The organism is Marinomonas epiphytica (assembly GCF_054780655.1).
The window spans coordinates 1-57,671 of record NZ_BAAGVX010000003.1; the positions used below are offsets into that span (position 1 = coordinate 1).

Sequence of the window (57,671 nt, forward strand, 5' to 3'; positions counted from 1 at the left end):
AGCTCTGCGGGCAATAGGTTCATTTAGCTCCCTCATAAACCAACTCATATCAGCCAAGCGTGCTCGATAAGTGTTTGCCGAAGCCTCAACAAATGCCATAACGCTGTTTGAAAGCGGCTCACCTTTTACGTACTGCTGAGTGAAAAGATTGCCTTTATGAAGCTTATGCCAACGTTGTATAACCTCCATTGTCGACCAGTTTTCGACGGTTTGTGAATCAATACGCAGCACCACATGCAAATGATTGCTCATTACGGCATAAGCACAGATATCTATGGAAAAAATGCCAGCCAAAAACAACAGACGATTCTCTACCCATGAGCGTCGGTGCTCATAACTTACACCTGTGGTTGAGTCTTCACCGCATAAAAAGGCACGACGAACACAGCGCGAAACGCAGTGGTAATAAGGGGTATCTTCAACACAAACTTGTTGGCTTCTGGGCATAGGCATGACTTGGTTTCCCTTCCTTGAGAAAACATAAATTGAGTATAGAAGAGGCGAAGAAAAAAAACCAATAAAATGCTGGAGTCCTTATGGCGGTCGGGGGTTAACGTTGGGTGTCTATGTAATATTTGATATAACTAAAGATGGGTGTCTTGCTTATAAACGGCGGATATAAAAAATCCCCGCGGGTGCGGGGATTGGGGGCATTAGCTTTTAGTGTTGCGATTAGTCTTTACTTGGGTAATCGCGTTCTTCATGGCCTACATAAAGTTGACGAGGGCGGCCAATCTTGTATGGTCCACTGATCATTTCATTCCAGTGAGAAATCCAGCCAATAGTACGAGACATGGCAAAGATTACGGTAAACATGCTCGTAGGAATGCCTATCGCTTTCATTATGATGCCGGAGTAGAAGTCAACGTTAGGGTAAAGTTTACGCTCAACGAAGTATGGGTCTTCAAGGGCAATTTGCTCAAGGCGCTTGGCAATTTTCAGTAGTGGGTCGTTAGATTGGCCAAGCTCAGCTAAGACCTGATCACAGGTCTCGCGCATGACTTTAGCTCGCGGATCGAAGTTTTTATAAACTCGGTGGCCAAAGCCCATAAGGCGGAAAGGATCATTTTTATCTTTGGCTTTTGCAATGAATTCGTCGATGTTTGACTCGTCACCAATTTCTTCAAGCATGGTTAGTACTGCTTCGTTAGCACCACCGTGAGCAGGCCCCCATAGAGTTGCAATACCAGCTGCAATACAAGCAAATGGGTTGGCACCAGAAGAACCTGCTAAACGCACGGTTGAGGTTGAAGCGTTTTGTTCGTGATCAGCATGTAGGATGAAGATACGATCCATGGCTTTCGCGAAAACAGGGTTTACCTTGTACTCTTCACATGGTGTGGCAAACATCATGTATAAGAAGTTTTCAGCGTAAGATAGGTCGTTACGCGGATACATTACAGGTTGGTCTTTTGAATATTTATAGCAGGTAGCTGCTAAAGTTGGCATTTTAGAAATTAATCGGAACGCTGCAATTTCTCTATGCTCAGGGTTGTTAATATCCATATGATCTTGGTAGAAAGCAGACAGAGCACCGACTAAGCCACACATTATAGCCATTGGGTGTGCATCATTTCTGAAGCCTTCAATGAACTTATGCATGGATTGGTTGATCATTGTATGATTGCGAACGGTTTTTTCGAATTCAACTTTCTTTTCTGCAGAAGGAAGCTCTCCGTACAATAGCAAGTAACAAGTTTCTAGGTAATCAGAATGCTCTGCTAACTGAGATATAGGATAGCCTCTGTGTAGTAGCACACCTTTGTCGCCATCTATGTAAGTGATAGCGGATTCACATGAACCTGTAGACATGAAGCCTGGGTCGTAAGTGAAAATACCGTTAGATCCTAGAGAACGGACATCGATTACATCTGTTCCTAAAGTACCTGATAGAACGGGAAGTTCGATGGTCTTATCGATTCCCTCAACGTTAAGTAGCGCTTTTTTATCGGCCATTTATGGTCTCCTCCGAATACTGGTTCAAAGCAAAATACCAACTTTGTAAATGGTGCCTTGCTTAGAAGGTGCGGAAAAAATACTGTTTCTAACCTACAAAAGTCAATCTTGTAGATGTGCCGACAATGAGGTAGGGAGACAGTTTTTTTGTAAGAAACTGACGAAAAATTTATGTTTGTTTAACTTAATAAAACATACAAATATTGTAAGTCATTAAAAATAAAGGATTATTTATTATTTTATGAGAATTAAATCTTGTAATTTTATACCATTATTGTTTTAGCTTATGGGTTCATTCATTTCGTGAATGATGATCATGGCAAACCTACTGATTTGTCTATTTGTGTTAATAAATTTTGCTGGTCTATAATTGCGCCCCGATGATTTTATTGATTTGTCGACATGAACTTACAAAAAGAGAGTCACTTTTTAGTTCGGTGTTGGCAAATCGATGAGATTTTCAAAGTAGGTTTGATGGTTTCATTGTGTTAGCAGGCTAATGAAACCGTTAAATTGTGGCTAACCATTCACATTATCAAATGGTGTAAATTAATCGTGAACAAAAAAAGACCAGTCAATCTTGATATTTCAACCATATCAATGCCTGTCACAGCCATTGTATCCATCCTTCACCGTATTACGGGGATCATCCTATTTGTAGGTTTGGTGTTCTTATTCTGCGCGTTTGATATGTCGCTAGAGTCGCAAGAAGGTTTTGATCAAGTAGTGGCAACGTTGCAAAATAATTTTCTAGCTAAGTTTATTATCTGGGGGGTTGTTTCAGCATTGATGTACCATTTTGTTGCAGGTGTTAAACACTTGTTTATGGATCTAGGGCATTTCGAGGAATTAGAAAGTGGGCGTAAAGCGGCCGTTGCGAATTTAGTTATTGCAGCGGTGTTAGTTGTGTTAGCAGGAGTGTGGATATGGTAACTCAAATTACAAGCTTTGGCCGTTCTGGGCTTTATGATTGGATGATGCAGCGTGTTTCTGCTCTGATTTTATCGCTTTATACGATTTTTATTATTGGCTATTTAGTACTTAATCCTGATTTAACATATGATCAGTGGAGTGCTTTGTTCGAAACAACTTGGGTGCGCATTTTTAGTTTATTAATGCTGTTATCTATTGGTGTTCATTCTTGGATTGGTTTGTGGTCTGTGTCAACTGACTATATTAAACCAACTGGGATTCGTTTTTTCTTTCAATCGCTCTGCGGCTTAGCAATGTTTGTTTATGTCGTTTGGGGTGTTCAAGTTCTGTGGGGGCTATAAATAATGGCAAACATTCGTACGATTTCATTTGATGCCATTGTTATCGGTGGTGGTGGTGCAGGTATGCGAGCTGCATTGCAATTAACAGAGTCTGGTTTGAATACAGCTTGTGTTACAAAGGTATTCCCAACACGTTCACATACAGTATCTGCTCAAGGCGGTATCACTTGTGCGATTGCGAGTGAAGACCCAAATGATGATTGGCGCTGGCACATGTACGACACTGTTAAAGGCTCGGACTATATCGGTGACCAAGATGCTATTGAATACATGTGTTCTGTAGGCCCGCAAGCGGTATTTGAATTAGAGCACATGGGCTTGCCATTCTCTCGTAAAGAAAATGGCCGTATCTACCAGCGTCCTTTTGGCGGTCAGTCTAAAGACTTTGGTAAAGGTGGTCAGGCTGCTCGTACTTGTGCTGCTGCTGACCGTACAGGTCACGCTCTATTGCATACCTTGTATCAAGCCAACCTTAAAGGCGGAACAACTTTCTTTAATGAGTGGTACGCGACCGATCTAGTTAAGAATAAAGAAGACGCGGTTGTCGGTGTTATCGCCATTTGTGTAGAAACAGGCGAAACTGTTTACCTAAAAGCGAAAGCAACGGTTATTGCAACAGGTGGTTCGGGACGTATTTACCAATCTACTACTAATGCACACATTAATACTGGTGATGGTGTTGGTATGGCATTGCGTGCTGGTTACCCAATGCAAGACATGGAAATGTGGCAATTCCACCCAACAGGAATTTATGGTGCAGGTACTTTGGTTACAGAAGGTTGCCGTGGTGAAGGTGGTTACCTGATCAATAAAGACGGCGAACGTTTCATGGAGCGTTATGCGCCAAACGCGAAAGACCTTGCTGGTCGTGATGTTGTTGCGCGCTCTATGATCTTGGAAATTCTTGAGGGCCGTGGTTGTGGTCCTGAAGGTGATCACGTATTGCTTAAGTTAGATCACTTGGGCGAAGAAACGCTGAACAAGCGTTTGCCAGGTATTCTTGAGCTGTCTCGCACATTTGCACACGTTGACCCAGTTAAAGAGCCGATTCCTGTTATCCCAACTTGTCACTATATGATGGGTGGTATTCCAACTAATGTTGGTGGTCAGGCGTTGAAAGTGAACGAGAATGGTGAAGACGAGATCATTGACGGATTGTACGCTTGTGGTGAGGCTGCCTGTGTGTCTGTGCATGGTGCAAACCGCCTAGGTGGTAACTCGCTACTTGATCTTGTTGTATTTGGCCGTGCCGTTGGTTTACAAGTGAAGAAATCGTTAGATGCTGGCTTTGAGTCAATGTCTGCAGATGATACTGACATTGAAAAAGCCATGGCGCGAGTGAATCGCTTGAATGCTTCAACTGGCGGTGAAAATGTTGCAGAAGTACGTGCTGAACTACAAAAAGTAATGCAGTTGTACTTTGGTGTGTTCCGCGATGGGGAATCGATGCAAAAAGGTCTTAAAGAGCTTGCTAGCATCCGTACTCGCGTTGAGAACCTTTATCTTGATGATAAGAGCCAGGCGTTTAATACTGCCCGTATTGAAGCTCTAGAGTTAGAGAACTTACTGGAAGTGGCTGAAGCAACAGCCATTCCTGCTGAGTTCCGTAAAGAAAGTCGTGGTGCTCATGCTCGTAATGATTACACAGAGCGTGATGATGAAAATTGGTTGAAACACTCTTTGTTCCACCCGACTTCTAAAGAAGTGACTAAGCGTGATGTGAACTTCGCCCCTAAAACTATGGAAGCATTTCCACCTAAGATTCGTTCTTACTAAGGAGTAACTTAGAATGTTAGTTAGTATTTATCGTTACAACCCTGAAGTAGACGATGCACCTTACATGAAAGACTATCAAATCGATTTGCCTGCAGGTAAAGATTTGATGGTTTTGGATGTGTTGAACTTGTTGAAAGCTCAAGATTCTTCTATTTCTTATCGTCGTTCATGCCGTGAAGGTGTGTGTGGTTCAGACGGTATGAATATGTCAGGTAAGAATGGCTTGGCTTGTATTACACCGGTTTCTGAAGCAGCTAAAAACGGCAAGCTTGTGTTACGACCTTTGCCTGGCCTGCCAGTAGTGCGTGACTTGGTTGTTGATATGGGGCAGTTCTACAAGCAGTATGAGAAGATTCGTCCGTTCTTGATTAATGACACGCCAGCACCTGCTATTGAGCGTTTACAAAGCCCAGAAGAACGTGAAAAACTTGATGGTTTGTACGAATGTATCTTGTGTGCGTGTTGTTCAACAGCTTGTCCATCATTTTGGTGGAACCCTGATAAGTTCATTGGTCCTTCAGGCTTGTTGCAAGCTTATCGTTTCTTGGCGGACAGCCGAGACAGCGCAACTCAGGAGCGCTTAAGTGATCTTGATGATCCATTTAGTGTTTTCCGTTGCCACGGTATCATGAATTGTGTAAATGTTTGTCCTAAAGGGTTAAATCCTACAAAAGCTATTGGTAATATTCGTACTATGTTGTTGCAACGTGCAACCTAATAGCTGATTAAGAGGCCTGCTATTGTAAACATTCGGCATGGCTTCTTTTATGGCGGTTTTGATCAATTTCAAAACCGCCATTTTCGCATATAACAATATGTGATTTAATAACAGAATTTTAAAATTCGACCTTTGCGAACAAGGATGTGCTCAGAGAGGTTGTTGGCTTAGCCAGACGTGGAGTTAGGGTTGTTTTGCATATGCTAAATAACGTCAACAATTTGGTATGGAACGTAAAAGGGCGAAGAAAGTTGGAAATAAATGAAATCGAGGCTTTAACAGCCTTACGGACCTAGCTTGATTCTTATTAAGATTTTAAGTTTAGGGCACCGATAGCTGGCTCGAACATAAGGGTGATCGAGAATGCACGAAAGTTTAATGGAGTTGCTATGGAGCACCTCGCACTTTTCTGGGGGGAACCTGGAATACGTAGAGGGCTTGTTTGAAAGCTACCTAGTCGATCCGAACTCAGTGTCGGAAGAATGGCGTAAATGTTTTGATCAATTGCCTCGTATCAGCGAAGCACAGTCAACAGACCTTCCTCATTCCGTAATTCAAGAACAATTTTTGCAAATCAGTAAAAATAAGTTCAAGGCCATGCCGGCTTCTTCAGGCGGTGCGGTAAGCTCGGATCATGAGCAAAAACAAATCAGTGTATTGCAACTTATCGACGCGTACCGTGTACGTGGTCATCAGCATGCCTCACTAGACCCTTTGGGTTTACAGAAGCGTGAGAAAGTCGCGGATTTGGAAATTGGTTACCATCAATTGACTGGCGCTGATCTAGATACCAGCTTCAGCACTGGGTCTTTGTTTTTTAATAAAGAATCCATGAAGTTGAGTGAAATTGTGAACGAACTTAAAAAGACCTACTGTAGTAGTGTTGGTTATGAGTTTATGCACATTGTAGATACTCAGGAAAGGGCTTGGCTACAGCAACGAGTTGAGTCTGTTCGCTCAAAACCTGAGTTTTCTCAAGAAACACGTCAAAACTTATTAGAAAGACTTACAGCAGCCGAAGGCCTTGAAAAGTATTTGGCCAGCCGTTACCCAGGCGCTAAACGATTTGGTCTTGAAGGTGGCGAAAGCTTAATCCCTATGGTGAATGAGCTAATTCAACGTTCTGGCGCACTAGGTGCGAAAGAAGTTGTGATTGGCATGGCTCACCGTGGGCGCTTAAACGTGTTGGTTAATACATTAGGTAAGAACCCTAAAGATTTGTTTGACGAGTTTGAAGGTAAAAAACTGGTCAATACTTCTGGTGACGTAAAATACCACCAAGGTTTTTCTTCTAATGTGATGACAGCTGGCGGGGAAGTTCACATTGCCTTAGCATTTAACCCGTCTCACTTGGAAATTGTATCTCCAGTGGTTGAAGGGTCTGTTCGTGCTCGTCAAGACCGTCGTGAAGATGCAACAGGTAAAACGGTTGTGCCTATCTCTATTCACGGTGATGCTGCTTTTGCAGGTCAAGGTGTGGTAATGGAGACATTCCAGATGTCTCAAACACGCGCTTATCGTACTGGTGGTACGGTTCATATTGTTGTTAACAACCAAGTTGGCTTTACGACTAACCGTCAAGAAGATTCTCGCTCTACTGAATACGCAACCGATGTTGCTAAGATGATTCAAGCGCCAATCTTCCATGTGAATGGTGATGATCCTGAAGCGGTATTGTTTGTTACTCAACTAGCACTTGATTACCGTTATGAGTTCGGTCGTGATGTTGTTATTGATATGGTGTGTTACCGCCGCCGTGGTCATAACGAAACTGACGAGCCATCTGGTACTCAACCGTTGATGTACAGTGTGATCAATAAGTTGAAAACAACTCGGACCTTGTACTCTGAGTATTTGGTTGAGCAAGGAGTGGTTTCAGCAGAATTGTCTAGTCAAATGGTCAATGAAAACCGTGAAGACCTAGATAACGGCCGCCATGTTGCCAAGAGCCTTGTTCTTGAGTCTCAAACTGCTTCGTTTGTTGATTGGAAACCTTACTTAGGGGTTGAATGGACGGATGCAGGTGATACAAGTTATCCGCTAACGGACCTTCAGGATGTTGCTAAGAAGCTGACACACATCCCTGATGGCGTTGTAGTACAGCGTCAGGTTCAGAAAATCTACCAAGACCGCGATAAAATGACAGCAGGGGCTCTGCCTTTGAACTGGGGGTACGCTGAAACGTTAGCGTTCGCGACATTGCTAGAGCAAGGTTACCCAATTCGAATTACGGGTCAAGATTCAGGTCGAGGGACTTTCTCTCATCGCCATGCCGTTATTCATAACCAAAAAGATGGTAGCGCTTTTGTCCCACTGAAAAACCTTTCTCCAGAACAGCCAACGCTAGATTTATACGACTCTTATTTGTCAGAAGAAGCTGTATTAGCCTTTGAATATGGCTATTCGACTACATCACCAAAAGGTCTGGTGATTTGGGAAGCTCAATTTGGTGATTTTGCAAACGGCGCTCAAGTGGTAATTGACCAGTTTATTACCAGTGGTGAACATAAATGGGGCCGACTATGTGGTCTGACTATGTTGTTGCCTCACGGCTATGAAGGCCAAGGCCCTGAGCATTCTTCAGCACGTTTAGAACGCTTTATGCAATTGTGTGCGGAATACAATATTCAAGTGTGTGTTCCAACGACACCATCGCAAATCTTCCATATCCTCCGTCGTCAGGCGATTCGTCCAATGCGTCGTCCGCTGATTATTATGTCGCCTAAGAGTTTGTTGCGTCATAAACAAGCAACATCGACGCTGGAAGAATTGGCAGAAGGCAGCTTTAAAACGGTATTGCCTGAAACGTCTGATAAAGTGGCCGCAGACAAGGTTAAGAGAATTGTTCTGTGTAGTGGTAAGGTCTACTATGACTTGATCAATCGCCGGGAAGAGTTAAATAAAGACGATGTTGCTATTATTCGGTTAGAGCAGTTGTACCCGTTCCCATATGCAGATCTTGAAGCTGTGTTGAAACCGTACACGAATGTTGAAAGTCTGGTTTGGTGTCAAGAAGAGCCGAAAAACCAAGGCGCATGGCATTCTAATCGCCATCGTATGAACCGAGTATTGGAAGAACTGTATCCAGCGTTGAAAATACGCTTTGCAGGACGTATTTCTTCTGCGGCACCTGCTGCAGGGTATATGTCGATCCATGTTGAAGAGCAAGAAGCACTGGTCAACGACGCACTTGTTGGTTAGTACCATAGCCTGTCAGAGAGATAAGGGTATAAAATGAGTATTGAAATTAAAGCACCTACTTTTCCAGAATCCGTAGCAGACGGTACCGTTGCTACTTGGTACAAGCAGCCAGGCGAAGCCTGCGCTCGTGATGAGCACATCGTTGACATCGAGACAGATAAAGTTGTCTTGGAAGTGGTTGCTCCAGCCGATGGCGTGTTGTCTGAAGTGTTAAAAGCCGAAGGCGACATCGTACTGAGTGATGAAGTATTGGCTGTATTTGCAGCAGGCGAAGCCGCTGCACCTGCCGCTGAATCTGCCGCACCTGCCGCAGCGTCTACAGCGAGCGAGACGGTTGACATTAAAGCGCCAACTTTCCCTGAGTCTGTCGCTGATGGTACGGTTGCTGCTTGGCATAAACAGCCAGGTGAAGCCTGTGCACGTGATGAGCACATTGTCGATATTGAAACCGACAAAGTAGTACTTGAAGTTGTCGCGCCTGCAGATGGTGTGATCGGCGATGTACTAAAGCCAGAAGGCGAAACAGTGCTAAGCGATGAAGTATTAGCTAAGTTCCTTGTGGGCGCTTCTGGTGCAACTGCTGCGCCTGCACAAGCAGCACCTAGTGCGGAAGCAACAGAGTCTGATGAAGATGGTGTGGCTGGCCCTGCTGCGCGTAAAGCCTTGGCGGAAGCTGGGTTAACTGCCGCTCAGGTGAAAGGTACGGGCAAAGGTGGTCGTATCACGAAAGAAGACGTTGAAGCAGCAGCCAAAGCTAAAACTACTGCAACTCCAGCGCCTAAAGCTGCTCCTGCAGCGGCTGCCATGCCAGCATTGGGTGCAGATGGACGTGTTGAGAAGCGTGTACCAATGACCCGTCTTCGTGCCACCATTGCTAAGCGCCTAGTGGAAGCCCAGCAAACAGCGGCAATGTTAACGACTTATAACGAAGTTAACATGGGGCCTGTGATGGAGATCCGTAAGAAGTACAAAGATCAGTTCATGAAGACCCATAATGGCACTAAGCTTGGCTTCATGTCTTTCTTTGTGAAAGCGGCGACGGAAGCTCTAAAACGCTTCCCAGCGGTGAACGCTTCCATCGATGGAAACGACATGGTTTACCATGGTTACCAAGACATCGGTGTAGCCGTTTCTACAGACCGTGGTTTGATGGTTCCTGTATTGCGCAACACTGAAGCTATGGGGCTTGCTGACATTGAATCAACTATCATGGACTTCGCTCTACGTGGTCGTGACGGTAAGCTGGGCATGGAAGACATGCAAGGTGGTACTTTCACCATTACTAATGGTGGTACTTTCGGCTCTTTAATGTCGACACCTATTATTAACCCACCACAAACAGCTATCTTGGGTATGCACAAAATCCAAGAGCGCCCAATGGCGGTTAATGGTCAAGTGGTTATTCAGCCTATGATGTACCTAGCCTTGTCTTACGATCACCGTATGATCGATGGTAAAGAAGCGGTACAATTCTTGGTTACGATTAAAGAATTGTTGGAAGATCCACACCGTCTATTGCTTGAAATCTAAGCACTTGAAAATTGAGTATTCATACCCACTTTATAGTATGAATTGATTCTGTAGCAGCGCCCACAAAGCGCTGCTCGGTTTGACTGAAATAAATGGAACCTCTTATGTCTGATAAATTTGATGTTGTTGTAATCGGTGGCGGCCCTGGTGGCTATGTTGCTGCAATTCGTGCTGCTCAGCTGGGTCTGAAAACAGCATGTATCGAAAAATGGTTAGACAAAGATAACAAGGCTCGTTTAGGCGGTACTTGTTTGAATGTTGGTTGTATCCCATCAAAAGCTTTGTTGGACTCTTCACACAAATACCACGACGCTAAAGAAGCTTACGGTGTACACGGTATTTCTGTGGGTGAAGTCGCTATGGATGTAAATGCCATGGTTGATCGCAAAGACAAGATCGTTGATCAACTAACCAGCGGTATTACCGGTTTGTTCAAAGCAAATGGTGTAACAAGCTTTGAAGGTTTTGGTAAAGTTCTTGCCAACAAAAAAGTTGAATTTACTGCTCATGACGGAACAGTAACTGTTCTAGAAGCAGAAAACGTGATCTTGGCGACAGGTTCTGTGCCAGTGAACATTCCACCGGCTCCACGTACTGGCGACATCATTGTTGATAACGAAGGTGCATTGGACTTCCGTGAAGTGCCTAAGCGTCTTGGTGTTATCGGTGCGGGTGTAATCGGCCTTGAATTGGGTTCTGTATGGTCACGTTTGGGTTCTGAAGTGGTTGTACTTGAGGCACAAGACTCTTTCCTAAGTGTTTGTGACCAAGACATTGCTAAAGAAGCTGCGAAAATCTTCAAGAAGCAGCACCTAGATGTACGTTTGGGCGCTCGTGTAACAGGTAGCCAAATCAACGGCGAAGAAGTTGAAGTGACTTACCTTGATGCCAAAGGTGAAGAGCAGAAGCAAACTTTCGACAAACTGATTGTTGCGGTTGGCCGTAAGCCATTCACTCAAGGCTGTTTCTCTGACGATTCAGGCGTTAAGCTTGACGAGCGTGGTTTCGTATTCGTTGATGAGCAATGCCGTACTTCTGTACCAGGTGTTTACGCGATCGGTGATATCGTTCGTGGTCCAATGCTTGCGCACAAAGCGTCTGAAGAAGGCGTTATGGTTGCAGACATCATCGCTGGCCATAAAGCGCAAATGAACTACGACTGTATTCCATCTGTTATCTACACTCACCCAGAACTTGCTTGGGTTGGTAAGAGCGAGCAGGAACTTAAAGCGGAAGGCGTTAAATACAAAGTGGGTAAATTCCCATTCGCTGCGTCTGGCCGTGCTATGGCTGCTAACGATACAGATGGTTTTGTTAAGATCATTGCTTGTGAAGAGACTGACCGAATTCTAGGTTGTCACATCATCGGTGGTCATGCAGCCGACCTGATCGCACAAGCGGTTATTGCGATGGAGTTTGGTTCTACAGCAGAAGACATTGCTTTGACAGTATTTGCTCACCCAACAGTAAGTGAAGCAGTACACGAAGCAGCGTTAGCAGTAGATGGCCACGCTATCCATATTGCAAACCGTAAAAAGCGTTAATAAAAATTTAGATTTGCCGACTTAAAGCCGGCAATTTCTGTCTTAACAGGCAGAGCTTATGTCAATCATTAAGATGAGCGGAAGAATCAAATGAACCTACATGAATATCAGGCTAAACAGCTTTTTGCTGAATACGGCCTGCCAGTATCTACAGGGTACGCAGTAGACACGCCAGAAGAGGCGGTGGAAGCAGCGAAAAAAATTGGTGGTGACAAGTGGGTTGTTAAAGCTCAGGTTCACGCAGGTGGTCGCGGTAAAGCGGGCGGTGTGAAACTTGTTGATTCTTATGAAGAAGTTTCTGCATTTGCAGCAAACTGGTTAGGTAAGAATTTGGTTACTTACCAAACAGACGAAAATGGTCAGCCAGTTGCTAAGATCCTAGTTGAGTCTTGCACAGACATCGACAACGAATTGTACCTAGGTGCCGTTGTTGACCGTTCTACTCGCAAAGTTGTTTTCATGGCGTCTACTGAAGGCGGTGTTGAAATCGAGAAAGTTGCAGAAGAAACACCTGAACTAATCCACAAAGCGATCATCGATCCTCTAGTGGGTGCACAGCCTTACCAAGCTCGTGAAATGGCATTTAAAATGGGTCTTAACCCAGCTCAAATCAAGCAGTTCACTAAGATCTTCCTTGGTTTGTCGCAAATGTTCCACGACTACGATTTCGCCCTTCTAGAAATCAACCCATTGGTTATCACTGATGAAGGTAACCTTCACTGTCTAGACGGCAAGATCAACATCGACAGCAACGCTGTATACCGTCAGAAAAAAATGCAAGAGTTCCACGATCCATCTCAAGAAGATGAGCGTGAAGCACATGCTGCACAGTGGGAACTTAACTACGTAGCACTAGATGGTAACGTAGGTTGCATGGTAAACGGTGCCGGCCTAGCAATGGGTACAATGGATATCGTGAATATCCACGGTGGTAAGCCTGCTAACTTCCTAGACGTAGGTGGTGGTGCAACCAAAGAACGTGTTGCTGAAGCATTCAAAATCATCCTATCTGATGACAATGTTAAAGCCGTATTGGTTAACATTTTCGGTGGTATCGTTCGTTGTGACATGATCGCAGAAGGTATCATCGGTGCCGTTGAGCAAGTAGGTGTTAACGTACCTGTTGTTGTTCGTCTTGAAGGTACAAATGCTGAACTAGGTCGTGAAGTTCTTGCGAAATCTGACCTAGATATTATTGCTGCAGCAAGCTTGAAAGACGCCGCTGAGCAAGTTGTTAAAGCTGCGGAGGGCAAATAATAATGTCTGTCTTAATTAACAAAGATACTAAAGTAATCTGTCAGGGTTTCACTGGTGGACAGGGTACTTTCCACTCTGAGCAAGCGATTGCTTATGGAACAAAAATGGTTGGCGGTGTAACACCTGGTAAAGGTGGTCAAACTCACCTAGGTCTTCCTGTATTCAATACAGTGAAAGAAGCTGTAGAGCAAACTGGCGCTGAAGCATCTGTAATCTACGTTCCAGCTCCTTTCGTTAAAGACTCTATCCTAGAAGCTGCGAATGCTGGTATCAAACTTATCGTTTGTATCACTGAAGGTGTTCCAACGCTAGACATGCTTGACTGTAAAGTTGCATGTGACGCGCTTGACGTACGTCTAATCGGTCCTAACTGCCCAGGTGTTATCACACCAGGTGAATGTAAGATCGGTATCATGCCAGGTCACATCCACTTACCTGGTAAAGTAGGTATCGTATCTCGTTCTGGTACTTTGACGTATGAAGCCGTTAAGCAAACGACTGACGCTGGTTTCGGTCAATCTACTTGTGTCGGTATTGGTGGTGACCCAATCCCAGGTACTAACTTCATCGACGTATTGGAAATGTTCCAAAACGATCCACAGACTGAAGCGATTGTTATGATCGGTGAAATCGGTGGTACAGCGGAAGAAGAAGCGGCTGCTTACATCAAAGCAAACGTTACTAAGCCTGTTGTATCTTACATTGCGGGTGTTACGGCTCCTGCTGGTAAGCGTATGGGTCACGCTGGTGCAATTATCTCTGGCGGTAAAGGTACTGCAGATGAGAAATTTGCAGCACTAGAAGACGCAGGTGTTAAAACTGTACGTTCTTTGGCTGACATCGGTGCTGGCCTTAAAGAAATCACTGGCTGGTAAGTTGTTTGTAATAAACGCTTATGAATAGCTAATAAAATCCCTGCTTCGGCGGGGATTTTTTTTGCTTAATATTAACCCCACAAGGAAGATAGCAGTGCTGTGTCCATTTTGTTCACAAGATAATCAATGTTCGGTAGTAGGGCAGTGTTGGTGTTTTAAGCAAGAGATTCCTGCCTCCTTGCTAGCTTTATTGCCACCGGAGCAACAAGACAAGCGCTGCGTGTGTCAGTCTTGTGTGCAAGCCTACTTAACAGACGAAAAGCAGTTTATAAAAAACTTTGCACGCTAACCCGAGCAGAGGTACATTGCTAAATTAACGTAACTTCATCACACTCATAAGGTCAAAGTGACGCTCTATGCTTAAATCCTCTCATTACGATATTGCCATTATTGGTGCGGGTATTGTTGGTTTGTCTACCGCGTGGCAATTAATACAGCAATACCCAGATTATCGTATTTTACTTATCGAAAAAGAAAGTGATGTGGGGCGCCATCAAACGGGCCATAATTCAGGAGTAATACATGCTGGTGTGTATTATGCTCCGGGCAGCTTGAAAGCGGATTTTTGCCAGCGAGGCGCTGCGGCCACCAAGGCATTCTGCCAGCAGCACAAGATCAAGTTTGATCAATGCGGTAAACTGTTAGTCGCAACCAATGATAAAGAAGTTGAGCGCATGCAAGCACTTTATCAGCGTTGTCAGCAAAACAATTTAGAGGTTGAACAGTTAGACCAGCCAGCGTTAAAGCAGCGTGAACCGAATGTGAAAGGGCTGGGCGCTCTGTTTGTCCCCTCTACTAGCATAGTCAATTATCAGCATATTTGTAAAAAACTAGCAGAGTTGTTTGTCGAGGCAGGTGGCGAGCTTTGGCTAGACAGCAGGGTGATTGACCTTTCTGAAAGTCATGAGCAGGTCATCATCAAGTTGAACAATGATGTGGTGTGCGCCCGTTATTTAGTAAGTTGCAGTGGTTTAATGGCAGACCGTCTAACTAAGATGTTAGGCATAGACACAGACTTTCAAATTATTCCGTTTCGTGGCGAGTATTATAAGTTGCCCGCTAAACACAATAAGCTTGTAAATCACCTTATTTATCCGATTCCAGACCCAGATTTACCTTTTTTAGGGGTGCATCTCACCCGCATGATAGACGGCTCAGTGACGGTAGGGCCAAACGCCGTGCAAGGCTGGAAACGAGAAGGTTATGGACGCATTAATATTAGCCTAAGAGATATACTTGATATGATTTGCTTTGCAGGCTTTTGGAAGCTGATTGCTCAATATTGGCGCACTGGTTTGATCGAAACCAAAAACTCTTGGTATAAGCCAGGCTATCTTTCGCAAGTCAGAAAATATTGTGATCTGGTCGAGCTTGAAGACTTAGAAGATTATCCAGCGGGCATTCGTGCCCAAGCGGTTATGAAAGACGGTAGTTTGGTGCACGACTTTTTGTTCGCTCAATCCCCTCGCACCTTACATGTGTGTAACGCACCATCCCCAGCAGCCACCAGTGCATTTCCGATTGGTGAACATATCATCCAAAAACTGCAACAGCAGATGTCTGTTTGAGAATGTTGTAGGCAAAAAAAAGGAGCTGATGAATCAGCTCCTTAAGCTTTACTGCTTCTAAATAAAGGGAATCAATTTAGAATGAGTAAGTGGCATTTGCCATAAAGTTACGAGATGGCCCGTAAAAGTTGAAGGTACTTGTTGCACCAACACGTGCATAATACTTAGTGTCAAATAAGTTGTTTATATTAAATGAAACTTTAAGATTGTCATTAATCTGTTTAGAAACAGATGCATCAACTGTGGCATAGCCTGCACCTTTCACACTACCGTCAGATGTTGCAAAATCGCTCACTGCAGTCAGACCAGCGCCAACTGTCATGTTGTTGAGCAAAGATTCTTCCGGTGCTTCAAAGCGATATTTAGACCAAGCTGAGAAGTTGTGTTCCGGCATAAGCGAGAAGTAGCGGCTTGTGCTTCCAGATAGTACTTTCGTTTGCATGTAGGTATAGCCCAAGATGGTATCCCACTGGCCAAATTGACCTGCGATTTCAGCTTCGAAACCACGTACTTGGTATTCACCCGTCGTTTCATAGTAGGTTTCACCGTCAACTTGCTCTGCACGGTTTTTATCCGTTAATTGGAAAGCTGTTAGGCGGCTGTTAAGTAGGCCGTTTAGGTAGCTTCCTTTAATACCAAATTCAACCTGCTCACCTTCACGAGGATCGATAAAATCTCCATTTTCATCAACAGAATCTTGTGGTTTGAATACTTCAGAATAACTGGCGTAAAGCGCATGAGAGTCAGTTAAGTCGTATACAAGACCTGCGTATGGTGTGACGTGAGAACCCGTAGCCGTATCGGTTCCTGTATCTAGGTCGTAGTTACTGACGCGTGCGCCCGTGATCAAAGCTAGGTTTTCAATAGGGCGAAAAGTAAGCTTGCCGTATACAGCTTGTTCTTGTTCAGAAGTATCAGAATTCGTTGTACGTGTAACGCTAAACAAGTCTTTCGTTAAGCTAGAAGAGTCAAACGAATAAATATTCCATGTGCCACTCGCGGAGGAAATGTTTGAATTTTGGGTCGACTTTTCTTTCTTGTAGTCAAGTCCTACCACAAATTCGCTAACATTGCCCATCGCTTCAAAAGGCTGACTGTAGCTGGCGTCAAAAGCTACTGCTTGCTGATCAATGTCGCTGGCATATTCTGAAAATTTGGTGATATTGTCATCCGAGTTTACAGAACTGCCTGTATAGGCGTAGTCAAAGTCTGAAGTTCGATCTGATACCCTTGCAGCGATACGACCACGACCACCGTTATCAAATCTATGCGTTAAGTCAGCAAAGACGTCCGTACTTTCAGCATTAAACTCATTCCAGTCAGCACCGAAAAAAGTAGAAGTGTCTAGATCTAATAAGGTGCCGTCAGCGTAGCTTGGTAAGCCATTACTGGTATCGATATCCTTGGTTTGGTGTAGTACACCAACAGATAATTCAGTGTCATCATCCAAGTCGATTTCAACAGTGGCATAAACACTCTGACTAATATTTTCATTGTCTTCTATTTGGTTCGCAGCATTAGATTGATCTAATACCAAGCGTCCGCGAACACTACCATCTTCATTAAGAGAGCCAGATACGTCGGTACCTAACTGGTATCTACCCCAGCTGCCAGCACCAATGTTGATGGATGCTTGAGTATCTTCAGTACCTCGTTTACGCACCAAGTTCATGATACCACCCATTTCACTGGTGCTACTAAACAGACCAGATGGGCCGCGCATAATTTCAATACGGTCAAAGGCACTTAGCGAAGGAAGTGTACCTTGCTGGCTACCAACAGGAGCAGATAGACCATCGATTAAAAGGTCATCGTACTCGTACCCACGGGCAAAGATAGATGAACGGCCGCTTTCATTTGATAGGGTTGTTAGGCCTGGTGTGGTTTTTGTCACATCATCAAGGTATACCGCGCCACGATCTTCAATGTAGTCATTGGTGATGACAGTGATAGACTGTGGAATGTCTTTTAGTGCCGCAGGGGTTTTTGTACCAACGGTTGCTGCTTCAACATTGTAGCCTGTTAACTCTTCACTAGATGAAGCATCATACAAAGCGTTTCCTTCCACCGTTAGGGTAGGTAGAGCCGTGCTGTTTTCGATTTCAGCAGCAAGCAGTGTTTTTGGAAACGGAATTAGCGCTAAAGCAAGTGTTGCATAGGTGGCATGCTTGGATATTTTGCTTTTGGCAAAATTAGGTTGTTTAACTTTTACAGAGCTTTTCATTTCGTTGACCTTTGTTGTTAAGGCAGAGTGTAAAATAATTACAATTTTGTATATAAGGTTAATAACGCAAAAGAGAATCAATTGCATTTGTAAGTCTCGTGGCGTATTATTTCATACATCGAATCAATCATGTTTATGCTATTCACTCAATTTCTTATGCAAAACGCGCAAAGTTGTTCAAAAGTAGGCAAGGAAATTAGAGTGAGCTGCTAGTAGGGCTTATATGGAAAAAGTAAAGATAAAAGAAGGTAATGATAAATTAAAAGGGACAGTAATTACTGAGTCTTTACCTTCTGGCATGACATTTCATATGGTCGATGCGAAAGCTGAGTGTGATTTTAGCTTTGAAGAGGAGCTTTCTCCCAACTTCAAAATTGCCATTTTATTCTCCAGTACCATGGATATGCGTTTTGGAGAGAATAAAACCAAGCTAATGAGTAAAAGCCATCATGCTAAGCTGATGAATTTTAGTGAGCCAGAACTTTGCAGTATGAAGGTTAATAAAGGCCAACAACGTTCCGCTTTGTACTTGTCCGTCCCTCCTGACTGGTTTGAAAAGCACGAATTGGACTCAAAGCCGATTATTAAAGAAATCAATAAGCATTTTTCTTTAGAAGACTGGGCCTTGCCTGATATGTTCTGGCAGCAAGCCGAACACCTTTTAAAATACAATCAAACCGATTTTAACTGCTCTATGGCAAGGCAAGGATTTGCTATGTCTTTAATGTCGTGCTGGATTGAGGCAACCAATCAAGGACAGTCGAGCAAGATTCGTGTCAGTGATAGAAGGTCACGGCAATTTGAAGAATTTTTACGCAGTGACGATGTGCTTTATATGAGTCTAGATGGTATTAGTGAGCACTTAGCAATGAGCGCTGCGACATTGCAGCGCTACTCGCGAGATATTTTGAAAATGAGTTTGTCCCAGTTCTTAAGAAATCGTCGTTTAGAGGCTTCCAGAAAGGCTTTACGGTACGATGGGGTGAGTATCCAAGAAGCGGCTTTGATTGCAGGCTATAATCATGCAAGTAATTTTACTTCGGCTTTTAAGCAAAATTTTGGTCTTTTACCAACGGAGCTAAAAGGCTAATTTATATGATCTTGGCTCTCATAATGCGCTAACCATTTCCCTAACAAATGCGCTAATTGCTCTTGTTCCGCTTGCGACAAACAGGCTAACAAGCGAGCTTCATTTTCTACATGTTCTGCAAGTACCTTGTCTATCAGTTCTAGTCCTGTAGTTGTTAATGTGATGGTACAACTCCTGCGATCATGAGTACTGGCTGAGCGCTCAATCCAACCCTTCTTCACAATGTGTTCTAGCCGCGTCGACATGGTTCCAGAGGAAAGCATGGTGTCTTGATATAGCTGAGTAGGGGTGAGGCTACTATCTGAGCGTCTTAGTGTCGCTAGAATATCAAATTCAATTCGTGTTAAACCAAACTGGTTGATGGTGTTATCTATATTAGGTGCGATGAATTTTCCCATGCGTTCAACCCGTCCCATCACTCCCATAGGAGAGCAATTCAGTTCAGGTTTATGTTTTTTCCATTGGGTTAATATCTTATCAACGTGATCTTTCATAGGAGTGCCCAAACTATAATAAAGTATCTTTTTTAAAAGATACTTTATCAGGTAGTTGTTGTACAATTACTTTTTTAAAAATATCTTTTCAAAAAGATAAAAGTGAGGGTGATGATGTTTTGGTTGGCCATGATAGTCCCAGTCTTATGGGGCAGTACATATGCAGCAATTGCTTTGTACTTACAAGATATGTCTCCTTACTGGTTAGCCGTATGGCGTGCACTACCGGCAGGTTTATTGCTTTTATTAATAGTAAGGCGCTCACCCAGTCTGGCATTTCATAAATTATTACAACTAGGGGTAATGAATATAGCCATATTTTTTGTCTTGTTATTGGTTGCAGCTTATCGTTTACCAGGAGCCGTGGTTGGAACGTTAGGAGCGACTTTGCCTTTGCAAATAGTATTAATTCAGTGGTTAGTTACGAAAATTACGCCAAGCAGGCAATCCCTTATCAGCGCAGCGTTGGGATTAGTTGGCGTGATGATATTGCTTAGGCCTAATAGCGATGTTGATATGATAGGAGTGGCGGCAGCGCTCTTAGCGACACTCATGGTTGCGATCTCAAGTTTGAATATGCAACGTTGGGTTATTTCAGATGTGGCTGGTGTCGCTGCTTGGCAGTTAATAATTGGCGGTGCATTATTAGTTCCCATTGTTTGGTGGTTTACCGGCCCTCCAATTCTACCAACAGTTGATATGTTACCTGGGTTGTTTTGGATAGTTGTATTGAATACAACACTGGCTTATTGGTTATTTGTGAAAGCCATTAGGCTGTTAGGAGCAGCAACCTTCGGTTTGATCTCCTTGTTGAACCCAGTTACGGCAGTTATTTTGGGCATTGTTCTGGTGGGAGAGAATCTCGAGTTACATCAATTTCTGGGTATTGTAATCATCATAATCTCATTGTTTGTAAATCAATTGAGAGCTCGAAAAGTCTGAAAGTAAACTACCAAGACTCTTTGTAATTCAGTAGCTAGGAATTTCTAGCCCATCATGTTTAACTGTCATACAATTACTATGTGTTTCTTATGGCGAAGACTTTATATTAGGGATTATTTGTTCATTATGAGAAATCTAGTTATCAAATACGGGCGCTTTAATACGACCCTATTGCTAACCTTTGTATCTATTTTTGCCTCCTTACTGGTAACCTATGTTAGTAAGTGGGTAGTTGGCTCTTCTGTTAATCAAGACAATATTGTGTTGTCTATCATTACTCCTATTATTGTTTGTCCAATTGTCAGCTGGGGCTTTTTGGGCTTGATTATACGTATTGATCAACTCGAAAAAGAACAGCGTTTTCTAGCGAGCTATGATGGTCTTACGGGGCTATTGTCACGCAATGCTTTTTTTACCGAGTTTTCAAAAGCGCTAAGACGAGCTAACTCTGTCCACGATCAGCTTGGTGTTGCTATTATTGATCTTGATGATTTTAAAAAGATTAATGATACTTATGGGCATGCGGCAGGAGATGAAGTATTGATGGATTTTTCTAATGTATTGCGACAAACCCTTACTAAGGCTGATTTGTCAGGACGCATTGGTGGGGAAGAGTTTGCCGTTGTATTGCCAAGCAATAGTATAAAAGAATGTACCGAGGTGTTTGATAAAATTAGAGCCTTATCAGAAGAGTCTCAAATAAAGCATATGGATTTAATGTTGAATTATACGATCAGTGTTGGATTTACTTTTTACAAACACCCAAGTGACAATGGCGTTAGTGAGCTTCTTAAGCAATCGGACGAAGCTTTGTATAAAGCTAAAGGGGCTGGAAAAAACCGTATTGTACAGTATCAATAATATATCTCCTTACTCATGTATTTGATTATAGGAAGGTATTTAGTCGGTATTAATAAGGATTCATTATGCCATCTATTACGGGTTATAAAGTATTTGATTTAGTTAAGCGGGTTGCTCCTGCTTTGTTGTTAGCTTGTGTTTGTTTTTATTACCTTCAGTCTAATCTTAATATTTGGCTATCTTTTCTTATTTCTTTAGCCCTTTATTCCAGTTTTTTATTGGTTCTAGTACACCGCTATTTCAGCAAGCACCTTACCATTTTCAAAAGCCTATTAGACTCACACTCTGACGTGGTATTAGTCAAAGACCACCAAGCTAAATTTACTTATGCTAATCACACCTTGCTCAGTATTTATGAAACCTCTTTGCCTAAACTGATTGGTCGATATGACTATGAGTTAACAGGTGACGATAAAACCTCCAATTACTTTCATCAAAGTGCTTTGCAAGTATTGTCCCACATGCAGAAGGTTGAGGATCAAGAAACCGCATACGATGTAAAAAGTCAAAAAGAACGGCAGTACAGCTCAATTAAACTGCCTTTTTATGATGTGAATGGTAATAAAAAGCTAATGATCTTCGCAAAAGATGTATCTGAATTGGTGCGTTTAAAAGAAGAGGCTAGTAAGGATCGTAATCGCTTAGCTCATGTTTTAGATGTTTCACAAGAGGGGCTGTGGGAGTGGAATGTCAATACCAATGAGGTTTTACATAATCATTGGTGGGAGAAGATATCCGGTGTTGCTAAAAGTGATCAAACCTTCATTGAGTTCGAGAATTGTATATACCCTGAAGACAGAGAATATGTTCAAAAAGCCATTGGTGATCTTGTGGGGAAAAATATCCCATATAATATCGAGTTTAGAATTACTCGGCCGGATGGTAAGCTAGTATGGCTTTGGGATAGAGGTCGCATAGCGGAATACGATATTGAAGGAAACCCATTGTGGGTAGTTGGGATTGTTCAAGATATCACAGAGCTTAAACAAAATAAGAAGGCTATTGAGAAACTGGCATATTATGATCAACTGACTGGCTTATATAATCGCACTCACTTCGAGAAACATTTAAAAACGCAATTTGAGGTAGAGTGGGGAGCCAGTTGCTTTAGTGCGATTTTATTTTTGGATTTGGATCGTTTTAAATTACTAAATGATAGCTATGGACATCATGTTGGTGATCAACTTATAAAGAAAGTCGCTCAACGTTTAAACACTAGTGTTCATAAAAACGACACTTTAGCTCGTTTTGGGGGAGATGAATTTGTGATTTATAACCCCTGTGTGGATTCAAATGAAGAGTCAGCCCTTCATAAAACTCGACATTTTGCTGAAAAGCTAATTGATGAGATTTGTAAAACATATATTCTCTCAAATGATTCCGTAGATCATTCGCATATCCAATACGATATATCAATGAGTGTTGGCGGGATTGTATTTCAGCATCAGCAAGTTTCCACAAGCTATTTATTGCAGTTAGCAGATATTGCTATGTACCGATCTAAAATGAAAGGAGGGCATCAGTCCCAAATTTTTGGTCTTAACGAGCAAAATGATCTAACTCGTTCAGGACAAATTATTAAAGATTTAAAAAAATCTGTTAGTCAGCAAGATTTTTGTGTGTTTTTTCAGCCTAAAGTGAATAAATATGGCCAAGTGTTAGGGGCCGAAGCCCTTGTAAGGTGGCAACACCCAGAGCGTGGCCTTCTCTTTCCTGGTGACTTTATATCAGAGGCGGAGGAAAGCAATTTGATTGTTGATATTGGTTATCAAGTTTTGCATGCCAGTTGCCAGAAATTAAAAACACTTCAGGCTTCTCCTACCACTAAAGACATTCAAGTATCGATTAACCTTAGTGCTAAACAACTTTGGCAAAGTGGTTTTGCAGAAACATTTCTAGATATTGTCAATCGTTATGGAATTGATCCCAGCAAGCTAGTGGTGGAAGTCACTGAGTCAGTCTTAATTCATGATCTAACAGACGCTACTCAAAAATTGGCTCAGTTAAAGGAGAAGGGAGTAAAAGTTTCATTAGATGATTTTGGTACAGGTTACTCCTCTTTAAGTTATTTGCACCGATTTCCTATTGATGAGCTTAAAATAGATAAGTCTTTTGTGATGGATAGCTATGAAAATGCCCAAGCAAAAATCATGGTCAAATCTATTATAGATCTGGCTAATAACTTTTCTATTAAGGTTGTGGCTGAAGGGGTAGAAAACAAAGTGCAACTAGATTTTCTAGATGGTCTGGGCGTATCAACATTTCAAGGTTACTTTTTTAGTAAGCCTCTGCCAGAGGTGAGTTTTGATCAATTTATATTGAGTAAAAATGATAATAACTAAGAGGCTTTCATGAAAATAGCAGTATTAGACGATTACCAAGACGTTGTGAGAGATCTTGAGTGCTTTAAGTTACTTTCAGGTCATCAAGTTGATGTTTTGAATGAGGCTCTATCAGAACCTGAGCTTATTATTAGGTTAAAAACTTATGATGCACTTGTGCTTATTAGGGAGAGAACGGTTATTACCGAAAACCTATTAGCAAATCTACCGAATTTAAAAGTGATCAGTCAAACAGGCAAAGTGAGTAACCATATTAGTGTTGATCTATGTAATCAATATAATGTTGAGGTTCTTGAAGGGGTGGGCTCACCCGTCGCGCCTGCAGAACTCTGCTGGACTTTAATTATGGCCGCTTCAAGGCATTTAACGGCTTACGTATCACATTTTCAGAAAGGGCAATGGCAGCAAAATGGCAGTTTAGGTTTAGGCTCTAAATTACAAGGGAAGACTTTAGGGATTTGGGGGTACGGTAAAATAGGGCAAAGAATAGCCAGATATGCCTTAGCCTTTGATATGAAAGTGTTGGTTTGGGGGCGCGAGCCTTCAAGAGCTTTAGCTGTATCTCATGGCCATCAAGTGGCCGAATCCAAATACGAGTTTTTCTCCCGATCAGATATTGTAACTCTACACCTTCGCTTAAATGACACGACAAAATATTGTGTTAGAGCTGATGACTTAAAAGTCATGAAAGAAGGTTCTATATTGGTCAATACCAGCCGCGCGGAGCTTATTGAAGCGGGCGCTTTATTAGATGAAATGCGATCTAACCCAAAGAAATTCGCTGCTCTTGATGTCTATAGCAAGGAGCCGCTAATAGATGTGAGTGAAGATGCCTTGCTGGGTTTACCGAATGTGTTAGCCAGCCCTCATTTAGGTTATGTGGAACAAAGTGGTTATGAATTGTACTTTAACGCCGCTTTTGAGAATTTAGCAAACTTTAAAAGTTAATTCAGTTAGGTTGAATGTCTTAACTTTATAAAGAATGGGCTAGTAAACTAGCCCATTCTTTATTTTACCAGCTCCCCGTGTTTTCCATTGAAAGCCAAGGCTCCTGAGGTGCTAAGCGTTTGCCTTTCTGTAACAGCTCAATAGAAATGCCATTTGGGTCTTTAATGAATGCCATGTGGCCATCACGAGGTGGGCGTAGTATGGTGACTCCTAAAGATTGTAATGTTTCGCATGCTTTATAAATGTCTTCCACCTGAAAAGCTAGGTGTCCAAATTGGTCGCCATTAGTGTATTCTCTATCATCCCAGTTGTGGGTGAGCTCAACTTCTGGGGCGCCTTTTTTGGCCGCGTAGTAGATTAAAGAGAAGCGTCCCTTTTCACTGTCCATTTGGCGAGTTTTGATTAAGCCTAAGCCTTGAGTGTAAAAATCGTGGCTCTCTTCTGGCTTAGATGTGCGTATCATGGCATGCAGGTATTCAATAGTCATAGTTTCTCTCTCCGTTGCATTAGACTTCGACTTAGAAAGTATGTAGGGGCAAAATTTTAAGAAACAATGTATATCGTAAAGGATGGCAATTTAAAAATTGGCAAGCGTCTACTTAAAGAGCTAGATTGTCGTTATATAGTCGGCTTTGATTGCCTCCAGATTGAATCGCTAGCTCTAACGCTGCTTCAGCATGATCAAATAGATCCGTAAATTGGGCTGTATGATCAGGTTCATGCACGTCAAAGCCAATGGTGGCCTCGACCCCATATTGGCTATTCGAGACATTCAGAGAGTAGTCGGTTAGTTTATATCTCAGCTCTTCACAAAAGCTAAATGCTTCACCCTTGTCATTGACGCTTTTAAACACACATAGCTCGTTGGCAGCATGTGCTGAAATTATGTCTGCCCCCTGAGTGAAGGTGTCGACTAAGCGAGCTGATTCCTGTATAAGCCTCCAGCTTTCCCTGCGTCGTAAAGACCCTTGTCTAGGCTTTACCTGTACTAATATTAGTGCGAAGTGTGTTTTATTTCGAACGAGTTGCTGGTTAACTAGCTTTTCAAAGTGAGCAAAATTTAGTGTTTTTGCTCGATATTCTAGTATTGAGTGTTGGTTGAGTAGGCGATTTTTTATGTATAACACAGCAATACAGATGATTAATCCAGTTACTAGAATGAATGTTAGAGTGAAATATAGCCAAGTGTGTTTGATAAGCTGTTTATGGTTTGTGTTGGTCAAGTGTAATGCGTTGCTCAGCTCTGTACTGGTGGTACTCACTAACCACGTGAGTTCAGGGTCTAATTTACGTAGGTTCATTTCAATAATTTGGCAATAGTAGCCTCGAGGTTTTTCAGCTTCAAGCTCTAATAGTGTGTCTTCAGATAAGTCTTGGCTCATTCTAGCAGAGGCAGATAATTTTGATTTTAGTTTTGAGTTAAGGGGGGAGGCACTGATATCTCGAGAAAGTTCAGGGAGAGTGTTTTTGATCTTGCTTATTACGGTGAATAATTTGTGATTATCAAAGTGCTCTTTTTGATGTATTAGTTGATCTAACTCTTGTTTAAGCTCATTAGACAGTATTTGAAGGTTAGTAAGCTTTTCTGAAATTTTTACGTAATGAATACTTAGGGTTTCAGGTGCCTTCTGACTAATGTTATAAGCGGCAGAGGCAGATATAGCAGCTACAGTTAGTATTACCAATAAAGTAAAAAAATAATGAAAGGTTGAAAAGGGTCTTGCGGATTTCATGTGGTAGGTAATAGGCTTAAACTTAGAAAGCGTTAGTAATTTAAGCCATTCAATGCTGTGCTACTGGTATCGTCAACGCTATAAATGGTCCAGCGCTTTTGCTCTGCATGTTGTCTTGCAAATACTTCTGCAACTACTCTACGGTTTTTCTCACGGCCAGCCTCAGTGTCGTTGTTCTCAATAGGGCGGCTCTCACCGTAACCAATACCTTTTACTCTGCTTTGGCGAATACGAAAACTATCAACTAATACATTAGCTATTGCATTGGCTCTAAGTTGAGATAGTTGTTGGTTACTTTCGACACTACCTACATCATCAGTGTGGCCTTCAATCACCACAGAAGTACTTGGGTTTTCTGTAAGGAAAGTGGCTAATTTTTTGAGTTCAGGGTAAAAATTAGGCTTGACTACTGCTTCACCGGAGTCAAACAGAATCTTTAATTCTACTGACAAAAGCTTTGAAGAGGTATTAGGGCAGCCATAGTTATCAACTGCGGCACCTATTTCTGTATTAGAGCAACGATCTCGAGCATCAATAACACCATCACCATCAGAATCCACTAGGCGTGCTTGAACATTCATGCTGTATAAGCTTTCGGCGTGAACAACCCCACCAAAAGTTAGCAATATGCTCGCAATGCCCATTGTTTTCTTTAAGATGCTCATGACTGAGTCTCCACCAAATCTCTTTCTTTGATTTTAAGATATTTACAAATGTACTGCCATTTCATATCACTATAGAAAGCTGAATAAATGGCCTTTTTTGTAACTTAATGTAAATCGAAGCCTAATAATGTTCTTGTTACTTTATAACGATTGAAAAATATACAGCCTTAAGAGAATTATTGCAAATTAAGAAAGTTTTAAGAGGGCTTATTCTTCCACCCACTCCCAACGTAGCGGATCACCAAAGTCATCATAAATGACCTTTTTTTTCCGACGAGGTTTCACTTTGCTTGCGGAGGTTGTTTGGCTAGTAGACGACTTTCGTTCGTGGATAGCGCTGATCACATGGTTTAAAGAAGTTCTTGTTTTTTTTGGCTCACTAAACAAGGAGCTGGCCGTGTTATACTTGCCATCAACTAAACCTGATTCACCCATTGGTACTTGATGAATTTCGCCATGTTGTTTTAGAAATTGTTCTACCTGAGAGTTAAGCTCTTCGCGTTTTTCTTTTTTGGTAGGCTTTGATTTCATCATAAGTTATAAAAGTGGCATTTTTGTCGGCAAGCAAGCTGGTGTTGAAAAGGTTCTAAACAATCATTCTATACATAAGGGGTTATGAGTGTCCATCAACAAGTTAATTGTGCATGAAATTCAAAAACATGAAGGGGAGCGCAAAGCTATACTCATTGCTCGTCCGAGTGAAAACAAAGTTGACATGCAAGCTGAGGCACTGGCGAGTAAGGTGATTGATCTCTTCAATCGTTCGGGTATGAACACAGGCCGCTTTTCAAACCCGCATGGAAGTGAGGAAGGTAGCCAGCTTCCTAGCTTGCTAAATAAATATTTTGTAGAGAGTAAATTTACAGATTTTCTTAGTTTTTCAAAAGAGTGTGCGGCGGAATATTTGCGACACCTTGAACCGGTAGAAGAGGCCCAAGGTGGGCTTTTGTGGTTTAGTCATTATGAATTGCATGATACGCAATTTTTGTACATTGTATTGTTAAAGCGCAAACAAGGAATCGGTCTGGCGGAAGATTTGAGTTTCTCTGAGGTTGAGCAAATAGAAATGGATAAGCTTCATATGGCGCTCAGAATCAACCTGTCAGCATGGCAGGACGAGGACGAAGGGCGCTATATTTCGTTTAGGTTTGGTCGAGCGCCGAAGCAAGAAAGTGAATATTTTACGCAATTCATTGGCTGTGATGAGCCTGTTGTGGCGGCGAAGGAAACTCGCAAGTTAGTGGAGCTTACCTCAGCATTTTGTCAGGCTGAGTCAATGCCTACTAAGCAAGCAAATGAGTTCAAAAAAGCCATTTCTGAGCACTGCCAATCTAAAGCAGAAGAAAGGGAGCCGGTTGAGCTTAAGGAAATTGCCTCACAAGTTGAGGAACGATTTTCAGTAGAGCAAGCGAATAAGTTCCTTGAGATAGCTGAATCAGAGAGCTTTGCTATAGATAAGGAAGTATTTGTAGAAAAGGCCGCTTTAAAGAAATTGACGCGTTACTCTGGTAGCAGCCGAGCAATTACCTTAAGTTTTGACAGTGACTTACTAGGGGAGGGGGTGGTGTTCGATAAACTCACAGGGACTTTAACGATTAAAGCCATTCCTAAAAGTTTACTCAAGCAGTTAGAGTCTATCTAGTGATTATTAGTATATTAGCTGTGCGGCTTATCATAGGTTAAGTTGAAAGTACTAGGCACCCATGACCAGGTAAATATGCTCATGGGGCCACTCAACTTAATGCAAATCCAGCAGAGTCTCAAGCTCTGACATGGTTTCAAAACATGCGGTTGCACCTGCTTCTTTTTGGGCTTTGCTGTCCATGGTGGCGCTATAAGCTAAAACTGTCATGCCAGCTCCTGCACCGGCTTTAATGCCGGCCAATGAGTCTTCAATCACCAGGCAGCTTTGCGCAGATATCTTTAATTCCTGTGCGGCGCGAAGATAGAGGTCTGGAGCCGGTTTACCTTTGGCAACATCCTCTACACAAAATCGAGTGCTAAAGCGCTCGGTTAGTCCTATTTTAGCGAGCTTTTCGTTCATCTCTTGGCGATTTGCATTGGTTGCCATTGCAATTGGCTTGCGGATTTTTTCCAGCACCCTGGTGACACCTTCAATAGGCTTAAGTTCTCTATCAATGGTTTCTTTAAAGCGCTGTTTATAAACTTGCAAAAAACTATCAGGCAAGGGGCGTTCTAATAGTGTGGCAGCGGTTTTTAAATTGCTCTCAGTTGTAAAGCCGCTGAATTTTTCATGAATGACTTTAGTCTCGACTTCAAGTCCCAGCTCTTTGAGCATGTCTTGCATGATTTGATTAGAGATGTTTTCAGTGTCCACTATGACACCATCGCAATCAAAAATTATGGCTTGGTAAGAAAATTTCATGTCGTCTCTATTCAGATTAAGAGTTTAAAGAATGATAACGTTATATGAATAAAGAAAGGAAGGGAGGGATTATTTTTTTACTCCCCTTTTGAAGTGTATTTTCGGGTATAATTTTGTTGTCAGAGTAAACCCTTAGTGGGCACTCTGTTTCAACCCTTGTGGTTGGACTGAAATTTTGCGGAAAGCTTTAAGTGTAAGCGCGGTTTTGCTTGCGATGAATGCTTTGATCGCTTGCTTGCGCTGTGCTTTTAGTGCTCTTTTGTGTCGAGCCTGAGGGCTGTTGTCTGCGTAGCCCCATTTTTCAAGCAGTGCTTCGTATTGTTGCTGAGAATCCATAATGTATACCTCTTAAATTTGTGAAAATGTTGTTTTATTACAACAAAATGAATTTTAGGGATAAAGGATGTGGATGACAAACGAAGCTTTTTCACATAATAGATTAGTTTTTTTCACGAGTGAGTGTCATGTATCAGGCATTAGAAAATTTTAATAAATATTGGGTTTTTAAGCGCCAAGATCCGCAAGTATCGGCGGCAGACCTACAGCAAATTAAGTGGCTAGCAGATTCTAATGCAGCCAATGTATGGCGCGACTACGTAAGTAATGAGCAAATCCATCCAGATCACCTTACGGAGAATGATTGGCCTGCTAATGAGGCTGCAACACAAGCTGTAGTAAACTGGGAGCAGGCTTGGGACAGCGAAGATGAGGCATTGCCGCAAGAGTGTTTGGATCATTTGGTTCACTGGAATGAAGACACGAAAGTCTACTTTTGCAACCATAATGAGCAGGTCTTTGAGACCACATGGGGAGTGTTCCAACGTTGTTGGAAGGCTTTTTTATTTATGGACAATGGTCCTATTTTGTTGGGTCGGAAAAAAAAGCAAGCAGTGCAGTTCTTTTCGGACGGTAAGGCAAATTTGTTGCTTCGTACTTAACTTAAAAAGAGTTGAATTAAGTTAAAAATAACACTTTATTGGCATTATTACTGCAGGTTATTACGCAAACTATGCAAAAACAAAGGAATCATAGCAAAATCTTTAAGTTTCTTCTGTTTGTTTTATAAAAGGCAAGTTAAGGTGGAAATGTTGTTTTTGGGTATATGAGTTTTATATGAGTCGTTATATCTCACCACTTTTGTATGTATTGCTAATCGTAGTTGGTTGTATTGCCTTCATATCTATCGCCGGTGTAAGAGTGGGTGTGTTTCAACCGTTAACCGGATTTTACTTGCTAAAGTGGAGTGTCTTCTCTTCTTCTGTTTTAGCGGCTCTTGCACTAGTTTCTATGTTGCTTTGTTATAAAAAATGCTCAAAGGGATGCAATCGTTTCTTCATTTTAGTGTTTGTTTCCTCCGCAATTTATAGTGGCTTTTGGCTTAGCTATTATCTAGAAAAAATAAGCTATCCTAAGATTAATGATATCACCACGGATACCATGCTCCCTCCAGCATACTTGAATATTAGCTCTGTTCGTAAATCGAGTGATAATAGTTTGTCTTATAACGAAGAGTGGGCTTCAATCCAAGAAGAGAACTATCCAGAAATTCAACCTGTTATATCCCATCATGATGTTCAAACCGTTTTCGCACAAGTTGTCAGCCTAGTAGAAGAGAGGGGTTGGGAGCTGGTTTCTCGCTATGATAGTGTTGGTGTACTTGAAGCGACGGCCCAAACCCCTGTTTTTGCGTTCCGTGATGATGTGATTATTCGTGTTATTAAGATCAAATCCGAAACTCGAGTAGATATGCGCTCTAGCTCCCGTGTTGGCTGGGGAGGCGATTTTGGGATGAATGCTGAGCGTATTGAAAACTTTATGTCCGATTTAGCAGAAAGACTTGTAGCGATACCTTAGTCACATCATTTTTGCCAGATGCTTCTCCCTAGTATTTAAGCAAGGTACACTCAGTAAAAACTCAATGGAGCCTTGGATGGGTGATCGCAAGCAAAAAAAAGCTTCTACACGACAACGTCTTAAAAAAGTAGCTAAAGTAGCTTTCTTACAGCAAGGGATTGAAGCAACCAGCACGAGATACATTACTCAGCAAGCAGATGTTGCAGTCGGAACCTTATTTGCTCACTTTCCTGATAAACTGTCTTTGGTAAAAGATATCTTTTTCGATGAAATGGATATAGCGCTAAGAACTGCAACTCAAAATCAACAAGAATGCGATTCACCAGTTGAATATTTAATTCAAATGGCGCAAGTGCTGTTTGAATTTTATGATCAGTTTACGGAATTTTCCCAGCTGGTGTTGTTTGATAGTTTGTCCAAAGGAGGCTTTCATCAACAACAGATGTCTGTCGTCATGGAAGGCATGGAGCAACGCTTTATCAAGGTGGGTGTCGATGCCAATACAGCACACATTTTTGCTGAAAATATGATGGCTAATTATTGGTTTGTAGTGCTGGAAGCCGCGCCCAAAGGGGTGCTTGGTAGTGTTGCACTCGCCCAGTTAAAAAGACTCAACTTACCCTTCGAAGTGTCTTATAAAAATGCTCTTAAATAGGTTTATGTAAATTTTCTATAGCACTAGTTTATAATTCGATTGCTCGTTCTTTGAGAATTGACTAACGTGTTGATCAGTTCTCATTTAGGAGTTATTTATGACTAATGCACACCTGCTTAACCTCCAACCTCGTGCTATATGGCAGCACTTTCAAACCCTGTGTAATACTCCTCGGCCATCTTTTCATGAGAAAGCGATTCGAGACTACTTGGTGATTTGGTCGCAATCGTTAGGGTTAACTCATCATATTGATTCTGTTGGTAACATTATTATTTATAAGCCAGCAACCGAGGGTATGGAATTGAGCCCTGGAATTGTATTGCAAGGGCACCTTGATATGGTGGCGCAAAAAGAGCCTGAGTCAACACACGACTTTATTCAAGATCCAATAGAAACCCACATAAAAGGCGGTTGGTTGTGGGCTAAGCAAACAACCTTAGGCGCGGATAATGGCATAGGAGTGGCGGCGGCTATGGCCGTCTTGGAAAGCCAAGAACTCTGCCATGGGCCCATAGAAGCACTTTTTACCATTGAAGAAGAAACCAGTCTTAGAGGGGCTCTGCAATTAGAAGAGGGCGTGTTGAAAGGGCGATATTTACTTAATCTCGATTCAGAAGATCGAGGAGATGTATACATTGGCTGCGCCGGTGGTGTTGATATAAATGTAGAGAAGCATTTTGAAGCGCACTCTATAGGCGCTCAAGAATACGCGCTGAAGCTGAGAGTGTCGGGTCTAAGTGGTGGGCATTCAGGCTTAGATATACACAAAGGTCGTGGTAGTGCTAATGTGCTGTTGGTTCGCCTTTTAAAATTATTGCAGCAACGCCTGTCATTTCAATTGTCCGATCTGTCTGGTGGTACCTTACGTAATGCTATCGCTAGAGAAGCCTACGCTACCATTATCATTCCTGGTTCTATTTTCAAACAAGTAGAGCAAATAGTGGCTCAATACCTGTGCGATGTTGAGCTAGAGTATTCCGGTATAGAAGAGTCGATTCGTATTGAACTTGAACAAGTTGATGCTAGCTTGAAACTGTCGAGTGCGGATACTCTGGCGTTGATTAGTAGCTTGCATGTTAGTCCTCATGGGGTGCACCGTATGAGTTCTGCGTTGCCAGGGGTGACAGAAACCTCTTGTAACTTTGGGGTCATGAGAATGACGGCTGCTCAACATGAGAAAGCTTTACAGTTCAGTGCCTGCTATCTGGTTCGTTCCTTAATTGATAGTGCCATTAATCATCAAGCCTGGTTGCTCGATTCGGCTTTTTCTCAACTGGGGGCAAAGGTCAGTTTTGATAATGCCTATCCTGGTTGGCGCCCAGATCCTAATGCGGGTCTATTGAAACACTTCTTAGCAACGCATGTTAAAGAAATGGGGCAAGAAGCGAAGGTTAAAGTGATTCATGCAGGATTAGAATGTGGCATTATAGGGGGCAAACATCCACAGATGGAAATGGTCTCGTTCGGTCCTAATATTCGCGGCGCACATTCCCCTTCTGAAAGAATGGATATTGAGTCCGTCGCTGACTTTTGGCGCTTATTGTGCGCTTTATTAGAATCATTGGCGAGGGAAACACCAGCAACAGAGTAATGAGCAGTAGAATGAGGGGCTTTGATGTCATCAAATGAAGAAGTGTTTTGTGTAGAGATAGATGATAGGCTGTTCTCTATTCATGCTGATGACATTCTTCTAGATGCTTTATTGTCCCAGTCTGAGCCTATATCTCATGGTTGTCGAGCAGGGGCTTGTGGGGCATGTCGATTATTTGATATTGACACACAACAATGGCTTTATGCTTGCCAAACTAAAGTCGAACGTTCTTACTGCTTAACTTATAAAAGCCCTGCCCCGGCACAGAAATTTGCTCTACAATCTCAAAGCCAGCTGGATAGCAGTCATTGTTTATTAACCTTGTTTGGGCCAAGTGATGATGGTTTTGGCGATAAGCTGATTATTAAGCTAGAAGACCATGATATAGAGGTGATGGCTGTTAATCCCCCCGGGGAAACACTACAAGTGGTGGTGTCGCTTGAGGGAGTTCCGCCTCCATTACAAAGCGCTTACGCTGCTGGGTTAGCGTCACAAGAACTGTATATCAGCTCTACTTTCGGCAAAAGAAAAGGCAGATTGCTCCATGAATGGGGGCTCGATGATAAGGCAGTGGTGCTTCTATTGGCTTCTGATAATCGCATTTTTGATGGTTATTGGCATGAAGCCTTACAGTCACAGAATTGCTCAACCGTATTCGTCCATACTCTGGTATCTGACGCCGATTTCTCGGCACAGGCAGATCTGTCAGAAAAGCTTTCCGAGTTTATAGCAAGAAACACTATAACGGATCTCTGTGTTCTGTATCATGGGCGTGATCATACGTACCAAGCATTAACTTCTTGGTTAAGGTCGCAGCGTATCAGAGCATCCCAGCTTCACTTTATTAGCTAATCATCACGAGAATGAATGAAAATCCTACATACTTCTGACTGGCATTTAGGTCAGCACTTCATGGGGAAGAGTCGGCGAGAAGAGCATAGGGCTTTTCTTAATTGGCTCCTCGCAACAGTTGAAGAGCACCACGTTGATGTGGTGCTTGTCGCCGGAGACGTTTTTGATACCGGCTCGCCGCCAAGCTATGCCCGGGAAATGTACCATCAGTTGGTACTAGACATGAAAGCGCGTCAATGCCAGTTAGTTGTTCTTGCAGGAAATCATGACTCAGTGAGTATGTTGAATGAGTCAAAAAGTTTATTGGGCTATCTCAATACTCATGTGATCACTCAAGTGAACTGGCAAGAGCTAGAAGCACATCTCATTCCATTAAAAAACAGTGCGGGTAAGCAACATGCTTGGTTATGTGCCGTACCTTATTTGCGACCAAAAGACATTTTAGGAAGTAAGGTTGGGCAATCAGAAAAGGACAAGAAACAGGCGTTTCTCAACGCGATAGCAGATTTTTATCAAAAAATTTATTGTCTAGCTCAGAGCCAGAATGCTCTCTTAGAACGGCCCTTGCCCATAATAGGAACAGGACATCTTACGGCTTTAGGCGGGCAGTTAAGTGAATCTGTCCGAGACTTGTATGTTGGAACCCTTGAGGCGTTACCCACCCAGGTCTTTCCGAATTTTGATTACCTTGCCTTGGGGCATATCCACAGACCTCAGTCAATGGGTCGCGATGGCCGAATTCGCTACAGTGGATCACCAATCCCTTTGAGCTTTGACGAGTTGGGACGTAATAAGTCGGTTGTCATTCTGAATACTGACCAGTTAATGAAGAAGAATAATGGCCATCATGAGCAAGACACTCAGTTAGACTTATTAACAGACCGAGATGACGCCATTAAGCTTATAAATGTACCTGTATTTCAAAAAATGGCGAGCTTAACAGGCTCTATTGCTGAACTGACAGATCAAATTGCCAGCCTAGAGGTACCAGGGTCAGGTGTGCTTTGGTTAGAAGTGACGGTGAAAACAGATGACTATATAAGCGATATTCAAAAGCAGCTGACTCATGTTTTAAAAGATAAACCGATCGAATTATTGCGTATTATTAGACAAAAAAAACAAATCAGTACGCAACTGCAATGGCAAGATAAATCGACGCTTGCCGAGCTATCTGTGACTGAGGTGTTTAATCAGGCTCTTGAAGAAGGTTTGTCGGTTTCCGAGCAAGAGCAAGCAGAACTGAAGGACTTGTTTCGAAACTGCCTTATTGAGATACAAGAAAGCCAAGGAGAGGGCGAATGAAAATCTGTAAACTGCGTCTTAAAAACCTTAATTCCTTAAAAGGAGAATGGCTCATAGATTTTACACAACCGCCATTTCATAGTGCGGGTGTGTTTGCCATAGTTGGGGCAACCGGAGCGGGCAAGTCAACCTTATTAGATGCCATTTGTTTGGCTTTATATCACGAAACCCCGCGTCTTAAAGTCTCTCCAAGCGAGAACGAAGTGATGACTCGGCATACTTCTGATTGTTTAGCAGAAGTTGAGTTTGAGGTGAAAGGGAAGGCTTACCGAGCCTTTTGGGCTCAGCGTCGGGCACGAGGTAAAAGTGACGGAAAGCTACAACCCATGAGTTGTGAGCTTTGTTTGCATGATGGCACGATTCTAACAACCAAACTGAATGAAAAAACCAGCAAAATAGCTGAAATTACGGGCTTAGACTTTGGACGATTTACAAAGTCCATGATGTTAGCGCAAGGCGGTTTTGCTGCCTTTCTTAATGCCACTGCTAATGATAGAGCGGCTTTACTAGAAGAATTAACGGGAACTGAAATTTACGGTCAGGTTTCTCAGTGGGTATTTGAGCGCCACAAAACAGAAAAACGTCGAATCACAGAGATAGAATCGGAGTTGGCAGCCAGCACTGTGCTCAGCAATGAAGACTTCTTAGCGCTACAAGAGCAAGAAACTCAGGCCCAACAAGAAAGTAAAACCTTAGCGGTAGCGCTACAGAAATTACATAAAGAAGTCAGTTGGCTAGAACATGCCCTCAAACTGAATGCAAAGCAAGCTCAACTCACCCAAGATGCAAAAGAACTGGATCTAGCAGAGAGTGAATTTGCTGAGCAAAAAGAGCTTTTGTCTAACGCTAAGCTTGCAGAGGTACTGAAAAATGACTTTGCACAATTGGAAAAGTCAATATCCGCTAGTGCCTCGCTGAAGAGCGATTACCAAAAAACGAGTGAAGCGCATCAAGCATTACAGCAACAAGAACGTGACGCTAAACAAGAGCTGGTGGATGCTCAACGAAAAGAGCAGCAAGCTCAAGCAGCTTGGTCAGCCTTTAATGAAAAAGTGCGAACACACATTCAACCACAACTGGATGAGTTGACAAGTTTAAATGCACAGTTGGAGCCTTTAAGGTTGCAGGTGCAAACAAAAAACACTCAGCTAAAGCAGCTTACGGAATCCATCTTACAGTCAAAAGAGCAGCAGCAACAGTTGCAGTTACAAACTGAGCACTGGCAAAAGAAAGTGTCTGTATGGTTTCAACCGGAAGAAGTAGAGCGCCAAATAACCCAATGGCTATATCAGCATGAACAATTGCAGCTCTTGCAGGCAGATCAGGCTGAACGTGAGAGTGAGCTAAATAAAGAGCTGGAAAATGGCGCTAGAGTCTCTCGGCAACTAGAGGCTTTAAAGCAGAGTATGATTCAGCTTGATAATGACTCTAAAGCATTAGCGTCTCAGTTGCATGAGAGTCAGAAAACACTCAGTGCAAAGATGTCAGGGCAGGATTACGCAAGCTGGCTGGAAAAGGCGCACCAAACCCAACAGTTAAGCGACCAAGCTCAAGAATGCTGGCAGCGAGTCCAAGAAAGCTATGCTAAGCGAAACGACCTAGATTCCCAAAAAAATCAGTTGCACACTCTCAATGAAGAAGAGCAGGCCTTGTCCATCAAGCTTGAACAGCAGAGAAAGCAATATGCCGAGAAAAATCAGCATATTAATCATGTGCAAGCACTGGTGAAAACTGAGCGTGAGCTGGTGTCCTTAACCAAGCTAAGAGAAACACTAACAGCAGATATGGATTGTCCTCTGTGTGGCTCTAATCAGCACAACCTTTCACGTGCATGGCAAAACACTGACTCGCAATATGAAGAAGATTTAATGCGGCTCGAAAGTGAGCTAGAGCTCATCAAGGATCAGGGGCAAGAGCTGGCAGCCAAACAAAGGGAAGTTGTGCGTGAGCGGCAAATTATGGCAGAAAGTTATGCGAAATTTGCCCAGCAGCAAGCTAATGAATGGCGAAAACTGGAAGAGAAACTGGCCGTGCTTGGTTGGCAGTTGGCTCCTGATAATCTGACTGAATTACAAAGCTGGGTCATAGAGAAAAAAGCTCAATGCCGCGCTATGAGTGATGGGGCAGAGGAGATTAAGTATTGGAACCAGCAAGTTCAGGACTTGCAATCACTGCTTGATAGAGAAAAAGAGCGTCAGTCCGATCAGCAGAGAAACTTGCAGCAATATCAGAGTGAACAGAGTCTGATACAACATAAATTAGACACATTTCAGGCCGAGTTAGCTGAGGGCCAGCAAAAGCAACACGACATAATCACTCAATTATGGGCAAAGATGTGTGCCCTAGAGGTGACAAAAAATTACAGCAAGGACAATTTGCTTGAGTGTTTGAAGAATACACAGCATGGCATTAAAGAGTGGCGTAATGCGGCAGACAATTTGCAGCAGGCTTTATCGTCTCAAGAGCGAATGAATCAATCATTAGAAAGCTATTATCAGCAAGAGCTAGACATAAAGTGTGAGGCAGAGAGCCTAGCTCAACGGTATGCTGAATTAGTAGAGCAAAAAAGTCGCCTCCAGATGCTATTGAATGAATTGCTTGATGGGAAAAATTTACAACAAGCAACGGATGCGCAATACAGTGATTTAAAGCAAGCTGAAGAAGTGCTAAAACAAGCGCAAAAATATGAGAGTGACTTGCAAGCAAAACTCGCTGGGATTAACTCCAGCCTCACCTTGCTTGAGGAGGCCATCGCAAGCGCTCAGCAAACACTGCAAAAAATGGAGAGTGAGTGGCAAGCAACCTTGCGTGAAAATGGCTTTGAGAGTACTTCTCATTGGCGCGCTCAGCTCCAAGATGAGCAGACGCTTATGGTATTAGAAAAGCGTAATCAGAGTTTGCTAGAAGAGCGTCACCGAATAACCACATTAATGCATGAAGTGACCGTTGAGCAACAGCGTTTGCAGAGCGAAAGCCCGTTTGAAAATGACGGATTGTCGGTTGATGAAGCGCAACTCGCTGAGTATCAGTCCAAACTAGAGACCTTAGATGGAAAAAATGCACAGGTAAATCGACAATGGGGTGTGTTGACTCAGAAACTAAAAGAAGAGGCGTTAAAACGTCAATCCTACTCAAAGGCTCAGTCTCATTTGCAAGATAAAATACAGGCATTTACTCGTCTAGATCAGCTAAATTATGTAATCGGGTCTGCAGATGGCGCAAAATTTAGACGCTTTGCTCAGGGTTTAACCTTGGATCATTTAATCCATTTGGCAAACCAAAGGCTGGTATTGTTGCATAAAAGGTATCAGTTGCAACGCAAAGGAGAGGGGTTGGCTTTATTGGTTGTCGACACTTGGCAAGGAGACGTGGTGCGCGATACAAGAACGTTATCAGGAGGGGAAAGCTTTCTGGTGAGTTTGTCTTTGGCATTAGCCTTGTCTGACTTGGTTTCTCATAAAACCAGCATTGATTCCTTGTTCTTAGACGAAGGTTTTGGCACCCTCGACCCACAAACATTAGAAACGGCCTTAGATGCCTTAGATAATCTTCATGCGTCTGGAAAAACGATTGGTATTATTAGCCATATTGAAGCGTTAAAAGAACGCATACCCGTACAGATAAGACTGGAAAAGCAGTCGGGATTTGGGGAAAGTCGATTAATACTTTCTTGAACAAGTTGTCAAGTGTGTGCTTATCCCCAGATATATAGGGACAAGTATGTAAATAACTTATAAAAAAACTTTAAAATCATTGTCTTAAGGCTTTGTTCACTATTAGGCATCAAGTATTATAAGACATAAATTTTCATTGTCATGCTAAGTCCTAAAACCACAGTATGACGCGCTAGTGCTTGGCGTAAGATGCAATTTCAATAGGCACCAAAATAAAAAGGACAGTTCATGACAGATTCAAGCTTCCAATTAAAAGGAAGTGTAGTGACGACCATTTTACTGGAAATTCACGAGTTCAATCAGACCAGTATTCTTGAGCAGTTGGCCGAGAAGGTTGAAAAGGTGCCGCACTTTTTTTCACAAGCCCCTATTATTGTGGATCTTACAAAATTGCGCATTGGTACTACTGCTCAATCATTGAACGCCTTAATCCAACAAGTTAATGCGTTAGGTTTAAAGGTTATTGGCTGGCGTTGTGATACGAATAACCAGCCGCTTTGGCACGCTGAAATAATGAGTCCATTGTTGCCTGTGAGTAAAACCAAAGCTATCCAGATGCCCGAGCCTAAAATACAAGCAGAATCGAAAGATGTGGTGATCAAGACGGTTATTGAAGAGCGTAGAATTGCCCAGCCGACAAAAGTAATTGACAAGCCCATTCGTTCAGGTCAACAAGTTTATGCTGAAGGTGATCTGATTATATTGGCTCAAGTGAGTGCAGGAGCAGAAGTCCTAGCTGACGGTAATATCCATGTTTATGGTGCGCTTCGAGGGCGAGCTTTAGCGGGTGTTAAAGGGGATGTTAATGCAAGAATTTTTTGTAAGAGCTTAGAAGCCGAATTGGTGTCAGTGGCGGGTAATTTTATGCTTAGTGATGCCTTGCAAAAAAATATTTGGAAAGAGAGTGCACAAGTGTTATTAGTTGATGATTCACTTGAAGTGGTAGCGCTCTAAAACGAAACTAAAGATAACAGATAAATTAGAAAATTTATCGGGGGAAGAAACCTTGGCAAAAATAATCGTCGTCACCTCTGGCAAGGGAGGAGTTGGTAAAACAACATCCAGTGCCGCAATAGGGACAGGAATCGCTTTAAAGGGATATAAGACTGTGATCATCGATTTTGATGTAGGTCTTAGGAATCTAGACCTCATCATGGGGTGCGAACGCAGAGTAGTATACGACTTTGTTAATGTGATTAACAAAGAAGCGACTCTAAGCCAGACCCTGATTAAAGATAAGCGCACCAGTAACTTGTTTATCTTACCTGCCTCGCAAACGCGTGATAAAGATGCTCTTACCCAAGAAGGTGTGCAAGCTGTTTTAGATGAACTTGCACAAGAGTTTGACTACATTATTTGCGACTCTCCAGCGGGGATTGAAAAAGGCGCTCAAATGGCGCTGTATTTTGCCGATGCTGCGATCGTTGTAACTAACCCTGAAGTGTCGTCAGTGCGCGACTCAGACCGTATTCTTGGTATTTTACAGAGTAAGTCTAAGCGTGCTGAAGAGGGGCGTGAGCCGATTGAAGAGCATTTGCTGTTAACCCGTTATCACCCTGAGCGTGTGGCAATGGGAGAAATGCTAAGTGTGTCTGATGTAGAAGACATTTTAGCGGTTCCACTCATTGGTGTTATTCCAGAATCAGAAGCGGTATTAAAGGCTTCTAACCAAGGTACGCCAGTCATTCTTGATGTGGACTCTCAAGCGGGACAAGCCTATGTGGATGCCGTGGATAGGTTAATGGGTGAAGAGAAGCCAATGCGCTTTTTGGATATCGAAAAGAAAGGGTTTTTCAAGCGTTTATTAGGGGGTTAGTGTGGGGATTTTTGATTTATTTAAGAATAAAAGTGCTCCAAGTTCTGCCTCTGTTGCCAAGGATCGTTTGCAAATCATTGTGGCTCACGAAAGAGGCCGCAGGCAGCAACCAGATTACTTGCCCAAAATGCAGCAAGAAATCATTGATGTGATTCGAAAGTACGTCAATGTCGACAGTGACGACGTGCAAATACAGTTAGAAAATATAGAAGACTGCTCTGTACTTGAATTAAATGTCACTTTGCCAGAGCAAAATTAAGTCAAACTCTTGATAGTAGTTAACAAAGTGCCTGTCTAGCGGGCACTTTTTGTTTAAGTTGGAATAATATGATTCGCTGTTGCCTAAGTGTTATGCTTGCTATGTTGCTTGTGGCTTGCTCGCCCTCTGAGCCTAAGAAAGTGGCACTAACACAAGAGAGTAAAAAACTAGTGTTGCCAGTGCCAATGAATGACCCTAAGGCTATTTTAGGATCTCAACTGTTTTTTGATGCCAGTTTATCAAAGCAAGGCAATCAATCTTGTGCTACTTGTCATGATGTCGGTAAAGCCTTTACAGACCCAAGGTTGGATGCGTTTAATGGAGCCGTATCTTTAGGGAGCGATGGGGTGTCAATGGGAACTCGTAATACGCCTACTGCTGGTTATGCAGCGCTTACTCCTTTGTTCCATCAAATGGCAGATGGCGAATATCGTGGCGGTCAGTTCCATGATGGTCGATCGTCAACCTTGGCTGAACAAGCCCAGGGGCCTTTTGTTAACCCGGTAGAGATGGCACTGCCAGATGGTGCGGCAGTCGTGAACAAAGTTAAAGCTAATCCAATCTACTTAGATCAGTTTGAAGACTTATACGGGGAAGGGGCGCTAGACAAGCCTGAAGCCTATGAAGTGGTGGCAGATGCTATTGCTAGATTTGAACAAACGTCGCTTTTTATGCCGTTTGACTCCCGATATGATAGGGCCTTGAGAGGTGAAATCAAATTAACAGAGCAAGAAGAGTTGGGCAAAACACTGTTTTTCTCTCAGCAATTTACTAATTGTAATGCTTGTCATCAATTAAATAGCTCGCCATTTTTTGATAAAGAAACTTTCAGTAACTATCAATATCGAAATATTGGGGTGCCAAGCAATCAAACTTTGCTTGCTCATAATCCCGGGTTTGTTGATCAAGGGTTATTGGACCATCCAGCAGTAAACGACCCCGCTCAATTAGGAAAGTTTAAAGTGCCTACATTGCGTAATGTCGCGGTGACTGGTCCTTATATGCATAACGGTGTATTTCAGGATTTACGCACGGTTGTTTTGTTTTATGATAAGTACAACAATCCTAAGCGTTTAATCAACCCAGAAACTGGTGAGCCTTGGGGGCAACCTGAGGTGGCTGCCAACATTGACCTTGAAAGCCTTGAAATAGGCCCAGCTTTAAATGATCAAAGAGTCGATGCAATTGTTGCCTTCTTAAAGACACTAACAGATCAGCGTTATGAGCATTTATTAGAAAAAAAGCCGTAAATTTACTGATTATCTCCTTATATGAAGCTGCCCCTGTCGGGTCAGTTTTATTATTTTGTTTATTGGTTTTATGATTGATTGAACGTCGAGAAGGATAGCTAAATGAAGTATGTACCTTTGGGTAGAACGGGTTTAGAAGTATCAAGAGTGTGTTTGGGAACCATGACATGGGGTACCCAAAATACGCAACAAGAGGCAGATCAGCAAATTGAGTATGCGTTAGCTAATGGCGTCAATTTTATGGACACTGCTGAAATGTATTCAGTGCCGCCAACTCCTGAGTCTTATGGAAAAACAGAAACCATCATAGGAGACTGGTTGTCTCGCAACGCAGCTCGACGTAATGAGTTTGTATTGGCAACTAAAATTGCGGGGGCGGGTCTGCCTTATATTCGAGAAGGTGGGCCAATTACCGGCGAAGCGATTATTAACTCAGTAGATGCCTCATTGGAAAGACTGCAGACAGATTATATCGACTTATATCAGTTGCACTGGCCAAATCGAACGACTCCGCATTTTGCCAAGCACTTTCCTGGTCACATTACTTTTTCTGATGTGGACCGTGAATTACACTCGTTACAAATGTTGGAAATTTTACAGGCATTAGATGAGTGTATTAAAGCAGGTAAGATTCGTCATTTTGGTTTGTCTGATGATACCACTTGGGGGATCAATGAATATCTTAAGTTGAGTGATAAACATCAGCTTCCTCGTGTGGCATCTATTCAGAATGAATTCAGTTTGTTGCACGCAAAAGATTGGCCTTATTTAATTGAAAACTGTATTCATGAGGATGTTGCGTATTTGCCTTGGTCGGCCTTAGGAGCAGGAGCCTTGACTGGTAAGTATTTAAATGGTACTCGTCCTAAGGGTAGCCGCTGGAATTTGGCTCAAAGAAACGGCTTATTCCGTGATACTGAGCAAGTTAATAGCGCCGTGGCTGGCTATTTGGAAGTGGCCAAAAAACACGCTTTAACACCGGCTCAATTGGCGCTTGCATGGTGTGATCAGGTGGATGGCGTCACCTCTACGATTATAGGTGCTACCAATCTGGAGCAACTTAAAGAAGATATGGCAGCTTTTGATATGGCTCTATCAGAGCAGGTGATAAAAGATGTGGTGGCAGTCTTCAAAGAGTACCCAGTACCTTTCTAGCTGTTAAGGCTCATGGATAAAAAATACCGGCCACTCGCCGGTATTTTTTTACCTTCTTAAAACCAAAAAAACCGATACATTATAGTATCGGTTTTTTTAAGGCTAAGATGCTAGGTGAGATTACTTAGCGTCTTTCTCTTTAGCAGCAGCAATTACAGTCTCAGCAACGTTTGCTGGACATGGAGCGTAATGAGCAAACTCCATAGAGAATTGACCGCGACCAGAAGTGATAGTACGTAGGTGACCAATGTATCCGAACATTTCAGATAGAGGTACTTCACCTTTAATACGTACGCCAGTTAGGCCGGCTTCTTGGTCTTTGATCATGCCGCGACGACGGTTTAGGTCACCGATAACATCACCAACGTTATCGTCTGGAGTGAACACGTCAACTTTCATGATAGGCTCAAGAAGTTGTGCACCTGCTTTAGGGATAGACTGACGGAAAGCGCCTTTAGCTGCGATTTCGAAGGCAACAGCAGATGAGTCAACTGCGTGGTAACCACCGTCAAATAGCTCAACTTCAACGTCAAGAACAGGGTAGCCAGCAAGCACACCTTCTTCCATCATAGACTTGAAGCCTTTTTCAACAGCAGGGAAGAATTCTTTTGGTACGTTACCGCCCACAACTGTTGAAGTGAAAGTGAAGCCAGAGTTTGGCTCACCTGGTTTGATGCGGTAATCAATTTTACCGAACTGACCAGAACCACCAGATTGTTTCTTGTGCGTGTAAGTATCTTCGATTTCTTTCGTGATAGTTTCACGGTACGCTACTTGAGGTTGACCCACTACTAGGTCTACACCGTAAGTACGTTTCAAGATATCTACTTTGATATCAAGGTGAAGTTCACCCATACCTTTAAGGATAGTCTCACCAGAATCTTGGTCAGTCTCAACTTGGAAAGATGGATCTTCAGCTACCATTTTACCGATTGCGATACCCATTTTCTCATTGCCGCCTTTGTCTTTAGGCTGAACAGCGATAGAGATTACTGGCTCAGGGAAGACCATTGCTTCAAGTGTGCAAGGGTGCTTAACATCACATAGAGTGTGACCAGTTTGAACGTTTTTCATACCAACGATAGCGATGATGTCACCCGCTTGCGCTGAAGAAATTTCGTTACGATCGTCTGCTTGCATCTCAACCATACGGCCGATACGCTCAGTTTTACCTGTTGCAGAGTTAAGAATCGTGTCGCCTTTCTGAAGGCGGCCAGAGTATAGACGAACGAACGTAAGGGCACCAAAGCGGTCATCCATGATTTTGAATGCAAGTGCTTTTAATGGCTCATCAGCGCTAACAGTAGCAACTTCACCTGTTGGGTTACCTTCTTCGTCAGTCAATTCTTGTGGATCAACTTCTGTTGGGTTAGGTAGGTAATCTACAACCGCATCAAGAACTAATTGAACACCTTTGTTTTTGAAGGCAGAACCACAGTACGTTGGGAAGAACGCAAGGTCACGAGTACCTTTGCGGATACAACGTTTGATTTCTTCTTCAGCTGGTGTCTCACCGTCTTCTAGGTAAGCCATCAATAGATCTTCGTCTTGCTCAAGAGCGGTTTCAATCAAAGCTTCATGATATTCTTCAACTTTGTCTACCATGTCTTCTGGAACGTCTTTCACTTCGTAGTTTTCAGGAAGACCAGTGTCATCCCAAACATACGCTTTCTTAGAAAGTACGTCTACTACACCAACGAAGTCATCTTCTTCACCAATTGGAAGTGTCATAACAAGTGGGTTAGCACCCAATACTTTTTTAACTTGCTCTACAACACGGTAGAAATTGGCACCAAGACGGTCCAACTTGTTTACGAAGATGATACGAGCAACTTCAGATTCGTTAGCGTAGCGCCAGTTGGTTTCTGATTGAGGCTCAACACCACCAGAACCACAGAATACACCGATACCACCGTCTAGTACTTTAAGAGAACGGTATACTTCAACAGTGAAGTCAACGTGTCCAGGTGTGTCGATAACGTTTAAGCGGTGTTTTTTCCACTCACAAGTTACCGCTGCAGATTGGATAGTAATACCGCGCTCAGCTTCTTGTTCCATGAAGTCTGTAGTCGATTCACCATCATGCACTTCACCAGTCTTATGGATTTTACCGGTAAGTTTTAGGATACGTTCAGTAGTGGTAGTTTTACCCGCATCAACGTGAGCAAAAATACCGATGTTTCTGTATTTTGATAAGTCAGCCATTACATTACTCTAAATAATTGAGGACGAAAAATTTCGCGATATTATACCTGACTTAATTGGCTTAGTCAGATAATTTGGCGCTATTCTATTATATTTTGTGGGAGTAAAGGAAGGGGGCAGTGAAGGCATTTGGCAAAAGAATTCTTAGAGGGTGAATCCCGCCGTCTTTTATTGTGTCAAAGCCATCAAAGTGAAGAATAAAATACACTAAACGCCCACTTTTTCTGTCTAAATAGGCGCTTTTTAGTGTTAATTCTTTAATCTCTTCTTAATTTGTCTGAAATGGCGATAGGGTTAGGGAAGTTTAAAATCACGACATAGGTGGATAGAGCAAAACTTAAGATAGCCGTTGCTTGAATGACATGAGAAGCTTCAACTCCAATTAAACCTATGCTGGCGGCCAAGTATGCAATGAGCAGAGAAAATTCGCTCACTTGACCTAACCGAAAGCCCACCTCCCAAGATGTTTTGCTATCTTCTTTTATCCCCTTAAGTAGGAAACGAAACACGACCGGTTTAATTAATAGGGAACCGACGGCTAAAACCAAGGCAGGTAAAATCACTAAGCCTAATAGATCTAGGTTGAAACTTGCGCCAATGGAAAAGAAAAATAGGATTAAGAAAAAATCTCTTAATGGCTTCAGGTGGGTGGCGATGTATTGAGAAATTGGGCTTGTTGCTAGGGCAACCCCAGCAATAAAGGCGCCCATTTCAGCAGATAAGCCAACTACCTCAGCAACCACAGCCATAGATAGACACCAACCAATAGAGATAAGGAACAGGTATTCATGGAAGCGGTCAAATTGAGTAATGAGCTTTAGCAAAACAAATTTAACGAATAAGAAAGCGCCACCAATCAGGATAGGTAAACTAAATAGCGGAATCAGATATTGGCTAATGCTAGCGTCCTGTGTATTGGACATGCTGTATAACACCAATAATACAGCGATCGCGATAATGTCTTGTAAAAGCAATAGTCCAACCACGAGTTCCCCAGTATGTTTGTGGTGCAGGACGGTAGTAGGTAATAACTTAATACATACAATGGTGCTTGAGAACATCATGGCTACACCAATAATAATGCTTTCTGTCTGGCTATAGCCATAGAGTGTTGCAACGCTGTAGCCTAAAAGTGCAAACGCCAACGAGCTTAATAAAGCAATCCAGGAGGCTTTTTTGAGCATGTTTAGAAGGTGGCTTGGTTGCATATCTAGGCCCAACAAAAACAATAAGAAAATGATGCCTACATGGCTCATTTCATCCATTAGTTTGGGTTCGTTAATCAGGGATAAAGCAGAAGGGCCAAATAGCGCACCTAAAGCGATATAAGCAATGATCATAGGTTGCTTGGTGTAAAGCGCGATAGTAGCTACGACCGCCGCTCCAGAAAATATAAGAAAAAAGGAGTGTACGATCGAAGCTTCCATTTATGATCCTTAGTGAATTACCATGAACTAGTATTGACTTTTTTACGGCGAGACATAGGTATAATGACGCCCATAATGAAGCCTAAGAATAGTGTTGCTGCACCTATCATAAACCATTTTTGATTGGTGGAGTTTTGCAATTTAAGCATGGTTTGCTGGGCGGTTTCAGCTTGAGTTTTTAGGCTTTCTAGTTGGTAGCTAATGTTATCATTTTGTTCAACGATAATCTGAGCTTTCGCGGTAATTTCTTTTGATTCAGCAAGGTTTTCTTGTAAAGATAAATTCTGGGCTTCTAAATCGCTAATGGTACGGCTTAGCTCTTGCAATTGAGACTGATTGTTGGCTAAGGCGTCTTGGGCGTCCACCTTGCTTTCGTTAGCACGAGTGAGTTGCTCTTGTAGTGCCAGTATCTGATCTCGTGTGACGGCCGTGTCACTTAAAAAATAATCAGCTACCCATCCTTCGTTGCCATCAGGGGTGCGCACTTTTGTGTGGCCATTTTGCTGCTCTAGCACCTCAAGTGGAGTGCCGCTTTTCAGTCCCCTTTCTACTGCTCGAGTATTGTTGCTTTGACCTTCGCGAATGGCGACAAATTGTATATCAGATACGTAGACAGTTGCAGAAAGTACGCTGGAAGAGAGTAATAGGCCAGAGACTAAGCCGGCTAAGTGTTTTATAGACACATTAAGATCCTTTAATTATCAATCACTTTTGATTAATCATACGATAATCATGGTGGCCCTAATACGCAATAGAAAAAGGCCCGAATAACGGGCCTTTTATCACAATTTTACAAATTGCTAAGTATTTACCGACGTAAGAAAATGGGTCTTGGGTCAGCAACATCCCCTTGATAGGCAATGCTAAACGGCTTATGCAACTCCAGTGCTTTTTCTAAGTTAACTTCAGCTTGGAATTCAAAACTGTTGAAGCCAACTCGCAATAGATAGCCAAGTTGATCTGGAATGAACTTGCCTAATGCGCGTATCTCACCAGTGAAGTTCAATCTTTCCCTTAATAGGCGTGCGTAACTGAATCCACGACCATCGGTAAAGGCTGGAAAGTGTACCCCAATGACAGAAAATTGTGACAAGTCAATACCTTGAAGCGCCTCAGTGCCATCGCCAGCTTCTAGCCATAAGCCCGCAACTGAGCCAATAGTGTCTTGTTGTTCAAGCCATACACTCGCTCTAACAAGGCTGCTCTCATTGATTTCTTGGTCAGTGTCTTGAATCCACTGGTATAGATTATCGACGATTTCGCCGTCTTTAATTAGTTTTTGCATATGCAGCCTCTTTAAATGGTGCGATTCCAACGCGGCGGTAGGTGTCGATAAAGCGTTCGTCGTCGTGACGAGTGTCAACGTAAACATTCATCAGTTTTTGGATGACGTCACCTATCTCTTCTTGAGCAAAAGAGGGGCCTAAGATTTTGCCGATGCTGGCATCATGACCAGAAGCGCCACCAATTGATACTTGATAGAACTCTTGTCCTTTTTTATCTACCCCTAAAATACCAAGGTTACCAACGTGGTGATGGCCACAAGCGTTCATACAACCTGAAATATTTAGGTCGATTTCACCTAGATCATACAGGTAATCGATATCGTCAAAAGTATTTTGAATCTGTTCAGCGATTGGTATGGATTTGGCGTTAGCCAATGCACAGAAATCACCACCAGGGCAACAGATCATGTCGGTTAATAAGCCTAGTGTTGGGGTTGCAAAACCATTTTCTTTGGCTGCTTCCCAAAGTTCAACCAATTGGTCTTGGCGAACATCTGCCAGCACGAGGTTTTGTTCATGGCTAACGCGTAGCTCACCAAAACTGTATAGGTCGGCAAGGTCGGCCGCTTTTTCCATTTGCTCTGCAGTCGCATCACCTGGTGCTTGGCCAGGCTTTTTCAGTGTCAATGTAACAATGCGGTAACCTGATTTCTTGTGGTTGAACGTGTTACGCTCATACCAGCGAGCAAATCCTGCACTGGCAGCAAGCTTTTCACTTAGCGAACTTGGCTGGTCAGCCAGTGCTTCATATGCAGGTTCAGTAAAGAAGCTCTGTAAGCGATTAAATTCACTCATTGGAACGGTGCTTTCTTTGCCTCGCAAATGGCTCCATTCAGCCTCAACACGGGTACGAAATTCTTCAATACCGAGTGCTTTTACTAAAATTTTGATGCGAGCTTTATATTTGTTGTCGCGACGGCCTTGCTGGTTGTACACGCGAATAATTGCGTCTAGGTAAGTAAGGATGTCTTCGCGAGGAATAAATTCACTGATAGTGACGCCCACCATCGGAGTACGGCCAAGGCCACCACCCACTATGACTTTAAAGCCCACTTCACCATCTTCGTTCTTTTTAATATGAAGACCAATATCGTGAACCTGAGTTGCTGCACGGTCTGATTCTTCTGTTGCATTCACTGCGATCTTGAATTTACGAGGTAAGAAAGCAAACTCAGGATGGAATGTAGACCACTGGCGAATCAATTCACAGTATGGGCGTGGATCGACGACTTCGTCAGCAATGACACCAGAGTACTGGTCGGTAGTGGTGTTTCGAATACAGTTGCCGCTGGTTTGTACAGCGTGCATTTGTACGTCAGCAAGTTCTGCAAGTATATCGGGCACATCTTCTAATTTTGGCCAGTTTAACTGCAGGTTTTGGCGAGTACTAAAGTGCCCATATCCTTTGTCATAACGACGACTGATGCTGGCTAAAACGCGTAGTTGAGCGCTAGAAAGCATGCCATATGGAATGGCGATACGAAGCATTGGCGCATAACGTTGTACGTAAAGACCATTTTGGAGGCGTAAAGGCAAGAACTCTTCTTCGCTGAGTTCTTTGGCTAGGTAACGGCGTGTTTGATCGCGAAACTGTGCTACGCGTTCTTCAACAAGCTGTTGATCTATGGCGTCATATTGATACATAAAGATTTAACCGCTTTAGGTGGATAGTTGCATGGATTTTAGCAAATATCCGTTATACTAAAAATGAATATTTATCTATATCTTTAGTAATTTTACTAATAAGCCATATTAGCAAATTCGTGGAGAGTGAAAACTCAGTTATTTTGGGGAGAAATTGAGTAAAAATACCTTAGTTGTTTACTCGGTCTTTTGTTTTGTTCTGGTTCTGCGTTAAAATAGGCGCCATTAACGACCTTTAATTTTAAGATAGGTGTTTATGAACATTACGATTACTGATGGCGCTCAAGAGTATCTTGCGTCTTTACTTGAAAAACAAGGTGTTGAAGGAATTGCTGTGCGCATTTTTATTCAACAACCTGGTACTCCTCACGCCGAAACGTGTTTGGCTTATTGCCGCCCTGACGAGGTGAATGAAACGGATGAAATTCTCAACCTACCAAAATTAAAGGTGTATGTTGAGAAAAACTCAGTAAACTTTCTTGATGAAGCTTTTGTCGACTATGCCACGGAAAAAATGGGTGGACAGTTAACCATTAAAGCGCCTAATGCAAAAATGCCCAAGGTGACAGAAGACAGTCCAATTGAAGATCAGATAAATTACGTTCTGTATTCTGAAATCAATCCAGGTCTTGCTGCCCATGGTGGTGATGTTGGTTTAGTGGAAGTTCTTGAAGGCGGTGTTGCGGTGTTGCGTTTCGGTGGCGGTTGTCAGGGGTGCAGTGCAGTGGACTTAACCTTAAAAGAAGGGGTTGAGAAAACCTTAATTGAAAAGGTGCCTGGTTTGACAGCAGTTAAAGACGCAACGGACCACACAGTCACAGACAATGCTTTCATGTAAGTTATGATGCAAGCAATAAAAAAGGGCCATTTTGGCCCTTTTTTATTGCTTGAAGTTTGCTTGTTTGGCAGTTAACCGCGTTGGCGTTCAGGCAATGTAGCGCGAAGTGCATTTGCCATGTCGGTTAATGTTTTTTCAGTCACTTCCCAGTCGATGCAGGCGTCAGTAATGGAAACACCATATTCTAGCTCTGCTTTATCAGTCGGCACCTTTTGGTTGCCCCAACCTATATTGCTCTCAATCATTAAGCCCATAATAGAGTTGTTGCCAGCCAAGATTTGTTCTGTCACGTCTTTTGCTACGGAAACTTGGCGTTCAGGTTGTTTGTTGGAGTTTTCATGAGAACAATCAACCATGATGTTGTGTTTTAACTTGGCGCCACTTAATGCTTTCTCGCTAGCAAGAACATGTTCGGATTGGTAATTTGGTAAGCCATTACCTCCGCGAAGTACTAGGTGACCGTAGGCGTTACCTTTTGTATTAACTACATTTACCTGGCCGTCTTCATTGATGCCCAAGAAAGAATGAGGGTGAGAGACAGACTGCATTGCATTCACAGCCACTGTCATTGAGCCATCTGTTCCGTTTTTAAAACCAACTGGTCCGGATAGGCCTGAAGCCATCTCGCGGTGAGTTTGGGATTCTGTTGTACGGGCCCCAATTGCAGACCAACTAATGAGATCTTGAATGTACTGTGGCGAGATGGGATCTAAAGCTTCAGTGGCTAATGGTAGGCCGAGTTCTGCTAGATCGATCAGTAACTTACGGCCAATGCGCAAGCCTTTATCTATATCAAAACTGCCATCAAGGTTGGGGTCATTAATAAGCCCTTTCCAACCTACAGTGGTGCGAGGTTTTTCAAAGTAAGCGCGCATAATAATATACAAGCTATCATCAAGTTTTTCAGACAAAGCTTTTAGTCGTTTGGCATAATCTAAAGCGGCTTCTGGGTCGTGGATGGAGCAAGGGCCAATGACAATCGCTAGGCGATGGTCCTTACCGTCCATAATGTCTTTAATGGTGTCCCGTGAAGCGGCGACATGGTTGCTGACTGGCTGACTGATAGGTAGTTCAGTTTTTAGCTCATTTGGTGTTACTAAACTTGTGAATGAGGCGATGTTTAAATCCTCAAGGCGCTTGTTGCTCATTACTTAATATCCTGCTTGTTGCGGTTCTTATGCAACACTACCTTAACGTGTTTTATGCTAGGAATGAACTGCTTTTTATTGATTTTTAAAAGAAAAGGTATTTAACCCCAAAACTCATTAATGCCGTTGCTAATATGGGTTGCAGCACTCTGTTAGGAACAAAACTTGCGACACGAGTGCCTAAATAAATAGTGGGGATAGACCCAATTAACAAGGCTGCAAGAAGGGAGTAATCGACGTTACCTATTAGTAAGTGACCAACGCCTGCTACTAGGGTTAATGGCACTGCATGGGCCAAATCTGTGCCAACAATATTTTTTGCCATCATTACAGGAAATAAAATCATCATGATGGCTGTGCCTAATGCGCCGGCACCCACCGAAGTCAGAGTAACTAAAATTCCTAATATGATGCCGCAAAAGAAAATCACTTGGCTACTCTGGGCGGTACTAAAATTAAGTTTGATGTTGCGAGTAAGTTTGCCACGAAAGAGAATAACAAGGGCTGTGCTAAGTAGCATAAATCCAAGGGTCGCCGTTAGAACATCTTGGTAATGGTCAGGTTGTTCAAATTGCGACAATGCCCAAACAGTTAATAGTGAGGCAGGTAAGCTACCTGCAGCCATGGCCGACACAATTCGCCAATCTACGTTGCCTTGTTTGGTGTGCATGTAAACCCCAGTGCTCTTAGCAATGCCTGCATACATCAGGTCAGTCCCAATAGCGATATGTGGAGGAAAGCCAAACATCAGTAAAAGTGGGGTCATAAGCGATCCACCGCCTACCCCTGTAATACCAACAGCCAGACCGACCGCGGCACCTGCGAAGATATACCAAATAAAATCCATCGTCACTCATCTAAAAATGGTTTAAGCTGGCAACATTAGAGGTTTTTTACTATTCTATAAAGTAATATTTTCTTCTGTTTTTAATTCTTTTTCGAATAAGGTGTCGGATGAAGCTACAGCAATTACGTTATATATGGGAAGTGGCTCGCCATGATTTGAATGTTTCTGCAACAGCGCAAAGCCTTTATACCTCCCAGCCAGGTGTAAGTAAGCAGATACGTTTGCTAGAAGATGAGCTAGGGGTAGAAGTGTTTGCACGCAGTGGTAAACATTTAACTCACATTACCCCCGCGGGTGAAAAAATCATTGAGTTAGCGGGCGAAATTCTAAATCAGACCCAAAATATCAAACGGGTGGCTAGTGAGTTTAGTGATGAAAAAAAAGGTTCTTTAGATATTGCTACTACGCACACGCAAGCTCGTTATGCGCTCCCTAAGGTCATTAATGACTATATCAGCACTTATCCAGATGTGACCTTGCATATGCATCAAGGTACTCCCATGCAAATTGCGGAAATGGCCAATGATGGCGCAGTGGATTTTGCAATCGCAACGGAAGCTTTAGAATTATTTGGTAATTTGGTGATGTTACCTTGTTATAAGTGGAATCGTTCGGTTGTGGTGCCCAAGGATCACCCACTAGCACATGAGGAGCGACTCACTTTAACTGCCTTGGCTCAGTATCCAATTGTGACTTATGTGTTTGGTTTTACGGGTCGATCACAATTGGATCAAGCGTTTCAGGAAGCGGAGCTTGAGCCGAATGTTGTGTTTACTGCGGCAGATTCAGACGTCATTAAAACCTATGTCCGCTTAGGGTTAGGAGTCGGAATTGTCGCGTCTATGGCATTTGATGAAGGCCAAGACTCTGACCTGGTTGCTCTCGATGCTTCTCATCTTTTTGAAGATAGCTGCACCAAGATTGGTATTCGCAGTAATACCTTCATTCGCGGCTATATGTTTAAGTTTTTAGAATCCTTTGCTCCACACTTAACGAAAGATTTAGTTATGGCAGCGATGGAGGCGGGGAATCGTCAAGACGTTGAGAAATTATTCGAGGGAATTGAGTTACCTCGTCATTAGCGTTGTCACCAACAAAAAGGCAAGCCGTCTAGATATATATTTTCTAGACGGCTTTTTTTAGCTTGAAAGTTTAAGAGCTAAGTTTGCTAGGCGCTTTCCTTGGGCCTCGCAAAGGTTGATTTCATCGCTACTTAAATGTTTATCGGCAGTACTGCAGGCAAGGTGGCTCGCACCGTAAGGTGTGCCGCCAGTTTGTGTGCTAATGAGCTCTTTTTGACGATAAGATAGCCCGAGCCAAATCATGCCATGGTGTAAGGTGGGGGGAATCATGCTCATTAGGCATTGTTCTTGACCGCCATGCATTGTACTGGCACTGGTAAAGCCACAGGCGGGCTTGTCAATAAGTTGGCCTGTCATCCATAACGTTGAGGTTTGGTCTAGAAAGTGCTTTAAAGGAGCGGCCATACTGCCAAAATACGAAGGTGAGCCCAGTGCGAGCCCTGAACACTCAGCCAGTTCTTCTAGTGTGCAATAAGGTGCGCCTTCGTCTGGTAGGGCGGGATTTGCCACTTCGGTATTAGGGGCAACATCAGCAACCTGGCGTATCTTCACGTCAATGCCCGAGACTGTTTTAGCGCCGCGCCCTAAATGCTTCGCCATTTCAGCAATGGAGCCATGTTTGCTGTAATAAAGAATGAGTATGTAAGGTGTGTTCATTACTTGAAAAGAACCAATACGTTTTCAGGAGGACGGCCAATCGCGGCTTTATTGTTATGAATAACAATAGGTCGCTCAATGAGGCTTGGGTTTTCTAGCATGGCTGTTACGCGTTCTTCATCGGTAGACTCAGTTGTTAGGCCAAGTTCTTTATAGAGCGCCTCTTTTGTTCTCATGAGCTCAATGGGCGAGATGCTCAGCTGTGTGAGTAGGGCTTCTATTTCATTGCGACTAGGAGGCTCTTTTAAGTACAAACGTATTTGCGCTTCAATGCCGTTATCGCTTAGAAGTTGTAGTGTTTGGCGTGACTTGGAACACCTAGGGTTGTGATAAATGACAGTCATCTTACGGCCTTTTGTGTGTTTAAAGTGAAGCCGAGCACAGGGCTCGGCTTAAAACCTACGAGATTTTTTGATTGATAAAAGAGATGGCTTCATCAAGCGGTAAATCCGTATTGTCCTTATCTGTGCGGTGCTTATATTCCAACAAGCCTTTAGCAAGCCCCTTGTCGCCGACGACAATGCGATGAGGAATACCCAGTAATTCACAATCAGCGAATTTCACCCCCGGGCGTTCTTTGCGATCATCCAGAATAACGTCAATACCTTGTGCTTTGAATTTCTGGTATAGATCGTCACATTGTGTGCGTACCGCTTCGGATTTATCATAATTCATTGCGATGATGGCAAGGCTATAAGGAGCAATGCTTTGGGGCCAAATGATGCCTTTGTCATCGAAATTTTGCTCTATGGCAGCCGCCACAACACGAGATACTCCGATGCCGTAACACCCCATGTGCATAACTTGTGCTTTGCCGTTTTCGTCAAGTACCGTGGCGTTTAAGGCTTCGGCATACTGTTGACCTAACTGGAAAATGTGGCCCACTTCAATACCGCGTTTAATGATTAATGAGCCTTGGCCGTCTGGGGAAGGGTCTCCTTCCACAACATTACGAAGATCCGCCACTTCCACATCACCGCAATCACGTGCCCAGTTAATGCCAACATAATGTTCGTCATCAATGTTGGCGCCAGCACAAAAGTCAGACATTACTGCGGCTGTTCGATCGGCAATAACACGAATGCCTTTCGCTTTTAGGCCAACAGGGCCTATTGAGCCTGGAGCGCAGCCAATTTGCTGAATAATGTCAGCTTCATTGGCAAATTCAAACGGCGCTTTAATGCCATTTAGTTTTTCAACTTTAATCTCGTTAATGGCGTGGTCGCCACGCAATACAAGGGCGACTATAGTGTCTTCGCCTTGCTCGTTTTCACCTTTTACCAGCATGGTTTTAACGGTGTTTTTAACATCAAGCTGCAAAAACTCTGCTACCTTGGCAATGGTTTTACAATCTGGTGTATTCACTTGTTGCAAAGCTTGGCTAGGCTCGTCTGCTTGTTGTTTTAAGCAAACAGCCTCGGCTAATTCGACGTTGGCCGCAAAGTTTGAGCTATCGCTAAATGCAATGTCGTCTTCCCCGGATTCTGCTAATACGTGAAACTCGTGGGAATGAGCGCCGCCAATGCTGCCTGTATCGGCAAGCACAGGGCGGTAATCTAAACCAATACGATCAAATACATTGCAGTACGCTTGATGCATTCCATCATAGGTTTCTTGTAATGACTCTGGCGTAATGTGGAAAGAGTAGGCGTCTTTCATACAAAACTCGCGTGAACGCATGACGCCAAATCTCGGGCGCACTTCATCGCGGAATTTAGTTTGAATTTGGAAAAAGTTAGCCGGTAATTGCTTGTAACTGGTTAATTCATTGCGAGCAAGGTCGGTAATAACTTCTTCATGAGTGGGCCCTAAGCAAAAATCTCTTGAATGGCGATCTTGAATGCGCAAAAGCTCAGCGCCGTATTTTTGCCAGCGCCCAGACTCTTGCCATAATTCAGCTGGCTGAACCATTGGCATGCTGACTTCCAGAGAGTTGGCTTTTTCCATTTCTTCACGAACGATGTTTTCTACTTTACGAAACACCTTTAACCCGGTAGGAAGCCAAGTATAAAGCCCTTTTGACACTTGGCGTATCATGCCAGCACGAATCATTAGCTGGTGGCTGGTTACCACGGCATCGGTAGGGGAGTTGCGTAGAGTTGAGTATAAATAATTGCTTGCGCGCATAAAGTTCAGTCTGTTTTGTAATTAAAGTAAAAAAATTAGCCGGCGAACCTAGGTTCGGTTTGTCCTTTGGTATCAAGTTGAATGGCAAAAATTCCCCCTGCTTGAGGTAAGTTTTTGAGCTCATCCTCTGTTTGAGCAGAGCGACAGGTGCTGACAAATAAAGTCTGCATGTCTGGTCCACCAAACGCAACCATGGTTGGGTAGGTCGCCGGTATTGGGTGTTCTTCTAGAATGTTACCTTCTGGGCTGATTTTAACAACTCGTTGGCCTTGGTACAAAGCAGACCAGTAGTTGCCTTCACTGTCGACGGCAGCGCCGTCTGGACGTCCGTTGCCGCGAGGGAACTCGATGAAAACACGCTTGTTGGTCGCCGCCCCAGTGTCGATATCATAATCGAATTGATACACAATGTGGTTAGGAGTATCAGAGTAATACATGATCTTATTGTCTGGCGAAAAGGCTAAACCGTTCGATGTCCAGGCTGCTTGATCAAGTACCTTGTGTTGGCCTTGGCTAAACTGATAAAGAGCGCCATTAAAGGCATCTTTTGGGGCGTACATGCTGCCAGCAAGAAAGCGTCCCTTAGCGTCACAACGTCCATCATTGAAACGTGTGGTT

General features: G+C 42.9%; 52 protein-coding genes (1 of these 52 running past the window's edge). 31 read left to right on the forward strand and 21 right to left on the reverse strand.

Annotation, left to right across the window (positions count from 1 at the left end; all coding sequences use genetic code 11):
• On the reverse strand, nt 1-453 hold a 453-nt coding region (locus ACYVGZ_RS01625), incomplete at its 3' end, for a transposase (protein ID WP_460750251.1).
• A 219-nt stretch (nt 454-672) separates the two neighbouring features.
• Nucleotides 673-1,956, reverse strand: coding sequence for a citrate synthase (gene gltA, locus ACYVGZ_RS01630; RefSeq protein WP_460750253.1), 1,284 nt, complete (start codon nt 1,954-1,956; stop codon nt 673-675).
• A gap of 555 nt (nt 1,957-2,511) precedes the next feature.
• On the opposite strand from gltA, the gene sdhC reads away from it, so the two are divergent.
• The 11 genes from sdhC to lhgO all read left to right on the forward strand — a co-directional run bounded on the left by sdhC (nt 2,512) and on the right by lhgO (nt 15,699).
• Entirely contained in the window at nt 2,512-2,889 is a 378-nt protein-coding gene (gene sdhC, locus ACYVGZ_RS01635) for a succinate dehydrogenase, cytochrome b556 subunit (protein WP_460750256.1), read from the forward strand.
• Nucleotides 2,883-3,230, forward strand: coding sequence for a succinate dehydrogenase, hydrophobic membrane anchor protein (sdhD, locus tag ACYVGZ_RS01640; RefSeq protein WP_460750259.1), 348 nt, complete (start codon nt 2,883-2,885; stop codon nt 3,228-3,230). Before sdhC ends, sdhD begins: the two co-directional genes overlap by 7 nt.
• A 3-nt stretch (nt 3,231-3,233) precedes the next feature.
• Nucleotides 3,234-5,006 carry a succinate dehydrogenase flavoprotein subunit gene (gene sdhA, locus ACYVGZ_RS01645; RefSeq protein ID WP_460750261.1) on the forward strand — a complete coding sequence of 591 codons (1,773 nt, stop codon included), beginning with the start codon at nt 3,234-3,236 and terminating at the stop codon, nt 5,004-5,006.
• A gap of 13 nt (nt 5,007-5,019) precedes the next feature.
• The gene (locus tag ACYVGZ_RS01650) at nt 5,020-5,724 is read left to right on the forward strand and encodes a succinate dehydrogenase iron-sulfur subunit (RefSeq protein ID WP_460750264.1); all 705 of its coding nucleotides are present in this window, start codon (nt 5,020-5,022) and stop codon (nt 5,722-5,724) included.
• A gap of 363 nt (nt 5,725-6,087) precedes the next feature.
• A complete protein-coding gene (locus ACYVGZ_RS01655) occupies nt 6,088-8,925 on the forward strand; it encodes a 2-oxoglutarate dehydrogenase E1 component (protein ID WP_460750267.1) in 2,838 nt (945 codons plus the stop codon).
• 33 nt (nt 8,926-8,958) lie between these two features.
• A complete protein-coding gene (gene odhB / locus ACYVGZ_RS01660) occupies nt 8,959-10,455 on the forward strand; it encodes a 2-oxoglutarate dehydrogenase complex dihydrolipoyllysine-residue succinyltransferase (RefSeq protein ID WP_460750269.1) in 1,497 nt (498 codons plus the stop codon).
• Nucleotides 10,456-10,559: 104 nt separating this feature from the next.
• Nucleotides 10,560-11,999 carry a dihydrolipoyl dehydrogenase gene (gene lpdA / locus ACYVGZ_RS01665; protein ID WP_460750272.1) on the forward strand — a complete coding sequence of 480 codons (1,440 nt, stop codon included), beginning with the start codon at nt 10,560-10,562 and terminating at the stop codon, nt 11,997-11,999.
• A 90-nt stretch (nt 12,000-12,089) separates the two neighbouring features.
• Entirely contained in the window at nt 12,090-13,256 is a 1,167-nt protein-coding gene (gene sucC, locus ACYVGZ_RS01670) for an ADP-forming succinate--CoA ligase subunit beta (protein WP_460750275.1), read from the forward strand.
• Between the two features lie 2 nt (nt 13,257-13,258).
• A complete protein-coding gene (gene sucD, locus ACYVGZ_RS01675) occupies nt 13,259-14,131 on the forward strand; it encodes a succinate--CoA ligase subunit alpha (RefSeq protein WP_460750278.1) in 873 nt (290 codons plus the stop codon).
• A 94-nt stretch (nt 14,132-14,225) separates the two neighbouring features.
• Nucleotides 14,226-14,420 (forward strand): cysteine-rich CWC family protein, encoded by a 195-nt coding sequence (locus ACYVGZ_RS01680; RefSeq protein ID WP_460750281.1) that lies wholly within the window; start codon nt 14,226-14,228, stop codon nt 14,418-14,420.
• A gap of 67 nt (nt 14,421-14,487) precedes the next feature.
• Nucleotides 14,488-15,699 carry an L-2-hydroxyglutarate oxidase gene (lhgO, locus tag ACYVGZ_RS01685; protein ID WP_460750284.1) on the forward strand — a complete coding sequence of 404 codons (1,212 nt, stop codon included), beginning with the start codon at nt 14,488-14,490 and terminating at the stop codon, nt 15,697-15,699.
• Between the two features lie 76 nt (nt 15,700-15,775).
• Here the strand turns inward: lhgO and ACYVGZ_RS01690 are convergent, their stop codons facing one another.
• Entirely contained in the window at nt 15,776-17,923 is a 2,148-nt protein-coding gene (locus ACYVGZ_RS01690) for a TonB-dependent siderophore receptor (protein ID WP_460750286.1), read from the reverse strand.
• A gap of 223 nt (nt 17,924-18,146) precedes the next feature.
• On the opposite strand from ACYVGZ_RS01690, the gene ACYVGZ_RS01695 reads away from it, so the two are divergent.
• Nucleotides 18,147-19,013 (forward strand): helix-turn-helix transcriptional regulator, encoded by an 867-nt coding sequence (locus ACYVGZ_RS01695; protein ID WP_460750288.1) that lies wholly within the window; start codon nt 18,147-18,149, stop codon nt 19,011-19,013.
• On the opposite strand, the gene ACYVGZ_RS01700 is transcribed toward ACYVGZ_RS01695, so the two are convergent.
• Nucleotides 19,010-19,507, reverse strand: a complete 498-nt coding sequence (locus ACYVGZ_RS01700) for a MarR family winged helix-turn-helix transcriptional regulator (protein WP_460750291.1) — start codon at nt 19,505-19,507, stop codon at nt 19,010-19,012. The genes ACYVGZ_RS01695 and ACYVGZ_RS01700 overlap by 4 nt on opposite strands.
• A 111-nt stretch (nt 19,508-19,618) precedes the next feature.
• Here ACYVGZ_RS01700 and ACYVGZ_RS01705 point away from each other — a divergent pair, with 111 nt between their 5' ends.
• The 4 genes from ACYVGZ_RS01705 (at nt 19,619) to ACYVGZ_RS01720 (ending at nt 24,600) form a co-directional block, all read left to right on the forward strand.
• Nucleotides 19,619-20,449, forward strand: a complete 831-nt coding sequence (locus tag ACYVGZ_RS01705) for a DMT family transporter (RefSeq protein WP_460750294.1) — start codon at nt 19,619-19,621, stop codon at nt 20,447-20,449.
• A gap of 126 nt (nt 20,450-20,575) precedes the next feature.
• Nucleotides 20,576-21,310, forward strand: a complete 735-nt coding sequence (locus ACYVGZ_RS01710) for a diguanylate cyclase (protein ID WP_460750297.1) — start codon at nt 20,576-20,578, stop codon at nt 21,308-21,310.
• A 65-nt stretch (nt 21,311-21,375) separates the two neighbouring features.
• Entirely contained in the window at nt 21,376-23,652 is a 2,277-nt protein-coding gene (locus ACYVGZ_RS01715) for a sensor domain-containing protein (protein WP_460750300.1), read from the forward strand.
• Nucleotides 23,653-23,661: 9 nt separating this feature from the next.
• The gene (locus ACYVGZ_RS01720; RefSeq protein ID WP_460750304.1) at nt 23,662-24,600 is read left to right on the forward strand and encodes a D-2-hydroxyacid dehydrogenase family protein; all 939 of its coding nucleotides are present in this window, start codon (nt 23,662-23,664) and stop codon (nt 24,598-24,600) included.
• Nucleotides 24,601-24,664: 64 nt separating this feature from the next.
• Here ACYVGZ_RS01720 and ACYVGZ_RS01725 read toward each other — a convergent pair whose 3' ends face one another.
• The 4 genes from ACYVGZ_RS01725 to ACYVGZ_RS01740 form a co-directional block, all read right to left on the reverse strand.
• On the reverse strand, nt 24,665-25,087 hold the full coding sequence (locus ACYVGZ_RS01725) for a VOC family protein (protein ID WP_460750307.1): 423 nt from the start codon (nt 25,085-25,087) through the stop codon (nt 24,665-24,667).
• A 112-nt stretch (nt 25,088-25,199) separates the two neighbouring features.
• Nucleotides 25,200-26,333, reverse strand: a complete 1,134-nt coding sequence (locus ACYVGZ_RS01730) for a GGDEF domain-containing protein (RefSeq protein ID WP_460750309.1) — start codon at nt 26,331-26,333, stop codon at nt 25,200-25,202.
• A gap of 32 nt (nt 26,334-26,365) precedes the next feature.
• Nucleotides 26,366-26,998, reverse strand: coding sequence for an OmpA family protein (locus ACYVGZ_RS01735; RefSeq protein ID WP_460750312.1), 633 nt, complete (start codon nt 26,996-26,998; stop codon nt 26,366-26,368).
• A gap of 207 nt (nt 26,999-27,205) precedes the next feature.
• Nucleotides 27,206-27,532: a hypothetical protein gene (locus ACYVGZ_RS01740; protein WP_460750315.1), complete on the reverse strand. Its 327-nt coding sequence runs from the start codon at nt 27,530-27,532 to the stop codon at nt 27,206-27,208.
• 85 nt (nt 27,533-27,617) lie between these two features.
• On the opposite strand from ACYVGZ_RS01740, the gene ACYVGZ_RS01745 reads away from it, so the two are divergent.
• Complete coding sequence (locus ACYVGZ_RS01745) at nt 27,618-28,640, forward strand: nucleoid-associated protein (protein ID WP_460750318.1); 1,023 nt, start codon at nt 27,618-27,620, stop codon at nt 28,638-28,640.
• Between the two features lie 96 nt (nt 28,641-28,736).
• Here ACYVGZ_RS01745 and ACYVGZ_RS01750 read toward each other — a convergent pair whose 3' ends face one another.
• Together ACYVGZ_RS01750 and ACYVGZ_RS01755 are read right to left on the reverse strand one after the other, a co-directional pair.
• Complete coding sequence (locus ACYVGZ_RS01750; RefSeq protein ID WP_460750321.1) at nt 28,737-29,384, reverse strand: HAD family hydrolase; 648 nt, start codon at nt 29,382-29,384, stop codon at nt 28,737-28,739.
• A gap of 132 nt (nt 29,385-29,516) precedes the next feature.
• Complete coding sequence (locus tag ACYVGZ_RS01755) at nt 29,517-29,720, reverse strand: hypothetical protein (RefSeq protein ID WP_460750323.1); 204 nt, start codon at nt 29,718-29,720, stop codon at nt 29,517-29,519.
• Nucleotides 29,721-29,848: 128 nt separating this feature from the next.
• Between ACYVGZ_RS01755 and ACYVGZ_RS01760 the strand changes: the two genes are divergently transcribed.
• The 12 genes from ACYVGZ_RS01760 to ACYVGZ_RS01815 all read left to right on the forward strand — a co-directional run bounded on the left by ACYVGZ_RS01760 (nt 29,849) and on the right by ACYVGZ_RS01815 (nt 43,792).
• Complete coding sequence (locus ACYVGZ_RS01760; RefSeq protein WP_460750326.1) at nt 29,849-30,322, forward strand: DUF2947 family protein; 474 nt, start codon at nt 29,849-29,851, stop codon at nt 30,320-30,322.
• Between the two features lie 175 nt (nt 30,323-30,497).
• Complete coding sequence (locus tag ACYVGZ_RS01765; protein WP_460750329.1) at nt 30,498-31,238, forward strand: DUF1499 domain-containing protein; 741 nt, start codon at nt 30,498-30,500, stop codon at nt 31,236-31,238.
• 76 nt (nt 31,239-31,314) lie between these two features.
• Entirely contained in the window at nt 31,315-31,893 is a 579-nt protein-coding gene (locus ACYVGZ_RS01770) for a TetR/AcrR family transcriptional regulator (protein WP_460750332.1), read from the forward strand.
• 97 nt (nt 31,894-31,990) lie between these two features.
• On the forward strand, nt 31,991-33,484 hold the full coding sequence (locus ACYVGZ_RS01775) for an aminoacyl-histidine dipeptidase (RefSeq protein WP_460750335.1): 1,494 nt from the start codon (nt 31,991-31,993) through the stop codon (nt 33,482-33,484).
• A gap of 24 nt (nt 33,485-33,508) precedes the next feature.
• Nucleotides 33,509-34,336, forward strand: a complete 828-nt coding sequence (locus ACYVGZ_RS01780; RefSeq protein ID WP_460750338.1) for a 2Fe-2S iron-sulfur cluster binding domain-containing protein — start codon at nt 33,509-33,511, stop codon at nt 34,334-34,336.
• 15 nt (nt 34,337-34,351) lie between these two features.
• A complete protein-coding gene (gene sbcD / locus ACYVGZ_RS01785; RefSeq protein WP_460750341.1) occupies nt 34,352-35,638 on the forward strand; it encodes an exonuclease subunit SbcD in 1,287 nt (428 codons plus the stop codon).
• Nucleotides 35,635-39,312 carry an SbcC/MukB-like Walker B domain-containing protein gene (locus tag ACYVGZ_RS01790; RefSeq protein WP_460750344.1) on the forward strand — a complete coding sequence of 1,226 codons (3,678 nt, stop codon included), beginning with the start codon at nt 35,635-35,637 and terminating at the stop codon, nt 39,310-39,312. The genes sbcD and ACYVGZ_RS01790 overlap by 4 nt, the downstream gene beginning before the upstream one ends.
• 228 nt (nt 39,313-39,540) lie before the next feature.
• The gene (gene minC / locus ACYVGZ_RS01795) at nt 39,541-40,266 is read left to right on the forward strand and encodes a septum site-determining protein MinC (RefSeq protein WP_460750347.1); all 726 of its coding nucleotides are present in this window, start codon (nt 39,541-39,543) and stop codon (nt 40,264-40,266) included.
• Between the two features lie 52 nt (nt 40,267-40,318).
• The gene (gene minD / locus ACYVGZ_RS01800) at nt 40,319-41,128 is read left to right on the forward strand and encodes a septum site-determining protein MinD (protein ID WP_460750350.1); all 810 of its coding nucleotides are present in this window, start codon (nt 40,319-40,321) and stop codon (nt 41,126-41,128) included.
• A 1-nt stretch (nt 41,129) separates the two neighbouring features.
• Nucleotides 41,130-41,387, forward strand: a complete 258-nt coding sequence (minE, locus tag ACYVGZ_RS01805; protein WP_460750353.1) for a cell division topological specificity factor MinE — start codon at nt 41,130-41,132, stop codon at nt 41,385-41,387.
• A 68-nt stretch (nt 41,388-41,455) separates the two neighbouring features.
• The gene (locus ACYVGZ_RS01810) at nt 41,456-42,637 is read left to right on the forward strand and encodes a cytochrome-c peroxidase (protein WP_460750356.1); all 1,182 of its coding nucleotides are present in this window, start codon (nt 41,456-41,458) and stop codon (nt 42,635-42,637) included.
• Between the two features lie 102 nt (nt 42,638-42,739).
• Nucleotides 42,740-43,792 carry an aldo/keto reductase gene (locus tag ACYVGZ_RS01815; protein ID WP_460750359.1) on the forward strand — a complete coding sequence of 351 codons (1,053 nt, stop codon included), beginning with the start codon at nt 42,740-42,742 and terminating at the stop codon, nt 43,790-43,792.
• A 120-nt stretch (nt 43,793-43,912) separates the two neighbouring features.
• Here ACYVGZ_RS01815 and fusA read toward each other — a convergent pair whose 3' ends face one another.
• The 5 genes from fusA to ACYVGZ_RS01840 form a co-directional block, all read right to left on the reverse strand.
• Entirely contained in the window at nt 43,913-45,997 is a 2,085-nt protein-coding gene (fusA, locus tag ACYVGZ_RS01820; RefSeq protein ID WP_460750362.1) for an elongation factor G, read from the reverse strand.
• Between the two features lie 257 nt (nt 45,998-46,254).
• On the reverse strand, nt 46,255-47,424 hold the full coding sequence (locus ACYVGZ_RS01825; RefSeq protein WP_460750365.1) for a cation:proton antiporter domain-containing protein: 1,170 nt from the start codon (nt 47,422-47,424) through the stop codon (nt 46,255-46,257).
• A 17-nt stretch (nt 47,425-47,441) separates the two neighbouring features.
• Nucleotides 47,442-48,107 (reverse strand): TIGR04211 family SH3 domain-containing protein, encoded by a 666-nt coding sequence (locus ACYVGZ_RS01830; protein WP_460750368.1) that lies wholly within the window; start codon nt 48,105-48,107, stop codon nt 47,442-47,444.
• A gap of 125 nt (nt 48,108-48,232) precedes the next feature.
• Nucleotides 48,233-48,709 (reverse strand): DUF934 domain-containing protein, encoded by a 477-nt coding sequence (locus ACYVGZ_RS01835; RefSeq protein WP_460750371.1) that lies wholly within the window; start codon nt 48,707-48,709, stop codon nt 48,233-48,235.
• Nucleotides 48,693-50,354: a nitrite/sulfite reductase gene (locus ACYVGZ_RS01840; protein ID WP_460750374.1), complete on the reverse strand. Its 1,662-nt coding sequence runs from the start codon at nt 50,352-50,354 to the stop codon at nt 48,693-48,695. Before ACYVGZ_RS01840 ends, ACYVGZ_RS01835 begins: the two co-directional genes overlap by 17 nt.
• A gap of 256 nt (nt 50,355-50,610) precedes the next feature.
• Here ACYVGZ_RS01840 and nfuA point away from each other — a divergent pair, with 256 nt between their 5' ends.
• Entirely contained in the window at nt 50,611-51,192 is a 582-nt protein-coding gene (gene nfuA, locus ACYVGZ_RS01845; protein ID WP_460750377.1) for a Fe-S biogenesis protein NfuA, read from the forward strand.
• A 71-nt stretch (nt 51,193-51,263) separates the two neighbouring features.
• Here nfuA and ACYVGZ_RS01850 read toward each other — a convergent pair whose 3' ends face one another.
• Both ACYVGZ_RS01850 and ACYVGZ_RS01855 read right to left on the reverse strand, forming a co-directional pair.
• Entirely contained in the window at nt 51,264-52,340 is a 1,077-nt protein-coding gene (locus ACYVGZ_RS01850; protein WP_460750380.1) for a 3-deoxy-7-phosphoheptulonate synthase, read from the reverse strand.
• A gap of 85 nt (nt 52,341-52,425) precedes the next feature.
• On the reverse strand, nt 52,426-53,187 hold the full coding sequence (locus ACYVGZ_RS01855) for a sulfite exporter TauE/SafE family protein (protein WP_460750383.1): 762 nt from the start codon (nt 53,185-53,187) through the stop codon (nt 52,426-52,428).
• A gap of 107 nt (nt 53,188-53,294) precedes the next feature.
• Between ACYVGZ_RS01855 and cysB the strand changes: the two genes are divergently transcribed.
• On the forward strand, nt 53,295-54,269 hold the full coding sequence (gene cysB, locus ACYVGZ_RS01860) for an HTH-type transcriptional regulator CysB (protein WP_460750387.1): 975 nt from the start codon (nt 53,295-53,297) through the stop codon (nt 54,267-54,269).
• 57 nt (nt 54,270-54,326) lie between these two features.
• On the opposite strand, the gene wrbA is transcribed toward cysB, so the two are convergent.
• The 4 genes in view from wrbA to ACYVGZ_RS01880 are tightly spaced (at most 55 nt apart) and all read right to left on the reverse strand, a layout consistent with a single transcriptional unit that may run on beyond the window.
• Nucleotides 54,327-54,926, reverse strand: a complete 600-nt coding sequence (gene wrbA, locus ACYVGZ_RS01865; RefSeq protein ID WP_460750390.1) for an NAD(P)H:quinone oxidoreductase — start codon at nt 54,924-54,926, stop codon at nt 54,327-54,329.
• Nucleotides 54,926-55,270 (reverse strand): arsenate reductase (glutaredoxin), encoded by a 345-nt coding sequence (gene arsC, locus ACYVGZ_RS01870; RefSeq protein WP_460750393.1) that lies wholly within the window; start codon nt 55,268-55,270, stop codon nt 54,926-54,928. Before arsC ends, wrbA begins: the two co-directional genes overlap by 1 nt.
• A 55-nt stretch (nt 55,271-55,325) precedes the next feature.
• Nucleotides 55,326-57,053: a proline--tRNA ligase gene (locus ACYVGZ_RS01875; protein ID WP_460750395.1), complete on the reverse strand. Its 1,728-nt coding sequence runs from the start codon at nt 57,051-57,053 to the stop codon at nt 55,326-55,328.
• Between the two features lie 35 nt (nt 57,054-57,088).
• Nucleotides 57,089-57,671, reverse strand: the 3' portion of a protein-coding gene (locus ACYVGZ_RS01880) for an SMP-30/gluconolactonase/LRE family protein (protein ID WP_460750398.1). The gene runs 287 nt beyond the window's last position; only the last 583 of its 870 coding nucleotides appear in the window; its start codon lies beyond the right edge, outside the window; its stop codon occupies nt 57,089-57,091.

Bases quoted from the DNA above. Each gene is read 5' to 3' on its own strand.
- gltA (WP_460750253.1), bottom strand. From the start codon at position 1,956: ATGGCCGATAAAAAAGCGCTACTTAACGTTGAGGGAATCGATAAGACC.
- sdhD (WP_460750259.1), top strand. From the start codon at position 2,883: ATGGTAACTCAAATTACAAGCTTTGGCCGTTCTGGGCTTTATGATTGG.
- sdhA (WP_460750261.1), top strand. From the start codon at position 3,234: ATGGCAAACATTCGTACGATTTCATTTGATGCCATTGTTATCGGTGGT.
- ACYVGZ_RS01650 (WP_460750264.1), top strand. From the start codon at position 5,020: ATGTTAGTTAGTATTTATCGTTACAACCCTGAAGTAGACGATGCACCT.
- ACYVGZ_RS01655 (WP_460750267.1), top strand. From the start codon at position 6,088: ATGCACGAAAGTTTAATGGAGTTGCTATGGAGCACCTCGCACTTTTCT.
- odhB (WP_460750269.1), top strand. From the start codon at position 8,959: ATGAGTATTGAAATTAAAGCACCTACTTTTCCAGAATCCGTAGCAGAC.
- lpdA (WP_460750272.1), top strand. From the start codon at position 10,560: ATGTCTGATAAATTTGATGTTGTTGTAATCGGTGGCGGCCCTGGTGGC.
- sucC (WP_460750275.1), top strand. From the start codon at position 12,090: ATGAACCTACATGAATATCAGGCTAAACAGCTTTTTGCTGAATACGGC.
- sucD (WP_460750278.1), top strand. From the start codon at position 13,259: ATGTCTGTCTTAATTAACAAAGATACTAAAGTAATCTGTCAGGGTTTC.
- lhgO (WP_460750284.1), top strand. From the start codon at position 14,488: ATGCTTAAATCCTCTCATTACGATATTGCCATTATTGGTGCGGGTATT.
- ACYVGZ_RS01690 (WP_460750286.1), bottom strand. From the start codon at position 17,923: ATGAAAAGCTCTGTAAAAGTTAAACAACCTAATTTTGCCAAAAGCAAA.
- ACYVGZ_RS01695 (WP_460750288.1), top strand. From the start codon at position 18,147: ATGGAAAAAGTAAAGATAAAAGAAGGTAATGATAAATTAAAAGGGACA.
- ACYVGZ_RS01700 (WP_460750291.1), bottom strand. From the start codon at position 19,507: ATGAAAGATCACGTTGATAAGATATTAACCCAATGGAAAAAACATAAA.
- ACYVGZ_RS01705 (WP_460750294.1), top strand. From the start codon at position 19,619: ATGATGTTTTGGTTGGCCATGATAGTCCCAGTCTTATGGGGCAGTACA.
- ACYVGZ_RS01710 (WP_460750297.1), top strand. From the start codon at position 20,576: ATGAGAAATCTAGTTATCAAATACGGGCGCTTTAATACGACCCTATTG.
- ACYVGZ_RS01715 (WP_460750300.1), top strand. From the start codon at position 21,376: ATGCCATCTATTACGGGTTATAAAGTATTTGATTTAGTTAAGCGGGTT.
- ACYVGZ_RS01720 (WP_460750304.1), top strand. From the start codon at position 23,662: ATGAAAATAGCAGTATTAGACGATTACCAAGACGTTGTGAGAGATCTT.
- ACYVGZ_RS01725 (WP_460750307.1), bottom strand. From the start codon at position 25,087: ATGACTATTGAATACCTGCATGCCATGATACGCACATCTAAGCCAGAA.
- ACYVGZ_RS01730 (WP_460750309.1), bottom strand. From the start codon at position 26,333: ATGAAATCCGCAAGACCCTTTTCAACCTTTCATTATTTTTTTACTTTA.
- ACYVGZ_RS01735 (WP_460750312.1), bottom strand. From the start codon at position 26,998: ATGAGCATCTTAAAGAAAACAATGGGCATTGCGAGCATATTGCTAACT.
- ACYVGZ_RS01740 (WP_460750315.1), bottom strand. From the start codon at position 27,532: ATGATGAAATCAAAGCCTACCAAAAAAGAAAAACGCGAAGAGCTTAAC.
- ACYVGZ_RS01750 (WP_460750321.1), bottom strand. From the start codon at position 29,384: ATGAAATTTTCTTACCAAGCCATAATTTTTGATTGCGATGGTGTCATA.
- ACYVGZ_RS01755 (WP_460750323.1), bottom strand. From the start codon at position 29,720: ATGGATTCTCAGCAACAATACGAAGCACTGCTTGAAAAATGGGGCTAC.
- ACYVGZ_RS01760 (WP_460750326.1), top strand. From the start codon at position 29,849: ATGTATCAGGCATTAGAAAATTTTAATAAATATTGGGTTTTTAAGCGC.
- ACYVGZ_RS01765 (WP_460750329.1), top strand. From the start codon at position 30,498: ATGAGTCGTTATATCTCACCACTTTTGTATGTATTGCTAATCGTAGTT.
- ACYVGZ_RS01770 (WP_460750332.1), top strand. From the start codon at position 31,315: ATGGGTGATCGCAAGCAAAAAAAAGCTTCTACACGACAACGTCTTAAA.
- ACYVGZ_RS01775 (WP_460750335.1), top strand. From the start codon at position 31,991: ATGACTAATGCACACCTGCTTAACCTCCAACCTCGTGCTATATGGCAG.
- ACYVGZ_RS01780 (WP_460750338.1), top strand. From the start codon at position 33,509: ATGTCATCAAATGAAGAAGTGTTTTGTGTAGAGATAGATGATAGGCTG.
- sbcD (WP_460750341.1), top strand. From the start codon at position 34,352: ATGAAAATCCTACATACTTCTGACTGGCATTTAGGTCAGCACTTCATG.
- ACYVGZ_RS01790 (WP_460750344.1), top strand. From the start codon at position 35,635: ATGAAAATCTGTAAACTGCGTCTTAAAAACCTTAATTCCTTAAAAGGA.
- minC (WP_460750347.1), top strand. From the start codon at position 39,541: ATGACAGATTCAAGCTTCCAATTAAAAGGAAGTGTAGTGACGACCATT.
- ACYVGZ_RS01810 (WP_460750356.1), top strand. From the start codon at position 41,456: ATGATTCGCTGTTGCCTAAGTGTTATGCTTGCTATGTTGCTTGTGGCT.
- ACYVGZ_RS01815 (WP_460750359.1), top strand. From the start codon at position 42,740: ATGAAGTATGTACCTTTGGGTAGAACGGGTTTAGAAGTATCAAGAGTG.
- fusA (WP_460750362.1), bottom strand. From the start codon at position 45,997: ATGGCTGACTTATCAAAATACAGAAACATCGGTATTTTTGCTCACGTT.
- ACYVGZ_RS01825 (WP_460750365.1), bottom strand. From the start codon at position 47,424: ATGGAAGCTTCGATCGTACACTCCTTTTTTCTTATATTTTCTGGAGCG.
- ACYVGZ_RS01835 (WP_460750371.1), bottom strand. From the start codon at position 48,709: ATGCAAAAACTAATTAAAGACGGCGAAATCGTCGATAATCTATACCAG.
- ACYVGZ_RS01840 (WP_460750374.1), bottom strand. From the start codon at position 50,354: ATGTATCAATATGACGCCATAGATCAACAGCTTGTTGAAGAACGCGTA.
- nfuA (WP_460750377.1), top strand. From the start codon at position 50,611: ATGAACATTACGATTACTGATGGCGCTCAAGAGTATCTTGCGTCTTTA.
- ACYVGZ_RS01850 (WP_460750380.1), bottom strand. From the start codon at position 52,340: ATGAGCAACAAGCGCCTTGAGGATTTAAACATCGCCTCATTCACAAGT.
- ACYVGZ_RS01855 (WP_460750383.1), bottom strand. From the start codon at position 53,187: ATGGATTTTATTTGGTATATCTTCGCAGGTGCCGCGGTCGGTCTGGCT.
- cysB (WP_460750387.1), top strand. From the start codon at position 53,295: ATGAAGCTACAGCAATTACGTTATATATGGGAAGTGGCTCGCCATGAT.
- wrbA (WP_460750390.1), bottom strand. From the start codon at position 54,926: ATGAACACACCTTACATACTCATTCTTTATTACAGCAAACATGGCTCC.
- arsC (WP_460750393.1), bottom strand. From the start codon at position 55,270: ATGACTGTCATTTATCACAACCCTAGGTGTTCCAAGTCACGCCAAACA.
- ACYVGZ_RS01875 (WP_460750395.1), bottom strand. From the start codon at position 57,053: ATGCGCGCAAGCAATTATTTATACTCAACTCTACGCAACTCCCCTACC.